The organism is Pseudoalteromonas sp. Of7M-16 (assembly GCF_022347805.1).
Classification (GTDB): domain Bacteria; phylum Pseudomonadota; class Gammaproteobacteria; order Enterobacterales; family Alteromonadaceae; genus Pseudoalteromonas; species Pseudoalteromonas luteoviolacea_F.
The window spans coordinates 1-57,671 of the sequence record NZ_JAKRFY010000033.1 but is presented as its reverse complement, the minus strand read 5'-3'; the positions used below and the strand labels follow the sequence as shown (position 1 = coordinate 57,671).

The following is a 57,671-nucleotide window of genomic DNA, read 5'->3' as shown; positions in this document are numbered from 1 at the left end:
AGATGTGGATTATTAATTTGAGGGTTTTGCTGCCATAACTCAGGCCACTTCCATGGACTATTCAAATATAAACTCGAGATATCCCAAAGCGTATCCCCCTTTTTCACAACATATCGCTTGGGCGCATCAGATTTAACCGTTAATGTGTCGGCAATAGCAGGGAATACAGCTGCAGCTGCCATTATTAAGGCTGCAATTTGAGATTTCATTCCGAATTCCTTGAGTTATTTTTAGATATTATCCACCAAAACCTGTTAAAGGGGAACGTGAATGGCTAAAATAAGAGCATACATTACCCCATTTATAACGACTGTAAAAGGTATCCATGGCAAAGTTAGAAGTGCTTAAATTTCCAGATGAGCGTTTGCGTACAATTGCAAAGCCCGTTGAAGAAGTAAATGATGAAATTCGTCAAATCGTCAAAGACATGTTAGAGACTATGTATGATGAAAATGGTGTTGGTTTAGCAGCAACACAAGTTGATATTCATCAACGTATTGTGGTCATCGATGTTTCAGAAGAGCGCAACGAGCCGTACGTATTAATAAACCCTGAGATTATCGCATCTGAGGGGAACATGGTGTGCGAAGAGGGATGTCTGTCTGTCCCTTATTCATATGCAAAAGTAGATCGCGCTGAAAAAGTCACAGTCAAAGCACTTAATGAGCACGGTGAGGAATATCAGTTTGACGCACAAGAGCTGCTTTCTAATTGTGTGCAACATGAATTAGACCACCTAGTAGGCAAACTTTTTATTGATTACTTGTCGCCACTTAAGCGCCAGCGCATTAAAAAGAAAATAGAAAAAGAAGCCCGCCTTGCGGCAAAAGCATAATCATTTATTTATTAATTGGACAATTTATTCGTGAATAACCCTTTGCGTATAGTATTTGCGGGCACGCCAGATTTTGCTGCACGCCACCTTCAAGCATTGCTCGACTCTCATCACGAAGTCGTTGCAGTTTACAGCACACCAGACAAACCAGCTGGTCGCGGGAAGAAACTTAAAGCCAGTGAAGTAAAAACACTCGCCTTAGAACATGAACTGCCCGTTCTTCAACCTGCTTCACTCAAAAATGAGGAAGCGGCTGCACAATTGGCTGCGCTAAACGCAGATGTCATGGTTGTTGTCGCCTATGGTCTCTTGTTACCAAAAGCAATCCTTGAAACGCCTAAGTTAGGTTGCCTCAATGTACATGGATCCATTTTGCCTAGATGGCGAGGCGCAGCCCCTATCCAACGTGCAATTTGGGCTGGTGATAAAGAAACCGGTGTGACCATCATGCAGATGGATGAAGGATTAGATACAGGAGATATGCTACATATCGCCACCTGTCCAATTGACGTAAATGAAACCAGTGCCAGCTTGTATGCAAAACTGGCGGAGTTGGGCCCATCAGCGTTAGTTGAAACTCTAGATAATTTGGCAGCCGGTGAAGTAACACCGAAGGTACAAGATGATGCATTGTCAAATTATGCACAAAAACTGTCAAAGCAAGAAGCCGATATCGACTGGAATATGGACGCGACACAAATTGAACGAAACATTCGTGCGTTTAACCCTTGGCCTATGTGTTTTACACAAATGCAGTCTCAAACAGTAAAAATCTGGCAGGCCGATGTCATCGACATGCAAGGGGAAGCTGGCACTGTATTGCGTGCAGATAAACAAGGTATCGTTATTGCGTGTGGTACCCATGCTTTACAAATAACCCAGTTGCAACCGCAAGGGAAAAAACCAATGTCTGCACAAGACTTTTTAAACGGTCGTGCTGACTGGGTTACTCCTGGTAACAAGGTGGGTGCATAATGGCGAATGTACGCGCACTAGCAGCACAAACGCTATTCCAAGTGGTTGATAAAGGCAACTCGCTCAGTACACAACTTCCTTATGCTAGCCAAAAGCTACCGCCAAAGGACCGTGCGTTGCTTCAACAAATATGTTACGGCGTACTGCGTTATTTACCTAGCCTTGAAAACTACTGCCAGCAATTACTAGAGCAACCTTTGCGCGGTAAGCGCAGGGTCTTTCAGTTTTTGCTATACGTGGGAATTTATCAGCTTCAGCATATGCGTGTTCCTGCACATGCCGCAGTTGCAGAAACGGTGAACGCGCTAAAACCTTTGGGTGCGCCCGGCATGAAAGGCCTAGTCAATGCGGTGCTGCGTAACTTTCAACGCCAGCAAACAACCCTAGAACAAAGTGCCAATGACATCTTAGTATGTCAGTATAATCACCCAAGTTGGTTCATTAAAAAGCTACAAGCCGCTTATCCTGATTCTTGGACTGAGATCCTTGAAGCAAACCAAAAGCAAGCCCCAATGTGGTTGCGAGTCAATCAGCGCCACGATCATGCTCAAGCATATTCTGCACGCCTTGATAAAGCTGAGATCGACCATACGCTTTACAATGAATACGAAGACGGCATTCTACTAACGCACCCAGTCGATGTCACAAAGCTACCTGATTTTGCGCAGGGCGCATGCTCAGTTCAAGATGCAGCGGCGCAAATGGCAGCGCGATTATTAGCACCACAAGATGGCGATAACATTCTCGATGCCTGCGCAGCACCTGGCGGTAAAACTTGCCATATTTTAGAGCTCGCAGATGCCAAAGTAACCGCTTTAGATGCCGATGAAAAACGCTTGGAACGTGTGGCAGATAACCTCAATAGGCTCTCTTTAGAAGCAGACTGTGTGCATGGCCTTGCAGACGAACCGAACAATTGGTGGCAAGGCGAATTATTTGATCGTATCCTCCTGGATGTACCTTGCTCAGCAACAGGTGTGATCCGCCGCCACCCAGATATAAAGTGGCTACGACGAGCGACTGACATCGATGAGTTGGCAGCCCTGCAGGCTAAAATACTCGATGAGATTTGGCCACTGCTTAAGCCGGGTGGAACCTTAGTGTATGCCACTTGCTCAGTACTGCCGCAAGAAAACCACCAGCAGATCAGCGCTTTCTTAAATCGTACTGGTGATGCGCTACATATTGCACTGCACTCTGAAGATAAGATTGAAAAACCCGGCTTACAATTGTTGCCAGGTACCACGGACGGCTTCTATTACGCCAAGATACAAAAACAATAATCGTTGTAAGTTTGAGCTATGAAAATCATTATTTTAGGCGCTGGGCAAGTCGGCGGCACCCTCGCAGAAAACTTAGTCGGTGAACAAAACGAAATTACCGTTGTCGATATCGATGGTGAACGCCTTCGAGAGTTACAAGACAAGTATGATTTGCAAGGTGTCAATGGACACAGTGCCCACCCTGAAGTGCTCAGGCAGGCAGGTGCCGAAGATGCTGATATGATCATTGCCGTAACCAGTTCAGATGAAGTGAACATGGTTGCCTGCCAAGTCGCCTATAGTATTTTCAATACGCCCACAAAAATTGCTCGGATCCGTTCCGAGCAATACTTGGACTATCGCGAAAAATTGTTTCATAACGACGATTTACCTGTCGATCATTATATTGCTCCTGAGCAACTGGTGACCAAGTATATTCGCCGCCTAATTGATTATCCTGGTGCATTACAAGTACTGCAGTTTGCCGATGGCATGCTCTCTTTAGTCGCCGTGAAAGCCTATTACGGTGGTCTACTAGTTGGCTATGCACTCTCAGCTTTGAAAGAACATATTCCTAACGTAGACACTCGAGTGGCGGCAATTTACCGTCAGGGCAAAGCTATCAAGCCCCTAGGCACCACAGTTATTGAAGCAGATGATGAAGTGTTTTTTATCGCCGCAACAAAGCACATTCGCGCCGTAATGAATGAGCTGCAAAAACTTGAGCAGTCATACAAAAAAATTATGATTGCCGGCGGTGGTAATATCGGTGCAGGTTTGGCTCGATCACTGGAGAAAAACCATAGTGTTAAACTCATTGAACGCAATCACAGCCGTGCTTCTCAACTTTCTGAGATGCTAGACAATACCGTTGTTTTCTGTGGTGACGCCTCTGATCAAGAGCTACTTTCTGAGGAACATATTGAGCAAGTGGACGTCTTTATCGCTGTCACTAACGACGATGAAGCTAATATTATGGCTGCTATGCTCGCAAAGCGCATGGGAGCTCAAAAAACGATGGTGCTTATCCAGCGTAGTGCGTATGTTGACCTCGTCCAAGGGGGCGAAATAGACATTGCCATTTCGCCGCAGCAAGCCACTATTTCAGCACTACTGACACATGTGCGCCGCGGTGATATTGTCAACGTTTACTCTCTTCGTAAGGGCGCGGCGGAGGCCATCGAAGCTGTTGCACACGGCGACGAAAATACGTCCAAAGTCGTGGGACGGGCGATCCGAGATATTAAATTGCCCCATGGCACAACCATAGGTGCCATTGTTCGGGATTCTGAGGTACTGATCGCGCACGACCATACTGTTATTGAATCTGGCGACCATGTGATCATGTTCTTGATTGATAAAAAGCAAATTGGCGTTGTAGAAAAGCTCTTCCAAGTCAGTGCACTATTTGTTTAATTGGTGCTTTATGGCATTTCCGGTTTTACACCATAATGCCATCATCCACCATCTATTATTCGTGGCCCAGCGCAGAAATATCAATCAAATAGTCTTTTAATATTGCCTGTACTTTTTCATCCTGACTTTCTAGGTGTATACCCAATGAGACCGTGTCTTCATTGCTTTCTTTGACACGGCAAACTTTACCAGTCAACGTCGATTTTTGTGCACCTTTTCCTTCGATTAAAATCTCGCAGGTCAGCTCTTTTAAATCATCCGGCAAATGCGTTTTTTGTACATCAAACATCAAGCCAGCCAATGAGATGTCTTTGATCACACCCACCTCACTTTTCCCCTCAACACTGAGTACCGCAGGGATCAAAGTCGGAATGCGAGTTTGTGCTCTCAGCTTATAAGTTTGAACCTCATTGGGATAAAAAAGATAGATGAGTCGAGCTGGATGAGTCGTCACCGCTTTAATGGTCTCTTTAAATGCGATAATTTGCCCCTCTCCTTCCTCAGGCAAAGCGCGAACAATCACTTCAGTGCCTTCTTTGACATAGTCCAAAGCAGCACCTAAGCGTTGATGGCTAGGTTGGTTAAGAATGATAAACTGGTTTTCAAGTGCTCCTACAAACTCGGTTTTTATCCGTTTGCGATTTGCTGGCAATACAATCTCCATATCTACAATACTGCCCGCTCGCATCTGTAATACCTGCAAACGATTTTCTGCCAGCTCATTTATAGTCATGCCAAATACCTCTAACGCTTCCATTGTTTATTTTAGCAGTATGACGCCAATTTATGACGCCATCGCACAATTACTATGAATTATCGTCTCCACAGACAAAAACTTTAACTTTCTAGTGCGGTTTCACACTAGATAATGGGTTTGCACTGGCGCAGTCAGACTTTTGGGCGGGGCGTCATTTAAAAGAAGTTTAAACAAGATTATTTTACCAAGGCATTTCTCGCCTTGGTAAAATAAACAGGCAAGTGGTCAGTTTAGCCACGCCAGAATGTAGGAGTAAATAACACTAGGAGAGTAAATATTTCTAAACGACCAAACACCATGGCCAGAGTTAATATCCATTTAGCTGTATCTGTAATATCTCCATAGTGGGCCGCTACATCACCTAACCCGGGACCTAAGTTGTTTAGGCACGCAGCAGTCGCGGAAAACGCAGTAATGTTATCAAGCCCAGTACCGAGGAGTGCTATCATAATGATCACAAATACCAAGGCATAAGCTGAGAAAAAACCCCATACAGCTTCAACAACCTTGTCTGGTAACGCTTTTCTCCCTAACTTTATCGAGTAAATCGCTCTGGGGTGTACCAAGCGGTTTAGCTCCCGGATCCCTTGTAGATAAAGTAAGAATACGCGCACGACTTTCATGCCCCCACCAGTTGACCCTGCACAGCCACCAATAAAACTCGAGAAAATCAATAAAATTGGTAAAAATAACGGCCAAGCGGAAAAGCTATCTGTCGCAAATCCCGCAGTAGTACTGATTGAAACCGCTTGGAATAAAGCATGATCTAACGTCTCATCACCATCGCTATACACCTGATTTGAGGATAATACCGCAAAACAAATTACCACCAGCGCCAGTTGAATAAACAGAAAGACTTTGAACTCAGGGTCGCGTAAATATGCTCGCACACTGCGACTTGCCACCGCCGCATAATGCAGCGAGAAATTAATCGCCGCAATGAGCAAGAACACCACACAGATAAAGTTAATCATCGGGCTATCAAAGTGACCAATCGACGCGTCATACGTAGAAAAACCACCGATGGCAATGGTCGCAAAAGCATGGCAAATAGCGTCAAACCACCCCATGCCCGCAACCTTATACGCCAGTGTACATGCCGCAGTTAACGCCACATAAATATACCAAAGGTGTTTTGCGGTGTCGGCAATACGCGGCGTCATTTTTGAGTCTTTGACTGGACCCGGTGTTTCAGCTCTATAGAGCTGCATGCCACCAACACCAAGCATAGGCAGCACAGCAACCGCGAGTACAATGATCCCCATACCGCCGAGCCATTGTAATTGCTGACGATAAAACAGCACCGATTTGGGTAAGTATTCAATCCCGGTCAAAACAGTTGCGCCTGTCGTTGTCAGCCCTGAAAAGGCTTCAAAAACGGCATCAGCAAAGGATAAGTTAGGTTCATCGAGGAAGATCAGTGGGACCGATGCAAACGAGCCCAGTACTAACCAAAATAAAACCACGATTAAAAAGCCCTCGCGGGCTTTGAGTTCTCCGCGTTCTTTGCGGTTTGGGTAATAGGCCATTAAGCCAATTAAAACGCTAAAGATAAAGGCCAAAACAAATGGTACACCTCCACCATCTTTGTAAATCAAAGAGACCAGTGCCGGTGGTACCATAGTCAAGCTAAACAGTGCGACTAATTGACCGAGTATTTTTATGATGGTACGAAATTGCATAACGCAGATCGCTTGTTGTTATGATTAGATCTGATTGTCTTATACACTTAGACGTTAGTAAACCTCATTACCCTACAAAGCAATTACTTTTGTATCTTCATGGCCACACTGCCATGGGTAAGATCGAAAATAGACTTTATTGCCGTTTTAGCTTCACGTGCGTCAATTTCAATTCTCCAACCAATGTTTGCTGTAAACTCATGCTGAATACTCAATATTTGATATTGGCTAGCCAAATGTTGTTCTATTACCCCTTGCAGTGCATAGTCGGAGTTGCCGACTAACAGCGCTGCGGGTACTTTCAAAGTTGTAGGCAATATACTTAGAGCATTATTGAGTGTGCCACCATAAGCGCGAACCAGCCCGCCTGTACCAAGTTTAATGCCACCGAAATAACGCGTTGTCACCGCCGTAATCTCACCGATGCCAGAACCCATTAAGACATTCAACATAGGCTTGCCAGCAGTCCCATTTGGCTCACCATCATCAGAGAAGCCCAATACATGACTCCCCCCAGGAGCACCTGCCACGTGCGCCCAACAATTGTGACGCGCATCGGGGTATGTCTCATTAATGCTGCGAATAAATGCCTTGGCGGCTTCAACAGTAGGCGTATGCGCGACATGTACCAAAAAAGTACTTTTTTTAATCTCTTCGTGATGAGAGATGGTTTCAGTGGGGATTTTATATTCAGACATAAATTATTTTCTAACAAAAAGGAGCCTCACGACTCCTCTTGATAAAACAGCTTGAGTGGCCATTCACTCGTAAAAAGATAAACTTTGATGATTAGTCTAAGTTCAACGCTCGTGTCATATTTTCTAAGCGGTCTTGGTGAACAATAATGTTATCTTCAATACGGATCCCGCCATAAGGTTTGAATTCCTCAACTTTGTCCCAGTTTACATGCTGAGTATGCTCGCTCTTCGCTAAGTCACCAAGCAAAGAGTCTATAAAGTATAAACCTGGCTCAATGGTAAACACTTGGCCCGCTTCAATACGCCTTGTACAACGCAGGAATGGGTGACCTTCAGGCGGCGCTTGATGTGTGCCTTGTTCATCTGCCATAAACCCTCCCATATCATGCACTTGTAATCCAATATGATGCCCAAGCCCATGCGGGAAGAAAGTTGAAGAAATACCCTTCTCTACGATTTGCTCAGCACTTAGATTAACCACTTTGAAGTCCGCTAGGATCTGTGCCATGCGCAGGTGGCAATCAATATGTAGGTCACCGTACAATTTACCTGGCTCAAGTGCATTACCCAGCGCTATCTGATGTTGATTGAGGGCATCGACCATTTCAGCAAACTGACCCTGCTTTGCAAAGTCATATGTTCGCGTAATATCTGATGCATAGCCGTTAAAGTTTGCGCCGGCATCGATAAGGAATGACAGGTGCTCGCTCGGCGCCTGACGTTCAAAATGCGTGTAGTGCAAAATCGCACAATGTTTATTCAGAGCAACAATATTACCGTAAGGAGTATCATTCTCCATGTGTGATGTTGCATTCAGATAAGCTTGCTGAATAGAGAACTCAGAGCCTCCCGCATAAAACTCATCTCTTGCCGCCTTGTGGCCAAGTACAGCGATTCGATTTGCTTCACGTAAACACGTCATTTCATATTGGGTTTTGTATGCACGATGATAGTGCAAATAGTTCATTATCGACTCTGGGTTCATTTGCCCAAAGCCCAATGCTTGTGCAACTTCTAAATACTCACCAATATAAGCAAACTTTTCTTTGTCGTAAGGGAGTAATTTTTCGACCTGCTCCGGGTGCACTAATAGCGTAATATCAAAATAGTCAGCCCAAAAGTCACTTGGTTCATCAGGCACTTTGTGCCAAAAATCCACAGGACGGTAGAAAATCAATTTGGGTTTATCTGTGCCATTAACCACCAGCCAGCAGTGCGGGTTATCGATGACCGGTAACCAGGCTTTAAATTGAGGGTTAACCTTAAATGGATAATACATGTCGTCCAAAAACTGACGTTTAGCTTGGCCTGAATGAATGACAAGACCATCTAAGCCCTCACGTTCAACGATGGTTTTTGTGCGCGCCTGAAGCGTGGTGATATGCTCTGCATACAAGTTTGCTAATGTGTCCACAGTGTACCCATATTTATTCAAATTATTTATAACTGAGTCTAACATAGCACCGTCGCAAAAACGATGCCATGCCAACCCTTTGAAGCGACTGCTTTAACAGCCATATTTAACGTTTGCCGCCTATATTCATATCCAAGATCCCTGCCAATACATTCCCTTCCCGTCCTAATTTAGTGTGATATACCTGACGATATGCCATGACATTTTTGACATAATCTCGAGTTTCTCGATAGGGGATCAGTTCGATCCATAGTTCTGCCGGCATCGCTTCACTGGGGATCCAGCGTTTTACGCGGTGATAACCCGCATTGTATGACGCTGTCGCCAATATCTCATTCCCTTTGGTTTTACGCTTCAAATACTCCAAGTAGTCCGTGCCAAGGCGAATATTCGTCGCAGGCTTCATCAGTTGTTTTTTAGACACTCGCGTTTTCGCTACATATCTTGCTGTGCTCGGTAAAAGTTGCATCAAACCGTAAGCATCAGCCGAAGATCTAGCATCAGGAGCGAAGCTACTCTCGCGACGAGCAACGGCATAGCTCCATGCTAAATCGACACGGTTTCTTTCACTATAACGTTCAAACAAGTTATCAAATGCCATCGGAAAGCGCAGATCAACATAGTTCCATGCCTTGATCTGTGCCAAGGTATAAATAGTGCTATCGTACCAATCTAATTCAGCAGCCAGCATTGATGCTGCAAGCTTTTCTTCGGTACTGGATGTATTGGTTAGATAGTTCCATTCTCTGCGCGCTTGTGTAAAGCGTTCGAGCTCATACAAGGCTTTTGCTCGTTTAAAGCCAGGAGCTTGAGACACACTCGCCAAGGTTTGCTCATTGACATCCAGAGACTGAGTATTCATTGAAGGGGGTAAATCTAATCGTGCAGCGGCTAAAAAGCCGTAGTAATCTCGCTTTGTCGCCAATTCCTGCCACAGCGCGGTTGCCTTAGCATTGTCACCGCGTTTGAAATAGCTATAGCCGAGCCAATAGGTCTGCCCATTGCTTAGATTGTCCATACCAGTAAAAAGCGCTGCTATGCCAGCCCAATCTTGCTCTTTTAACATGTTACTCATTAGCCACTGGCGTAACTTAACGTCTTGCTGCTCAGCGGGTACTTTATTTAGCCAGAATCGAGCTTCTTCATGGCCCTTTGATGCCAGCGCCAAGGCAAATCGATATGCGACACTGTCTTTTTGCGCCTGACTGAACTCAAACATCCCCTGTAGCTTATCCCACGCACGTAGTGCCAACTTAGGATCGCGCCAAATCAATCGGCGCACACCATATACCGCTATTTCACTTTCCTTTTGATTGCGATTTTTATAGCGATATAGCCCCGCTGATGCACTGGGATCTCTGCGTACAGCCACGTATAAGTCGGCGAGATATGCCTCTCGCCTTGGTAATAAGGTTTTGAGGTATTTTATCAATGACGTCTGCCCGCCCTGCGCCGCCTTGGTAATGCGCTCCCAAATTAACGCTTGGTCACGATACCCAGCTTTTTGCCACTGGGAGAAAAGCCTGTCACACGCTTTTGGTTGAGACTTTCCTACCACCCACAATGGCGCTACCTGATCTAAAATAGCTTTTTTAGGTGCCCCCAAATCCAATTGAAATTGCAAGTAAGTACATTTTAGTTCTGCGTTACTGGTGTCTTGATAATGCTCAATAAATAGTGCTTTTTTACCGCGGCGCTTTAAATAGTTCAGCCAGCTTTTACGAAGCGGCCAATCTAGCGGCGTGTGATCATAAACAGATAAAAAGCGTGAAATCTCTTCTTGATACTTTAGTTTTGGATGACGTTTATAGAATGTCATCTCAACATAGGGTTTCAAAGGGTGATCGAGTTCGTCGAGCGTTTGTTTAAATTTCTTATAGTTTCCTGACCAAGCAACACGTTCTGCTTGAATAAAATCTTGATGGGGCTTTTGCGCGTACCCTTGGGCACTTAACAAAGTGAAAAAAGCGCACATACCCGTACTAAAAAACCGAGAGATCCGTAATTTCATGGCGACCTATGCTTTACATAAATGCGTTGTATATCTTGACCCAGCATATTTTTAATATCATGACTTAAATACAATACACTGAGTTCATTCCTTAACTTTACTGCTTAATAGCAGAGAGAAGCTGAGCGCTAGCTCTGCTCGAATCAAGTTATGCATGATTGAAGGTTTAAATAAACTGAATGCGCAAACCTTAAAACACCTTAGCCCAATCTATGCACTTAGCCACCTTAACATCCCAATTTATGCTTTACAGTAAATCTGCGGTAAATTTTTCATTGCAATTTTCAAATAAAGACGCCACACTGGATGAAATGACAACTCATCGTACCAGTGTCACGGAGAACAAGTATGTTAATCAAGAGCGAGTCCTTTGTCGTTGATTTTTGCAAAGGCAACATCGCTGAGTTTAAGTTTTGTCTACCCGGTTCGGTCAACAAACTATCTCAGCAAACCCTACAAGATTGTGCCAAAGCACTAGCTGAACTCAGCACACGTGATGATGTAAAAGGCCTAATTTTTACCAGTGATAAAGACCACTTTATTGTTGGTGCCGATATCTATGAATTTTTACCAACCTTCAATCGCCCTGAGCAAGAGCTCGTCACTTGGATCAAAGAAGCGACCGACGTTTTCGATGCAATTGAAGACTTACCATTTCCAACCTTGTCAGCTATAAACGGCTTAGCACTTGGTGGTGGTTGTGAGTGGGTACTTGCTACTGATTATCGTATCGCAACACCAAATGCTAAAATTGGCTTGCCAGAAGTCAAGCTTGGGATCATGCCTGGTTTTGGTGGCACAGTGAGACTGCCGCGAATTATCGGTGCCGATAACGCCATGACTTGGATTTCGACAGGTCAAGAAAACCGCGCGCCAGATGCCTTCAAAGTGGGTGCATTAGATGCAGTTGTTGAAGCTGACAAGCTCCTCGATGCCGCCACTAAAACATTACAACAGGCCATTGATGGTAAGCTGAACTGGCAAGTAAAGCGCCAGCTTAAACTTGAACCACTGAAAATGAATCGCGTGGAACAAGGTATGAGCTTTGCAATGGCTGAAGGCATGGTCTTGGCTAAAACCAAAGGCCATTACCCTGCGCCCGTGATGGCGGTTAAAACCATCAAGGCAGCAGCGAACCATACCCGTGCTGAAGCTATGGCAATTGAAAACGCTAACTTTGCTAAACTTGCTAAAACCAAAGAAGCAGCTGCGCAAACAGGTATCTTCTTGGCCGATCAGTACATTAAAGGTGTTGCAAAAAAACAAGCAAAAGCCAGCCAGCTTGATATTCAACAAGCCGCGGTATTAGGCGCAGGAATTATGGGTGGCGGTATCGCTTACCAATCTGCGTACAAAGGTACACCGATTGTCATGAAAGACATTAATCAAGGTGCGCTTGATTTAGGCATGGGTGAAGCCGCTAGTTTATTGGGCAAAAAAGTAAAGCGCGGTCATATGAAAACAGAGAAGATGGTCGCCACGCTTGGAAAAATTAAGCCCACGTTAAACGAGCGTGATTTAGAAAACTCAGACATCATAGTTGAAGCTGTTGTCGAAAACCCACAAATTAAAAAAGCCGTACTGGCAGAGTTAGAGAAACAACTACCTAAAGGCACAGTACTGACTTCAAATACCTCGACTATCCGCATTGACGAGTTGGCCACAGCACTTGAAAACCCTGAGCACTTCTGTGGTATGCATTTCTTTAATCCAGTACCTAAAATGCCACTGGTTGAAATTATCCGTGGTGCAAAAACCACAGATGACACCGTTGCTGCTGTTGTGGACTATGCCCTTAAGCTTGGTAAATCACCAATTGTTGTTAATGACTGCCCAGGCTTTTTTGTAAATCGGGTCCTATTCCCTTACTTTGCTGGATTTAGCAAGTTAGTCGTCGAAGGGGCTGATTTCAGCCAAATCGATAAAGTCATGGAAAATGTGTTTGGTTGGCCAATGGGCCCAGCTTACCTGCTCGATGTTGTCGGTATAGATACTGCAAACCACTGTACAGGTGTCATGGCGGATGGCTTCCCGACACGTATGGCACGCCAAGATAAAGACCCTGTTGCCCTGCTGGCTAATGCAGAGCGCTTTGGACAAAAAAATCAAAAAGGCTTTTATCAATACGCACCAGACAGAAAAGGTCGCTTGAAGAAAAGCAAAGATCCTGAAGCCCTTGCACTATTAACCCAAATTTGTGATGACGCACAGCAATTTGACAAGCAAACGATCATCGAACGCTGCATGGTTCCGATGATTAATGAAGTACTCTTGTGTTTGCAAGAAGGCATTATCGCTTCGCCACAAGAGGCTGATATGGCATTAATTTATGGTATTGGTTTCCCTCCATTTAGAGGCGGTGTATTCCGCTACTTAGACCAAGTGGGATTAAGTGAGTTTGTTGCTATGGCAGACAAATATGCCAACTTAGGTGAAATCTATCAGGTGTCTGAGCAAACACGCGCATGGGCGGCAGAAGGCAAAGTGTTCTATCAAGTGGAGGGCCAGTAACATGGAACATGCAGTTATCGTAGATTGTATTCGTACCCCTATGGGTCGCTCCAAAGGTGGTGTATTTAAACATCGTCGTGCCGAAGATCTAAGTGCACACCTTATGAAAGGTTTACTCGATCGTAACCCGCAAGTTGCGCCAGATTCCATTGATGATATTTATTGGGGCTGTGTGCAACAAACACTAGAGCAAGGTTTTAATGTGGCTCGTAACGCTGCGCTTCTTGCTGGTATTCCTCACTCTGTACCTGCTGTTACCGTAAACAGACTCTGTGGCTCTTCAATGCAAGCACTGCACGATGCTGCCCGCGCAATTATGACCGGTGCTGGTGATACCTACCTTATCGGTGGTGTCGAGCATATGGGCCATGTCCCTATGACGCATGGCGTAGACTTTCACCCAGGCCTCTCAACCTCGGTAGCCCAAGCTGCTGGCGTCATGGGTCTAACCGCTGAATATCTTGCAACGCTTCACGGCATTAATCGAGAGCAGCAAGATGCATTTGCGGTACGTTCACATCAACGTGCACATGCGGCAAGTGTTGAAGGTCGTTTTGCAAAAGAAATTTTACCGACCGAAGGACATGACGAAAACGGCGCTCCTGTATTAGTAGAACATGATGAAGTGATCCGCCCTGAAACTAGCCTTGAAGGTTTAAGCCAGCTACGTCCGGTATTCAATCCGGCCAGTGGTACAGTGACTGCGGGTACATCTTCTGCGTTGTCAGATGGCGCATCTGCAATGTTAGTCATGAGCGAAAGCAAAGCCAAATCGCTTGGTTTGACTATTCGGGCTCGAGTTAAATCAATGGCAGTTGCCGGTTGTGATCCTTCAATTATGGGTTATGGTCCAGTACCTGCCAGCCAAAAAGCTCTGAAGCAAGCAGGGATCCGTGTCGAAGACTTAGATGTAATTGAACTCAATGAAGCATTTGCAGCCCAATCGCTACCAGTCATGAAAGATCTTGGTCTACTCGACGTCGCAGACGAAAAAGTGAACTTAAATGGTGGGGCTATTGCACTGGGCCACCCGCTTGGCTGTTCAGGCTCGCGGATCAGCACATCACTCATTCATATCATGGAAGAGAAAGATGCCAAATATGGCTTAGCTACAATGTGTATAGGTTTAGGACAAGGTATTGCGACAGTATTTGAGCGCGTGAGCTAACACGCTTGTTGTCATAGCCAATTTCAACTTGGTGACCAAGGCAAAGTCATGAACAGTGGCTTTGCCTTTTATTATCTATCCTACGTCAAAGAATCCGCAACATTTTAAATTAACCCCTTTAAATCGGCGTATGTACCACGTTAGAATAGATGTTTTGATATTGGCCAGAGGCGCTTTATGAATTTTGATAATACAGATCATACCTTAGATGCCGTCGGGCTGCGCTGTCCTGAGCCCGTTATGATGATCAGAGGTATGGTTAGAAAGATGAATCATGGCGAAACGTTATTGATATTGGCAGACGACCCATCAACTACTCGAGATATACCCAGCTTCTGCGAGTTTATGGATCATACCTTAGTCGCGAAAGAGATAGATTCATCACCTTATCGATACCTGTTAAAAAAGGGCAAGTAGCTTTGCATTGAAGCTGAACTCACTACATTCCCATCATAAAACTGTATTTGCAGCCCTTTCTGTCACTTATCTTTTATACACCTTGATATTTTTGATGTTTTTATGTCAAATTAGACAAGTGAGGTGCTTTTTACTACAGATATCGAGTGTGCTTTCCCCCCCCTTTTTTATTAGGGAGAAAGGTTGAAGTAGTTAGTTTGCTAGTTTAGGTCTACCACCAGCAATCATCCATCAAATATACAACCAAAGTTATATCCTGCTTCGATTAGTCACCTAGTTTGAATTCCTGCACTTTTCCTAGACTCATAAACGCTACTCTCACGCAATAAATACCATGGTCTCGAGGTTTTGTAATTCATAGACAGGATGAATAAAAAAACCATTCAGTCACTAATCTATTTATCTGCAGTATTTAAAAGCAGACGACTTAGCTGACTTAACAGCTTAATCACCTGCATTACCATGACATTATCAAAGTAGTTATCTACCACTTCTCATAAGTTAAACAATAGGCACTCACGTGCTCCACAGCCGAGCTAATCGAACACACTGTTACTACCTTTTGCTTCACCCAGTCTCGAGTACCAACAACTGAGAATAAACACAAATGAAACAAAATAGTAATAAAAAACACACAATGAATTATTTCATGGAGTAATAAGGTAGTTTACAAAATAGGTAAACAACAAAGTAAAAGGAAATATAGTATGAAATTAAAACTCAAAACAAAAAAAATTAAAAACCTAGATCTACAAGCAATTAAACCTGCACAAACAAATGCCATCGCCGGCGGTAAAGACCATGTCGTATTGGGTGAGTCTGTGCACAATTGTGCATCTCGTGATTATCCTTGTAAGCCTGAATAACAGTTACCAATTTTGCGGCAAGTGAATACTTGCCGTTTTAACTCAGAAGCCCTATGCCCCCGTAAATTCGAGCCAAAAGCACGGTGCTAGCTAAGCGTTGCAGCTATACACTTTACAAGTATGAGCGATCATAGATTGATGTTAATCTCTCTGGATTAATACCATTGGCTTTTTAGGCTCTCGATAATCAAACGTGATACGAAACCAACCTTTTTTATCTGGGATAAAACTAAAGTAATTGTAGATGGTGTGACAATCAGCAGCCTGTGGTTGACCAAGCTTTAAAACACTTTGGAATCGATAACCACAATTGTAGCCTTGGCTCCATGACCCATCGGCTATTTTAAATTCATGCACCTTGCCTGGACTCATAAATCGTGCACGTACTGAATAAGTACCATCGCCTTGAGGCTGAAGCTGGTAAATCTCTTCAGCATCCCAAAGACTAAAATCACCACGTAAATACATTGGTCGGTCTATCATTTTTGCAACGGGCGTTGAAACTTGTGTGCTTGACTGCCCACTTATTTGTGGCGAAGTACACCCAACTAAACCCAGTACACCTAAGATTGATAAAGCTATCGTTTTTTGCAATTTTCTCACCTATCATCCTAAATAAAAAAAGCCAGCATGTGCTGGCTTAATATGTTTAGTCAATACACTTAGTTTTGTAATACTGAAATATCTGCAGTATTTAAAAACAGGCGGCTTAGCTGACTTAACAATGCAAGGCGGTTGTTCTTAGTAGCTTCATCATCTGCCATTACCATGACATTATCAAAGAAGTTATCTACCGCTTCGCGCAAACTCGCCAAACGTGTTAATGCATGCTGGTAATCACCTTGCGCATAGACTGGTGCAAGTTCTTCAGTCAACGCAGCAACCTGCTCTGCAAGTTGCTTTTCAGCTTCTTCAACCAATAACTCTGTTGATACCGCAGCATCACTCGTGACGTTATTTTTCGCCAATATATTGTTTACACGCTTATTGGCAGCGGCAAGTGCTTCTGCTTCATCGAGTGTACGGAAGTGGCTAACTGCTTTGACACGACGATCAAAGTCAACTGGCTGAGCTGGACGACGAGCCAACACAGCTTGGATAACATCAACACCGATCCCTTCGTCTTGATACCAAGCGCGGAATCGTCCCAGCATGAATTCAAACACATCTTCAGCGACCTGATCATTCGTCAGCTTATCGCCAAACAGTGTTTGTGCTTTTGCCACGATATCTAAGATATCAAGTTGTAGCTCTTTCTCTACCATAATACGCAATGCGCCAATGGCAGCACGGCGAAGTGCAAATGGGTCTTTATCACCCTTTGGAATTTGACCAATCCCAAAAATTCCCACAAGAGTATCGAACTTATCAGCTAGTGCAACTGCAAAGCTGATTGGGTTTGAAGGTAACGCATCACCAGCAAAACGCGGCATGTATTGTTCATTTTGCGCGACTGCAACTTCTTCAGCCTCGCCATCGATGCGCGCATAGTGCATACCCATTACGCCCTGCACATCAGTGAACTCCATGACCATCTCAGTCATCAAGTCTGTTTTACTCAGCAAGCCAGCTCTTTGTGCCAAAGATTCATCTGCACCCAATTGCTTTGCAATGTAACCCGCTAATGCTGCGATACGCTCAGATTTATCTTTTAAAGTGCCCAATTGCTTTTGGAATAATACGCTACCTAAAGACTCTAAACGACTTTCTAAAGTTTTCTTCTTATCCGTTTCAAAGAAGAACTGCGCATCCGCTAAACGTGGACGAACCACTTTTTCGTTGCCCGAGATCACAACACTTGGATCTTTGCTCTCGATGTTTGATACAAATAAGAACTTGTTGATTAGTTCTCCCTTGTCGTTCAACAGCGGAAAATATTTTTGATCGTCTTTCATCGTATAAATAAGCGCTTCATCAGGCACCGATAGAAAAGCTTCATCGAATGACGCTGTCAGTGTCACTGGCCATTCAACCAATGATGTAACCTCTTCAAGCAGCTCTTCATCCATCGCAACTATGGCGCCAAGCTTTGCAGCTTCGGTTTCAATTTGAGTGCGGATCTGCGCTTTACGCACCTCGTAATCAGCGACAACATATGCTTGCTTTAACGTGTCAAATATCTCATCTGCATGGGCAAGTGTAATACGCTCAGGATGATGAAAACGGTGTCCTTGCAACTCATTGCTGATCTGTTTACCAAGCACTTCACCTTTGATGATTTCATTACCAAGTAACGCAGCAACAGTGTGAACAGGTCGAATAAACTGTGTTTTGTTTGCTCCCCAGCGCATTGGTTTCGGGATAGGTAACTTAGCAAGTGCTTTGCCAATCACATCACTCAGTAACTCAGATGCTTGCTGACCTTTTACGGTTGCCTTGTGAAGCAGCCACGCACCCTTTTCTGTTTCAAGCTTGTCAGCTTCGCTAACTTCAATACCACAGCCACGTGCCCAGCCTTGTGCAGCTTTAGTTGGGTTGCCATCGGCGTCGAATGCCGCTTTAATTGCTGGACCACGCTTCTCTACAGTTTTATCTTTTTGCTGTGTCTCAAGTTGTTTTACTTGGATACCTAAACGACGAGGTGATGCATACCAACTCACGCCTTGGTGAGCCAGCTCTAGTGCATCTATCTCTGCTGCTGCGTTTTCAGCAAATGCTTCTGCTAGTTTGCGCAATGCTTTTGGTGGTAACTCTTCAGTACCAATTTCTACTAGTAAATTTTCAGTTGTCATGATCAGTCCTTACAAAGCGGGAAACCAAGTGCTTCACGAGCTTCAAAATATGATTGCGCGCAGGCTTTAGATAATGCTCGTACACGCAAAATATATCGTTGACGCTCTGTCACAGAAATTGCGTGACGGGCATCTAGTAAGTTGAATGCGTGAGAAGCTTTCATTACTTGCTCATAAGCAGGTAATGGCAAGCCCGCCTCTATCAATTTTTGGCTTTCTTTTTCACACTGATCAAACTGGTTGAATAACGCGTCTACATCCGCATATTCAAAGTTATAAGTTGATTGCTCAATTTCGTTTTGCATGAACACGTCACCATAAGTAACGCGACCCATAGGACCATCTGTCCAAACAAGGTCATAGATGCTGTCGACACCTTGTATATACATGGCTAAACGCTCTAAACCATAGGTGATTTCACCTGTCACTGGCGAGCATTCGATGCCACCAACTTGTTGGAAGTAAGTGAACTGTGTCACTTCCATACCATTTAACCACACTTCCCAACCTAGACCCCAAGCACCTAGTGTTGGCGATTCCCAGTTGTCTTCAACGAAGCGCACTTCGTGGGTCAAAGTATCAATACCCAATGCCTCTAATGAGCCAAGGTAAAGCTCTTGGATGTTGTCCGGTGATGGCTTCAGTACAACTTGGAATTGATAATAGTGTTGAAGGCGATTCGGGTTTTCACCATAACGACCGTCGGTTGGGCGACGACATGGTTGAACATACGCGCTCGACATTGGTTCTGGGCCAATTGATTTCAGGAAAGTCATCGGGTGGAATGTGCCCGCACCAACTTCCATATCCAGTGGTTGTGCAATTACACAGCCTTGCTGTGCCCAATAGTCCTGTAAAGCCAGGATCAACCCTTGAAAGGTTTTGATGTCATATTTTTGCATAGTTGGCTTTTATATTTATTTGGTACATGGGACTCAAATCAGCGCTATGAGATAAGGCACTAGAATGAGTTTTAATGATTGAAAATTATGCTCAGTATACCGTGTGCAGTGCACAGAATTAAGCGTTAAAACGAAAAAAAGGAGGGTTTCCCCTCCTTTTTTGAACATCGGCTTAGATTCAGTTTTAAACGTCTAGGTTTACTACTCTCAGTGCATTCTGCTCAATAAAGTCACGACGCGGCTCAACTTGATCACCCATTAAGGTTGCGAACAGTTGGTCCGCAGCAATCGCATCTTCGATGGTTACGCGAAGCATACGACGTGCATCTGGGTCCATGGTTGTCTCCCACAACTGATCTGGGTTCATCTCACCCAACCCTTTATAACGTTGTGTATACAAGCCGCGTTTTGACTCATTGATCAACCAGTCCAGTCCCTCTACAAAACTGCTAATTGGCTGTGTCTTCTCACCGCGTTGAATATAACCACCCTCTTCAACAATATGCGCAATTTGCTTACCAGTGTTGGCAATGCGAGCGTAATCTTTTGAGGTGATGAAGTCATAACTTAGGGTATGCGCTTTATCTACACCATGCTGGCGAATATTTACAACCGGATAATACATGTGGCGCTCATCATCATAGCTTACAGATGCAGAGAATATAGTAGCATCATCGTCATGCTTGATAAGGTCAGCAACCAGTGCTTCACTCCATGCTGTTACTTTTGATTCGTCACTTAACTCAGCTTCTGCCAATTCAGGTTGATAGACTAAACGGTTCATAATTTCAGCCGGATATTTACGCTGTAGTCTGCCTATTACATCAACAGTCTTTTGATAGTCGTGTACTAGGTTTTCTAAACGATTACCTTCAATTGCAGCAGCGCCTTCATTTGAATATAGCGCAGCGCCATCTAGTGCTAACGTTGTTAAGTACTCTGTCAAAGCATGATCGTCTTTAATATAACGCTCTTGTTTGCCTTTTTTAACTTTATAAAGCGGTGGCTGTGCAATGTATACATAACCGCGCTCAATGATTTCAGGCATTTGACGATAGAAGAAAGTCAGCAATAGTGTACGGATGTGTGACCCATCGACATCCGCATCGGTCATGATAATAATACTGTGATAGCGTAGCTTTTCTGGGTCATATTCATCACGACCAATGCCACAACCTAGAGCTGTGATAAGCGTCGCAACCTCTTGTGAAGAGAGCATTTTATCAAAGCGAGCTTTTTCAACGTTAAGGATCTTACCTTTCAGTGGCAGGATAGCTTGGTTTTTACGGTTTCGACCTTGCTTAGCAGAACCACCTGCCGAGTCACCCTCCACTATATATAGTTCAGATAACGCAGGATCTTTTTCTTGGCAGTCCGCCAACTTACCTGGTAAACCAGCCAAATCCATCACCCCTTTACGGCGTGTCATTTCTCTGGCTTTACGCGCTGCTTCTCGGGCTCTCGCCGCATCAACAATCTTATTAACAACCGTTTTTGCGTCCTGTGGATTTTCAAGTAAGAATTCATTAAGCTTTTCAGCCATAGCTTGCTCAACAGCGCCTTTGACTTCACTTGAAACCAACTTATCTTTAGTCTGAGAAGAGAACTTAGGATCAGGTACTTTAACACTTACAACCGCTGTCAGGCCTTCACGAGCATCATCACCTGTTGCGCTGGTTTTATTCTTCTTGTTGAAGCCTTCTTTTTCCATATAGGTGTTTAACGTTCTCGTTAACGCTGCACGGAAACCAGCTAAGTGTGTACCACCATCCCTTTGTGGAATATTGTTGGTAAAGCAGTAGATATTTTCTTGGAAACCATCATTCCATTGCATTGAAACTTCAACACTAATGCCATCTTCACGCTCAGTTGTGAAGTGAAAAACACTCTGATGTACTGGCGTTTTTTTGCGGTTAAGGTATTCAACAAAAGCTTGGATACCACCTTCATATTTAAAGTGGTCCTGTTTATTTTCTTCACGCTCGTCCGTCAGAATGATACTGACACCAGAGTTTAAGAATGATAACTCGCGAAGACGTTTTGCAAGAATGTCATAATGGAAGTTAATATCTGAGAATGTTTCCGGGCTTGGCCAAAACCTCAGTTCAGTTCCTGTCGACTCAGCTTCACCAATCACAGCCAAAGGAGCATCTGGTACACCCATTGTGTACTTTTGTTGATGCACTTGGCCATCACGGCGGATAGTTAATTGTAGTTTTTCAGAAAGTGCATTAACAACAGAAACACCTACCCCGTGCAAACCACCAGATACTTTATATGAGTTATCATCAAACTTACCACCAGCATGTAGTACAGTCATGATAACTTCAGCAGCTGATACGCCTTCTTCAGGGTGAATTGAAGTTGGTATTCCGCGACCATTGTCTCGTACAGAAACAGAGCCATCAGTATGAATAGTAACGAAGATGTCGTCACAATACCCAGCTAAAGCTTCATCGATTGAGTTATCAACAACTTCGAAGACCATGTGATGTAATCCAGTTCCATCATCAGTGTCGCCGATATACATTCCTGGACGCTTTCTTACAGCGTCCAATCCCTTCAGTACTTTAATACTGGATGAATCATAATTATCAGACATGGTTAATTCCAATTAATTTGTTATTAAACGACCATGTTCCACGTGGAACATCTCAATATCTTTATCGAGCCGTTCCACAACAGGCGTTAAACTGTCTGAACTGATTGCTGAAATAAATAGCTGAGAGTTGCAACTTGCAAGTAGCTTAGCAACACACTCCAATGTTTCAGAGCTCAGTTCAGATGGTAAATCATCGATTAGCAATATCGACTGTTTTTCAGTCTCTTGTTCAATTAAATTATTCTGTGTAATCTTGAGCGCATAAAGTAACAGCTTGAGTTGGCCTCTGGACATGATCCCTTCAACATTGTGACCATGTACTTTAAAATTAAAGTCCGCTTTATGTGGGCCTCGGCTTGTATAACCAAGTTTTAAATCTCGCTCAAGCTGTGATTGAAGTACTTCTGCCAGTTCCCCTTTCCAACCCGCATCGTAACGAGCTTCAAGGCCTTCAAACACAGGGCTAATCCCCCCTATCTTATCAAAAAAATAGCCTTCAAACCTACTTATATACGTTTTTCGATAGATATTTATTTGTTCAGCCATCTCAACAAACTGCTTGTCCCAAAACTTAATTTGTTCTACGCAATTTACAGGCTTACTTTTTAGCAAAGCATTTCTCTGCTTGAGTACTTTATTAAAGCTTTTCCATACATCAAAAAACAAATGTTCCACGTGGAACACACCCAAATCTAAAAACTTCCTTCGCTCTTTTGGTCCGCCAAAAAACAACTCATAGCTTTCAGGTGTGATTACTTGCACCGGTAGAATTTGCGCTAATTCAGCTATTCGTCTACTGGCTTGACCTTGAATACGAAGCTGAGTATCACCACTTTGATCTTTGCTAATACCGATTGGTATAGACAAGTTATGTAATTGTTTTTTACCATGAACAATACATTTTTCTTGGCTATTGCGGATCATTAATTTGTGCTTGTTGGTACGAAAAGAGCGGCCGCTAGACAAAAAATAAATGGCTTCCAACAGACTAGTTTTGCCACTGCCGTTTTGGCCCAGTATTAAATTTAGATCTTTTGAAGGGGAAATAGAAATCGCCTCAATGTTACGGAAATCATTGAGGCTAAAATGTGTCAAACTCATAAGCGCCCTTCTATAGGCGCATTGGCATTACTACGTACATCGCATCATCCTCACCACTGCCTTCAATTAAGGCACTGCTGTTCGAGTCTGCCAACGTAAACTGAACATCCTCTGTTTTCAAAGTATTCAATACGTCTAACAGATATGAAACGTTAAAACCAACTTCCAAGTCTTCGCCTTGATAGTTTACTTCTACCGTTTCTTCTGCTTGTTCTTGCTCAGGGTTGTTTGCACTTATCTTCAATACACCACTGCTGAGGTTAAGTCTAACCCCTCTGAACTTCTCGTTGGATAAGATGGAAACACGTTGAAACGCACTACGCAGCCATTCTCGGTTAGCAATAACCAATTTATCACCACCGCGTGGTAGCACTCGACGATAGTCAGGAAAGCGACCATCGACCAGCTTACTAGTAAAAATAACTTCTTGATCAATAATACGAAAGTGGTTTGCACCAAATTGTATAGTCAACTCTTCGTCATCTGCTGGCAGCAAACGCATTATTTCTAACACCCCTTTACGAGGGATGATCAACTGCCTTTGTGAACCCAAAGATTGCTCAAGTTGCTTCTGTGCAATAGCAAGGCGGTGCCCGTCAGTAGCAACGGTCTTTATTTCATTACCGTCCACTTCAAATGACATACCGTTCAAATAGTAGCGAACATCTTGATTAGCCATAGAGAAGTGAGTAGCTTCAAGTAACTTACGTAGCTCCAAGCGTGTCAGCTTAAATTCCACTTCACCTTGCCATTCTTCCAAGTTTGGAAAGTCTTCTGCTGCTAAGGTGGTTAAAGAAAAGCGACTCTTTCCACTGGTTAACAATACCTGATGCTCCTGAGAGCTAAAGTTTAGATCTGAGTTATCTGGTAAACTTTTACAAATATCTAAAAGCTTTTTCGCAGGCAATGTTAACTTCGTATCCGCAGTGTCATTATCTAGCGTGACAGACGCGACTAATTCAATTTCAAGATCGGTGCCCGTCATAGACAGCACACCATTTTTCACTTCTAAAAGCACATTAGACAGAATAGGTAGTGTGTGCTTGCGCTCAATTGCGCCAGACACTTGCATTAACGGCTTTAAAAACTGTTCTCTTACTATCGTTATTTGCATCACTTAACCCTTAAGATGACAATGTTCTGATCAAGTTTTGATAATCTTCTTTTACTTCGTGGCTCTCTTCACGAAGCTCTTTTACTTTACGACAGGCATGCAACACCGTTGTATGATCTCTGCCACCAAACGCATCGCCAATTTCTGGCAAGCTATGGTTGGTTAATTCTTTGGACAGAGCCATGGCTACTTGTCTTGGTCGTGCAACAGATCGACTGCGTCGCTTGGAAAGCAAATCAGATACGCGAATACGATAATACTCAGCCACTGTTCTTTGAATATTATCTATCGTAACCAGCTTGTCTTGAAGCGCCAATAAGTCTCTGAGCGCCTCTTTAACAAACTCAATTGAAATTGGTCGACCGGTAAAGTTGGCATTTGCGATAACGCGGTTTAAGGCCCCTTCCAACTCTCGAACATTTGAACGTAGTTTTTTGGCGATAAAAAATGCCACTTCGTGTGGTAAGTTGATGTTACTTTGCTGAGCCTTTTTCATCAAAATAGCCACCCGAGTTTCAAGTTCAGGTGGTTCAATCGCAATTGTTAGGCCCCAGCCAAACCGGGATTTTAGTCTATCTTCAACACCTTCAATTTCTTTAGGATAGCGATCTGATGTCAGGATAATTTGCTGATTACCTTCTAACAGCGCATTAAAGGTGTGAAAAAACTCTTCTTGTGAGCGCTCTTTGTTAGCAAAGAATTGAATATCATCAATCATCAATGCATCAACACTGCGGTAGTAACGTTTAAAGTCTTCGATCGCATTGTTTTGCAGCGCTTTAACCATATCTTGTACAAAACGCTCTGAATGCATATATACAATTTTGGCATCTGGTTTTTTATCAATAATACCGTTGCCAACAGCGTGCAATAAATGCGTTTTACCCAAGCCAGTACCGCCGTATATAAATACAGGGTTAAACGCCGAACCTGGATTGTCTGCAACTTGCGTCGCAGCAGCTTTTGCAAGTTGATTAGACTTACCTTCGACAAAATTATCAAAAGTATAATTTTCTTTGATATTTGATTTAACGCTAGATTTCGGAGCCGGCTCAACTTTCACTTCGTTAACAGGCATATGTGCCGTGCTTTTTGACGACACCTGTGCCGCGCTTGGCGCTTGTGTTTCGCCACCAGAAGTATCCGCTGTTACTTGAGGTTGTACCTGCGCCATTGGCTTGCTGCCAACATCGAAGCGCAATTCCGGCGCTTCATCTCCACAGATCTCAATCAGGAGCTCATTTATTCTATTTAAGTACTTTTCTCGAACCCAATCCAACACAAATCGATTAGGTGCATAGATGGTTAAAGTATCTTCGGTACTTTCTGCTTGTAGTGGCCTAACCCACATATTGAACTGCTGCGATGGCAGCTCATCTTGCAAAACATATAAACAACTTTGCCAAACCGACAGATACACATTGCACTCCGAACTAGTTATTATTCCCGTACATCTTTAATGTCGGCTTTTTGCATTCATTCACAAAATAACCAACAGAGTTATTCACAGCTAACTCAGAGATCTACGGAAATGTTTGTATATTATCAATTATTCACAGGTGGAAGCCGGATATTATGAAGTGTTCTTATCCACAACATCAATATTGACTTTTTAAAAAATTAAGATCTCACCAAACAAAAAACACAACCCAATGTTTTATAAGACATTTTAATTTTATTAATTTCCAAAGATCTTATCAAAAAAAGAGCAAGATCTCACCATAAAATTAAGATCAATTTGAGTTTTCCAAAGGTTGTTGGCAATTTTCACCCAAGCGCTGTGGAAAACCCTTCAAAGATCAATTAACTTGATCCACAACTTAGATCTGGATCTTATATAGATAGATCCCAATAAATGATCCTTCTTATATATAGCTATAAAAAAGCAGTTGGTATAAAGGTAAAGCACAACCTCTACATATACCTTATTAAGGTATAAAACCTTTCATTTCTGTTCTTTTTCATCCAGATTGCCTATAAAATAAGCCTAACAACACAATTATGATTGACTTTCACGCGCGTCGGCTTTAATATCTCGCGCTCGCAATGGCACCTGTGCCAGGATCGCGACCTGCATAGGATGTTTTAACTTTAACCGATCGGATGGATTAGTTATGAAAAGAACTTTTCAACCAAGCGTACTTAAACGCAAGCGTACTCACGGTTTCCGTGCTCGCATGGCTACTAAAAATGGCCGTAAAGTACTAGCACGTCGTCGTGCTAAAGGCCGTAAAGAACTATCTGCTTAATATAAGTGGAAGGTTTAGGCTTCAGCAGGGAGTTACGTCTGTTAACTCCCTCGCATTACTCTCGAATATTTCAAGAACCTGCTCGCGCAGCGACTCCTGTTTTTACTCTCTTGGCAAAACCGAATGATGTTGGTCATCCACGTCTTGGATTAACCGTTGCTAAAAAACGCTGTAAAAAAGCATGTCAACGCAACCGCATTAAACGCCTAGCACGTGAAAGCTTTCGTCTTAACCGCCATAAACTAGATAACATCGATATTGTGTTAATGGTCAAAACGGGTGTAGACGAACAATCCAATGAAGAGTTGACGAAACAACTTAACAAACTTTGGCGCAAAGTGAACGAACGTTGTAAACCAGGCGCACCAAAACCCAAACATCATAAAAAACGTCCAACCAATAAAAAGCCTAAAAAATAACAGCGCTTTTATACTTCTATAACTGTCCTAACATGGCTATTTTAAGCGAATTAGGGTAAGGTTAGCTCACCTTTTAATCACTCAATTATCGAGTCTACCTCGCGACTATGAAACACGCCTCAAAGACAAAAAGCGAGTGGAAACGATTGGTGGATTATCCGCTTTCGGTAATACGTCTGTTTTTGATAACGCTTATCAAAGCCTATCAAAAATTTATCAGTCCAATGCTTGGACCGCATTGCCGGTTTAATCCAACATGCTCAAGTTATGCAATTCAGGCAATTAATTTACACGGAATTGCAAAAGGGAGTTGGTTAGCGGTTAAACGCATATTAAAATGTCACCCTTTAAGCGCAGGTGGGGATGACCCCGTCCCTGAGAAATCGAATCAAGATAAACAACACGAGAAATAAGAGCTGTTATGGAATCGCAACGCACGTTTTTATTGATCGGATTGCTTTTAGTATCTTTTTTGCTATTCAGCGAATGGCAAGAAGAGCAAGCTCAGAGCAAAGCCGAGACCAGTGCTGTCACACAAGTGGCCACTTCACCTTCAAATACCGATCAAGCGGATATTCCAGCTTCTAGTGAAGCGGATGTACCGGTTGCACAAACTCAAGCGGTTCGTTCTGTGATCACAGTAACGACTGATGTGCTTGCCGTTAAAATCGACACTAAAGGTGGTGATATTGTTGAAGCCAAATTACTTCAACACGCTGACACGCATGGTAGCGATATACCTTACTTACTACTTGGTGAATTTGAAGGGAAGCAATATCTTTCACAAAGCGGGTTAATTGGTCTAAATGGCCCTGACGCATCAAGTGAAGGTCGCCCTGTTTATCAAACTGAACAAAGTAATTACACTTTATCAGGTGATGAATTGCGCGTACCTTTAACATTTGTCGACAGCAAGGGCGTCCAGTTTACTAAAACATTTGTATTCAAAGCAGGCCAATATGATGTCTCTATGGAATACGATGTTGTAAACGCAACGGACAACCCAGTCCAAGTTCAGCTGTACACGCAAATCAAGCGTACAGCACAAGACAAAGACAGCATGGTTGACCAAACGTTCTTAGGCACAGCATATGGCACACAAGATGAGCCTTATGAAAAGTATTCTTTCGATGATATGGCTAAAGCTAATCTGAACGAAAATACGTTAGGTGGCTATGTATCGTTTATCCAGCATTACTTTGTTAGTGCGTGGGTACCACAACAGGATGTCAACAACACCATTTACACCTCTCTTAGAAATAATCAAGGTATCATTGGTGCAAAGGGCGAGCCGGTAAACATTCAGGCCAATTCCGAAGCCAAGCTTTCTGCTATCTATTATATGGGCCCGAAAGATACCGATGCACTTGAAGCTATTCATGAAGATTTGGACCTGACAGTTGACTATGGCTGGTTGTTCTTCATCTCTCAACCGCTTCTAGTACTACTAAAATTCCTTTACGGCATTTTAGGCAACTGGGGTCTGGCTATCATAGGTATCACGGTGATCGTGAAAACATTCCTTTACCCGCTGACAAAAGCGCAATATACCTCTATGGCAAAAATGCGTGCACTACAGCCTAAGATGCAGCAGCTAAAAGAGCGTTACGGTGATGACCGCCAGAAGTTTGGTCAAGCCATGATGGAAATGTACCGCAAGGAAAAAGTAAACCCTATGGGTGGCTGTTTCCCACTGTTATTACAGATGCCTATCTTCTTAGCGCTTTTCTATGTATTCCTAGAATCAACAGAGTTACGTCACGCTGAGTTTGGCTTATGGCTAACAGACCTCTCTGCAATGGACCCATACTACGTACTTCCAATTCTATTTGGTGCAAGTATGTTCCTAACGCAAAAGCTACAACCAATGACTATCACAGATCCTATGCAACAAAAAATGATGACATATATGCCTGTTGTATTCTCTGTCTTCTTTATTTGGTTCCCATCAGGTCTGGTACTTTATTGGCTAGTCTCTAACTTAATCTCAATCGCACAGATGCTTATCATCTACCGTGGTATGGAGAAAAAGGGCATTAAAGTACGCGATTAATGCGAATGCTCATTTTTAAAAACGCCCGCTTTTGCGGGCGTTTTTGTTATATAGCTTGTACATACAACCTATCCAAAAACCCGAAACACTTTGCTTCACAGTTCTAAAAAGCATAATCAACTCACTGAATGAAAGGCAGTTATCTGCTTTATATGTCATTCAAACAGGACTCAATTTTAGCGCCCTAAAAGTTATCCCACTCCAACCACAAACGTATTTTTTGCCAGACACCAGTGTGCCCTGCTGCTGAATTTAGATCTTTCATTAGGTAGTGCCATCGCTGCTTTGTTGCAAACAAAGCTTGTTCAGCTCACCTATAAAATCAATTTCCAATGAGAAAAATAAAACATTACAAAACAGACATTTGATAATTTTTTATATTGATTTGATGACGCTTTGATAGGTCGATTTAACGCTAATGTGCATGCTGATACACACTCAAAACAAGATGAGAATAACGAAATGGAGCAACAAATTATTGGGACCTTGAACAGTTTAGATCTAAATGGCTGGCTAATTCCCACAGTGTTTTTGGTCGGGCTGCTAACCAGCTTAACGCCCTGTGTTTACCCTATTTTACCTATAACCATTGCAACATTTGCGCAAAGAAAATACACACGCATTGCGCCTCTACTATATTGCCTGGGTTTTGCGCTCATTTATGCAGGGCTCGGCTTAGCAGCAGCGTTGACCGGCAATCTATTTGGCCAAGTCGCCAGTAACCCCTGGATACTACTGATATTTGCCAATATTTTGCTCTATTTTGCTGCCATAAATCTGGGAATTGTTTCTTTGCCGGCACTACCAAATCAACGGCAACAGCGTAGCACGATGCCATTTATGGCGGGTATGGCTAGCGCACTGGTTGCCGCCCCTTGCACCTCACCTGTATTAGGCGCATTGCTTATACTTGTCGCATCCAACCAACACCCGCTGCTTGGCGCTATTTTACTATTTAGTTTTGCGCTGGGCATGAGTGCGTTACTTCTGCTGGCAGGAACAAGCACAAGACTGCTCTCTAAACTGCCAAAGTCGGGAAAGTGGCTCTCATATATCAGTAACTTCACAGCGCTCACCTTAGTGGCGATGGCGCAGTACTTTTTAATTCAAGCAGGTAAAAGCTGGCTCTAACATCTCAAAAAAGGAAATTATGATGAAACCCCTCCTCCCGTTATTAATGTTATTCACAACACAAGTATTTTCAGCCACAGCTCCCTATCCTCCGCTCAATGCTACAACGCTGGATGCTCAGCAAGTTTCAAGCAAAGCGAAAGTGACATATCTCAAGTTTTGGGCTACTTGGTGTGCATATTGTGTAGAAGAAATGCCACTCTTAGAACAAAGCTATCAACAAGCAAACGATGGCTACCAAGTTATTGCCATTAATATTGGTTTTAATCAATCTCAGCGTGGCGTTGTCAGTTACCTCAAAAAACATGACTATCAATTCCCGACGGTCTTTGACAGCGATGGCAGTATTACACGCCAATATCAAGTTCTGGGTACGCCACAACATATCTTGTTAGACGGACATGGTAACGAACTATATCGCAGTGCCCTCTTTACAGATGAACTTGCAAATAAGCTCAGTAAGTTACAAGGGAGTCGCTAATGTATATACAAGTTAAAAGGCTCATAATCTTGGGGTTTTTGTTACTTTCCTATAATGCTCAAAGCACCACAGTCGAGTATGTATTCATTAATATATGGGACGAGTATACGCATACAACACAGCTGCCGAATACCAAGGTAAAACGTATTTTCATACAACCAGACATCAATGTAGATAAAGCCAGCGTAGAGCTATTTATTGATGCATACCCAATATATCAAGGTCTCACCATAGATAAACACAATCACTTGATGAACAGGTTTCAAGTGAGGAAAACGCCGACTAGCGTGCTGGTGGAGAATGAGCAAGTTATATCGAAAAGACCGTTAACTACAACAGCAAAGACAACTTCTAAACCGAAGCGCTCTTCACCATTGCAAACCTTGTCAGGGAAACCGCTGTTAAAAACACGTTTGCAACAAGACTATCAAGTGCTATTTTTTAGCGACAGTTTGTGCCCCTTCCAGCATATTCCTGCATGTGAAAAACGCATTGCTCAAAACAACCAATTGGCGAAAAAAAGACCTGAAAAATTTTTAACCGTGATCAAACCTTTTTATGTCGACGAACATAGTGCCTATGCATATAAAAAACGCTTTGCCGTGCAACATGATATGGTCTTTGATACATATAATCAGCTATTCGAATATTATCAAATAACTGAATTGCCTTACTGGGTCGTATTCGACACTCAAGGAAAAGTTATTTATAGAAGTGCACATATGCCTACAAGGGATCATATCTCACTCTAGAACCCATTTACTTTGACAATACACACTGTAGGGCGCATCCAAGAGCATTATCTGCTTGATGCTATTGCGTCGCCCTGCTTGTTGTTTATATTCGTCGAGCTGCTGCAATAAAGGTGCACTGTTTTTTAGCACACTCAACATCTCAGTGCTCTTTTTTTCAAGTGCATTATTTTGTGTCATATGCGCCGCAATGGATGAGTAAAACAACATCAAATGCGCGTCTTTATTTTTATCTAAATCGACCAAGCTAATTGCACGCTCAGGCTGACCGCGCATAATATGTATATACATCTGAGTATACGCGGCATAAGTTGCAGCTTCATTGATTGAAAAGCGCTGGTAATCAGCCAGAGCGCGTTCAGTCAGTGTTTGTGCTTTATCTAAATTACCAAGTTTTAGCCAAGTCCAAGCTAACAATAGTGTCGCATTTGTACGTGTCATAACAGAAGTATCTGGCTCAGCCAGTAGCACGTTAAATTGCCGTTGAGCAGCTTGAATAGCATCCATATCACTGTGGGTGAGGCCAATGTCCATAAACGCCATAGCCTTGAGCAAATTAAGCTGCTCGACAGCTGAGTTAAACTGTTCGTTTACTTCAACCTGATTGAGATAATAGAGTGCTTTTTCCCCTTTGTGTAGCTGTATATAGTAAAAACCCAAGTAAGTAAGCACTTGCATTCTAAAGTGAAGATTACCGCTATCAGAGACGATCTGAAGTGCCTCCAATAAACTCTTTTCACTTTCGCTCACCGGGACTAAATAGTTTTGACCATACGCGAATAAGCTTTTTGCCAAGTCAATTTTATCCTTGCTCTGGCGGTAATATTCAATAGCATGACTCAGCACTTTTTTACTCTGCGCTAGGTTGAGCTGGCTTTTACCTTGTGGACCTGCAGCTGGCGGATTCGCCAAATAAAATGAGCGCTGTGCTTCACTGTATGCAAATGACCGACTACCAACAAGTGCGTAGGCTGCATTCATCGCCATCGTGTAATCCTGCCATTGCAATAAATGCCAAGCAACGTCGGCCTTAAGTTGATAAGCACTGGCTATCAATTCAATTTGCTGGCTATGCTGCGCCATGATGAGCGCAGACTGGGCATTTTTCTCTGCTTGCGAAAACTCACCAAGTGCCTTTTGAAATGCCCCTAAATAAAGATAGTAACGCGCTTGTAAAACGGTAGATGCATGGGTGATGTCCAAAGCTGCAAAGCGCGCTCTTGCATGTGTTATATCACCTTGATGCCATGCAATTTGAGCCAGCTCCAATTGTGAGGGTAAATGATGGGGCGCTAAGATCAATGCAGCTTCAAAATAAGGTTTAGCTAATTGAGGCCCAAACTCATTCAAAGCTTGAAGCCCGCGATAATAGTCGGCGAACCCAGGACTTGGCTCGATGTGATCGTCTCGACGCGCCACTTGACCTTGTAACATAAACAGCAATTGCTGTGCGATCTCAGTAAAGTTTTGATCTAAATGTTCCACCACCACTTCTGCATGACGACTATCGAGCTTAGCCTGCAATAAAAAGCGTTGTTGCATTGGTTTTAGCGTCAGCCTTAACTGTGACGGTTGCTCCTCTGTTGGCAGCTTCAGTAGCTCAGGAGTCTGACTTTTTGGCAGTAATTGATGGGTGTGTTGTAGATGTTCCTTAAGAACGCTTTCGAGTGCATAACCCCACCATGCGTTGGCTTGCACGCCGGTTTCATTGCGCATCGGCAAAATCAAAAGTGCAGACTTTTGAATCTCTTGTACTTCAACTTTCTCCATAAATGACAAGGTTACGATTGACGTACCGACCGTAATAGCCGCAGCACCACATAAGGCCAACACTAACTTTAGCCGTTTTCTTGCGCACTTTTGGGCTTTAACATCGCAGATCCATTGATAGCCTTGTTGCGGCAATGTCCGAATATAGGTTGGCTGCTGTGCGTCGTCACCTAGAGCTTGCCGCAATTCATTGATGCTCTGTGTCAGCGCCGCTTCTCTATATTCTCCATGTTGCCATAAGTCTGAAAGTAGCGTCTCCCGTTTGATCACTTGATGTGGATTTGCCAAAAAGTAAGCTAGCAGCTGCAGTACTTTAGGCCGCAGGGAGTAGCGATCTTGTTGGTTGTACAAAACCAACTTTTCAGCGTCAAATCGGAATGGGCCAAATAGCAACACGAAGTGGGTCTTCCTTAATCTCTATATCTTGAGTAATTCACTTTATTCATTCCCTTCCACTATACCTGAGAAATGCCAATTGCTGTACAATTGAGCTCAGAACACACTCATTTAGCAAGAGTCATCATGATTGCACAAGATACGATAGCAGCTCAGGCAACCGCACCCGGTCGTGGCGGTGTAGGGATAATTCGAATTTCAGGCACAGCAGCGAAGTTAGTTGCAGAAAAAATCTTGGGTAAATGCCCAAAGACACGATATGCCGAATATTTACCATTTAATACCCTAGCTGGAGAGCAACTCGATCAAGGTATCGCATTGTTTTTCCAAGGACCTAACTCCTTTACAGGAGAAGATGTGTTGGAATTACAAGGCCATGGTGGCCCTGTTGTCATTGATATGCTGCTCAAAGAGATCAGCCAAATTGACGGCGTCAGATTGGCCAAACCGGGTGAATTTTCTGAGCGTGCATTTATGAATGACAAACTCGATTTAACCCAAGCCGAAGCAATTGCCGATCTAATTAATGCTACCAGTGAACAAGCTGCAAAGAGTGCTCTACATTCGTTGCAAGGTGATTTCTCAAAACATATTAATGTGCTGGTGGAGCAAGTTATCCACTTGCGAATGTATGTTGAAGCGGCCATTGATTTTCCAGATGAAGAAATTGATTTTTTATCAGATGGTAAGGTCGCAGGCGATTTACAAGCGATCATCACACAATTAACTGAGGTTCGGCGTCAAGCCAAACAAGGCAGTATCATGCGTGAGGGTATGCGTGTTGTCATTGCTGGCCGTCCTAATGCTGGTAAGTCCTCTTTGTTAAATGCGCTTGCTGGTCGAGAAGCAGCCATCGTGACAGATATTGCAGGCACTACCCGAGATGTTTTAAGAGAGCATATTCATATTGATGGCATGCCACTGCATATTATCGATACAGCGGGACTGCGCGATAGCCCTGACAAAGTTGAACAAATCGGTATCGAACGAGCCTGGGAAGAGATCAGCGGCGCAGATCATGTTTTGTTTATGGTCGATGGTACAGATACCCAAGAAACCGATCCGCTAAAAATTTGGCCTGAATTTATGGAAAAGCTGCCAACAGGCATGGAAATCACAGTCATTCGCAATAAAATCGATCTTTGTGGCGAGCAACAAGGGCTGTGCCAACAGGGAAATTACCCTGTTTTAAGACTCAGCGCGCAAGCCAATACTGGCATTGATACTTTGCGAGAACACCTCAAAGCGTGTATCGGATTTACCGGTGCAAATGAAGGTGGGTTCATGGCTCGCCGCCGTCACCTCGATGCGCTAGAACGTGCAGCTGAACACCTAGAAATAGGCCAAACACAATTAGAAATGCACGTTGCTGGTGAAATATTAGCCGAAGAACTGCGCTTAACTCAGCAACACTTGAATGAAATTACCGGTGAATTTACATCAGATGACTTACTAGGCAAAATCTTCAGTTCATTCTGTATCGGTAAATAACTCATGAGATACCCGCTGCTCACGCATCGGGTATCCTATTCCCACATTATTTACCAGATGCGAGCGGCATTGCACCTTTAATACCCAATTTATGTAGTAATTGGATGGCGCCGTATTCAAAATCATACAAGCTGTCTGACACGACTTGGTGATTCGCGGTGATCACTCGGATACCAAGCGGTTCTACCATTGCTGCGTTTACCCCCCAAAACCCTGAATGACCAACACTTTCAAAGCCATTCATTTGGTATTTTGCCAATGCCAGTCCATATGACTCCGATATACCTTCTTGTGATCTTACAGGCATCCAATGAGATTGAATTGCTTCATTTAAAATAGGATCTTGAACCAATGTACGCTGGTGGAGTGCTGTAAAATACAGATTAAGATCATCAAGTGTGGATACGATCCCGCCTCCAGCCCAAGCAAAGGAGGTATTCACGCCTAGTTCCACAATATTGTGATTTCCATACAGTGCAGGTGGAATATCCTCAAAATCGGCAGCGATATTGAAGTAATGTTCAACAATTTTATCATCCCCCCGAGCTGGTTCATGTTGATCCATATAAGTATTATTCATACCTAGCGGCAAGTACACCCGCTCATACAGCAATTGCTCAAAGCTTTTTCCTGTATATTTCTCAAGCGCCCAAGCTAAAATATCCGTATTGCTGTTGCCGTATAAATGCTGCTCACCTGGCATATCACCAAGCGACTGCGTGATACCTCGTCGCAATAGATCTTCAATCAATAAGTCAGAATGCCACACAGCTGGAATATCTTCTCCAGTTCCTAGCAGCGCAGCTTGAAAGGATCGTGTATCTGGCGCGTTCAAGTCTGATAGGTAAGAAACAAAGTCTTCAATGCCACTACTTTGATCCAACAACTGTCGTACCGTGATCGCCCCACCCCGTTTAACGCCATTTAGAACATGAAAGTCTTCCACTTGATAACCGCTTGGCATATCTGTTTCTGAGACTAACTCAGCAAGTGTGGTGTCCAGTGTAATAACACCTTCATCAATTAAGGAAAAAGTAACACCAGCACTGAGGGTTTTTGAAATGCTTGCAATACGAAATGGCGTATCTATCAATAAAGGGACTCGATCATCTTTATCCCTATACCCGACCGCTCCTCGCCATACTTGGCCTTCAATACCAAAATCTACAAGTGCTTGCATCCCGGGAACCAGTTCTTTCGATTCACTGTACGTGTCGCTGAGTAATTTGTCTAACTGCGGGAAAACAGCCTCTTCAAGGCTTTGTGCTGTGATTACAAAACGCGACTTTTCCTTTAAACGCCATATATCTTTTGCTTCAACTTCAAATATATACTCCCCGGCTTTGGCTGGCAAAGTGACCTCTATGGACTGATCTTTAATGCCATCAACTTCAAGGGTTGCCTGGGCTGGTCCTGAGATTTGGCGCCATTTAATTTCCTTTAAATTATTGTCTTTATCACTCACAACAGCCGTCAATGACAGCTGCGTTGTCACTACCGCACTATGATTTGGCTGTGCAATTTCAATATCCGGTGCATGGTTGTTGTTATTGCAGCCAGTCAATAAACTGCAAATTAAGCTAGGTAAAACTAAGTTCTTTGGTTTCATTTCATCGCTCCTTTGATCAATGAAGCGATCTTAGTTCCTAACTAACATGCGAGACTGTCTAAAATTCGTTTAAAAGTGAGAACAAATGTACACATTTCATACAAAACAATGAATAACTCTGGAAAGTTTTTACGTACCCGACACTGCCACCTAAATAATATCGGACATAATGAACAAACTCATATTGATAAAACACCAAGATCGCAGAGAAAAACGACCTTTTTTACTGGATCAGCGCAGAAAACGACTCTCTTCAGCCCGTAAAAATGACTAAAAACAAGATCTTTTAGAATATTTTCTTATATAGATCAAACTTTATAGATCCAAAAAAATAAGATCATCACATCAAAAAAGATCTTTATTCATGCACAATTATCCACACATCGGCATTTAGCCATACGCCATTCATTTTAAGTGCTTGTGAAAGGCAAATCCTCTCCCCCACATAACCCACTTACACCCTGCTTATCCACAATTATTAAAGAATTAACGCAGCAGGAATAATTTATTTACACACTTTAAATCAACAACTTAATACAACCACCCCACAAAAGAGCGAAATTTCATCTAATTATTTTTATCCCAAGGGTGAAGTAACACTTTACTTCTTTTTGATCCCCATTATTATGAGCCACATATACAGAGAGATATTGAGATACGATGAGTAATATTGAGATCATTATTGGTAGTCAAATGGGTTCGGCTGAATATGTTGCAGAACAATTAGCAGAGGATCTAAATGCCCGCGCTTTAACATGCAATGTACATGAACAACCAGATTTATCTGAATGCGCAAGCAATGTATGGCTACTAGTTACCTCTACGTACGGTGCGGGTGATTATCCAGAAAACTTATTGCCTTTTATCTCTCAGCTTGATGAACAAGCAGATCTTAGTCATGTCCGCTTTGCCGTTGTTGGCATCGGCGACTCAAGCTATGACACCTATAACTATGCAGCTATCAATAGTGAAAAGCTTTTAATTGAAAAAGGTGCGCAGGCGCTTTTGCCAACACTCAAGATAGATGTATTAGATGAAGCACTACCTGAAGATACCGCACTAGCTTGGTTACCTCAGTTTAGTGAGCAGGTAGCAAATAACTAAATAAGATCAGTTCTTCATAAGTTATCCACATTTTCTTATTTTTGAAACACCATATGTGGATAACCTTTGATCTAACTGCTGATCTAGTATTACTTATCCATTGGATAAATTTAATCGGATTTGTGGCTGTGAATAAATAGGCTATTTGATCAAAGCTTATCCGCCCTTAGATCCGATCTAATTCACACTATATGATCTGACTTAAGTCTATGGATCACAATAGGAATATAACCTTATTCACAGATCTAGCCTTGACTAAATATAAGATCAATAAAGATCTTTAAAAAGATCCTTATATATTTTAAGAGATCCATTTTTGGCTTTGGCTAATATTTAATCGTTTCACTTCTGCGTTTTTCTAGGTAGAATACGCACCCTTTCGAAATTTGCTGGTTGTTTTTAAGTAGGATCCCGTAAATGATTTATCATGAACATTTTGACGTAATCGTGGTTGGTGGCGGTCATGCTGGTACAGAAGCTGCGTTGGCAGCTGCACGTATGGGTATGAATACCTTATTGTTAACTCACAATATGGATACTTTAGGCCAAATGTCTTGTAACCCAGCGATCGGCGGGATCGGCAAAGGTCACTTAGTGAAAGAGATCGATGCACTTGGTGGCGCGATGGCACAAGCGATCGATAAAGGCGGGATCCAGTTTAGAACGCTAAACTCATCTAAAGGTCCAGCCGTAAGAGCAACTAGAGCACAAGCAGATCGCGCATTGTACAAAGCTGCGATCCAAGATACTTTGCAAAACCAAGCTAATTTAAAAGTATTCCAACAAAGCTGTGATGATCTGATCGTAGAGCAGGATCAAGTCAAAGGTGTGGTTACACAAATGGGTTTGCGCTTTAGCGCACAATCCGTAGTGCTAACAGTAGGTACTTTCTTAGGTGGCCAGATCCATATTGGCCTTGAAAACTACAAAGGTGGTAGAGCAGGGGATCCACCTTCAATTGCGCTGGCACACCGTTTACGTGAATTACCGTTCAGAGTAGATAGACTTAAAACAGGTACTCCACCACGTATTGATGCGCGTACTGTAGATTTCTCTGTTATGCAAGAACAACCGGGTGATACGCCTACACCAGTATTCTCATTTTTGGGCAAACAATCAGATCATCCTAAGCAGATCCCTTGTTATATAACTTATACAAATGAGAAAACCCATGATGTGATCCGTGAAAACTTACATCGTTCTCCTATGTATGCTGGTGTTATTGAAGGTGTCGGACCGCGATATTGCCCGTCAATAGAAGATAAAATCGTGCGTTTTGCAGATAAAGAAAAGCACCAGATCTTTGTTGAACCTGAGGGGCTTACATCTTATGAGCTATATCCTAATGGTATTTCCACCAGCTTACCTTTTGATATTCAGTTAGATATTGTCCGTTCCATCAAAGGGTTTGAAAATGCTCATATTTGTCGTCCGGGCTACGCCATTGAATACGACTTTTTTGACCCTAGAGATCTAAAGCAATCTCTTGAGACTAAATTCATTAATGGTCTTTTCTTTGCTGGACAAATTAATGGTACGACTGGCTATGAAGAGGCGGGGGCACAGGGGTTAATCGCGGGTATGAACGCTGCGCTGCAAGTTAAAGGAGAAGATCCTTGGACACCTCGTCGTGATGAAGCCTATACAGGTGTTTTGATTGACGATCTAGCAACTCTGGGTACAAAAGAACCTTATCGTATGTTTACCAGTCGTGCTGAGTATCGCTTACTATTACGTGAGGATAACGCTGACTTGCGCCTTACAGAAAAAGGCCGTGAGCTTGGTTTGGTAAATGATGAGCGTTGGGCTGCATTTAATAACAAGCTAGAAGTAATGGAGCAAGAGGCACAACGTCTTCGTTCTACTTGGATCCACAAGGATCATGAGGCCTTAGATCAGGTCAACGCATTACTTAAATCACCACTGACACGAGAAGCCAGCCTTGAAGATTTGATCCGTCGCCCTGAAGTGAGCTATCGCGAATTGATGGCCATTGATGGGTTAGCCAGTGAACACGATAACTGGCCAGCCCTTGAGCAGGTGGAAATTCAGACTAAATATGCTGGGTATATAGCGCGCCAACAAGACGAGATTAATAAACAGCTTCGCCACGAAGAAACTTTGCTACCAGCCGAATTTGATTACAGTCAGGTAAGTGGCTTGTCTAACGAGGTGGTTGCTAAGCTTACCGACGCGCGCCCACAAACGATTGGTCAAGCATCGCGTATTTCTGGTATCACCCCAGCCGCTATTTCGCTATTATTAGTCTATCTGAAAAAGCAAGGGCTGTTACGCAAGTCAGCGTAGCAGCAATGGAAAACTGTGTTATTAGAACAACTCAATGCTTTGTTGGCTGAAACCGAGATTTCGCTGACCGAAAATCAAAAACAGCAGCTTGTCGATTATGTCGGGCTGCTCGACAAATGGAATAAAGCCTACAACCTGACTTCTGTGCGTGATCCAAAAGAGATGATGGTTAAACATATTTTGGATTCACTGGTTGTTGCGCCTCATCTTACTGGCAAACATTATATTGATGTCGGCACAGGTCCTGGTTTACCTGGCATTGTATTGGCAATCGCTTTGCCCGACACTGAGTTTGTACTGCTTGATAGTCTTGGAAAAAGAGTACGTTTTTTAACCCAAGTAAAACATGCGCTTGGACTAAAAAACGTGACACCTGTGCAGTCTCGTGTTGAAGAATATCAGCCAAGTGTTAAATTAGACGGTGTACTGAGTCGTGCATTTGCGTCCCTGCAAGATATGGTGCAATGGTGTACACACTTGATTGACTCATCGGGACGATTTGTTGCACTGAAAGGAATGTATCCGCAAGATGAATTAAATAGTCTGCCTGAAGGCATTTCTTTAGAGCAAAATATCACCTTGCAGGTACCTAACCTTGAAGGTGAACGTCATTTAATTATTCTTACTAAAGACTAAACTCGAGGACACTGTGGCTAGAGTCATTGCAATTGCAAACCAAAAAGGTGGTGTTGGCAAAACAACCACTGCGGTTAACCTTGCTGCCTCGATGGCGGCAACGAAAAGAAAAGTACTGCTGATAGATTTGGATCCACAAGGTAATGCCACCATGGGCAGTGGTGTTGATAAATATAGTGACGTGGCAACTATCTATGATCTACTGATCGAAGAAACGCCCATCAAAGAGGTGATCTGTACAGACACTTCTGGTGAATATGATCTCATTTCGGCCAATGGTGATGTAACCGCTGCGGAAGTGAAGTTGATGGAGCTGTTCGCCCGTGAAGTCCGCTTGCGTAACGCCATTGAGTCTATTCAAGACGACTACGAGTTTATATTTATTGACTGTCCCCCTTCATTAAATATGCTGACCGTCAATGCAATGGCTGCTGCTGATTCTGTTATGGTGCCGATGCAATGTGAGTATTATGCATTGGAAGGGTTGACGGCATTGATGGATACCATTACTCAGTTGTCGAAATTGGTTAACCCGGAGCTGCAAATTGAAGGGATTTTACGTACCATGTACGACCCTAGAAATCGATTAGCAAATGATGTATCAGAACAGCTTAAACAACATTTTGGTGAAAAAGTATACCGCACTGTGATCCCAAGGAATGTACGCTTAGCTGAGGCGCCAAGTTTTGGTGCGCCGGCGATGTATTACGATCGAGCATCCAGTGGTGCAAAAGCATATCTTGCACTAGCTGGAGAAATGTTACGCCGCCAAGAAAAACAAGCCGCTGCTGTAGCTTAAGAGGATAAAAAACAACATGTCGGTGAAAAAAAGAGGATTAGGTAGAGGCTTAGATGCATTATTAAGTTCTGCTAAGCCACCTTCAGGTATGACTCCCCCTGAAGAAACGAAAGTGCAAGCTGCTGAGCTGGCACCCACCCCTGATAGCCAACAGTCAGAAACATCAGATCAAGAATTACAGCGGTTGCCGATCGAATTTTTACAGCGCGGCAAGTATCAACCGCGTAAAGATATGTCAGAACAAGCGCTTGAAGAGTTGGCAAACTCAATACGAGCACAGGGCGTGTTACAACCCATTGTCGTGAGACAATTGAGTTCTGAACAGTATGAAATTATTGCGGGTGAGCGTCGTTGGCGTGCTTCACAGCTTGCTGGTTTGGACGTTGTGCCTTGCATTATCAAAGATGTGGAAGATGATGCAGCAGTAGCGATTGCGTTAATAGAAAATATTCAACGTGAAGATCTTAATGCCATGGAAGAAGCTGTTGCGCTTGATCGACTACTCACTGAATTTCAGTTAACCCACCAGCAAGTTGCTGATGCTGTAGGTAAATCTCGTACAACTGTGACTAACTTGTTACGTTTAATCAACCTCAATGATGATGTAAAAATCTTGTTAGAACATGGTGATATAGAAATGGGCCATGCTCGCTGTTTATTATCACTACAAGGTGAAGCTCAATCCGAGGCTGCTCGCACTGCGGTTGCAAAAGGGCTGACTGTGCGTGAAACCGAAAAGTTAGTTCGTACCATGCAGGAACCTGTGGTTAAAAAAGAAACAAAGGAAAAAGACCCCGATGTCAAACTGTTAGAGCAACAGCTTGCAGAAAATTTGGGGGCGAAAGTCGAGATCAACTACAATCAAAAAGGCAAAGGAAAGCTGGTTATATCCTACGCAGATCTTGATGAACTAGACGGTATTCTTGGGCGGATCCACCCAGATTTACAACAACCCTCCTAAAGGTCAATTTTGCGGCGGATTGAGTGCTTAATTTATACCTCATTTCGTCGCGTCAAGTTGCAAATTGAGCAGAAATCAGTATAATTTCGCCAGTTTTTATACCCTGATAAATTTTAGCGTCATTAAGGTTAATATAAAGTGACTCATTCGTTAGCTGGCCCGTATAGACGAGCCGCATTAAAAGGTGTCTTGCTTCAGGGTATCGTAGCATTAGTAGCTGCAGTAATAGTTTTAGTAGGTTGGGGAGCCCAAGCCGGCATGTCAGCGTTGGTTGGCGGCTTTGCTATTGTGCTTCCCAATTTAGTATTTGCTTTGTATTCATTCCGATTTGTCGGAGCGAGTAAAGCGAATCAAGTGTATGACTCGTTAAAACGAGGCAAAGGATTAAAATTTTTGCTAACCATTTGCATGTTTGCACTGGCGTTTAAACATTTGAGTGTCATGGCGTTGCCATTTTTCTGCTGTTACATACTAGTGATGTTCTCGCAGTGGCTAGCACCGATTTTTTTTAATCATTAACTTTTGGGATAAAACATGGCTGCAGAAGAAGTTACTCTATCAAGCCATATTCAGCACCACTTGACCAATGCCAAGATGTGCTCGACCGATGCCGGTCTTGCCTTCAATAAAGCATGTGCGGATAGTGGATTCTGGACATGGCACGTAGATACCCTCGCATGGTCAATCGGTTTAGGTCTGGTTTTTTTATGGATCTTCCGAAGCGCCGCTAAAAAATCCACTACTGGTGTACCTGGCAAATTTCAGTGCTTTATTGAGATGATTGTTGAGTTCGTTGGCGACAACGTACGCGATACTTATCATGGTAACAGCAAGCTGATTGCCCCATTAGCCCTAACAATTTTTGTTTGGGTGTTCTTAATGAACTTAATGGACTTGGTTCCTGTTGACTTCCTACCTGCATTTGCTGGCTTTGTTGGCGAAACTGCATTTGGTATGGACTCACACGATGTATACATGAAAATTGTACCGACAACGGACTTAAATATGACGGCAGCATTGGCTATCGGCGTATTCCTTCTGATGATCGGTTATTCAATTAAAATCAAAGGCATCGGTGGTTTTATTGCTGAACTAACACTTCACCCGTTCAGCACTAAAAACAAGATTGGCATGATTTTCCTTATCCCTTGTAACTTGTTACTTGAAACTATCGCGCTATTTGCTAAGCCTTTCTCGCTAGCACTGCGTTTGTTCGGTAACTTGTACGCGGGTGAAATGATCTTCATCTTGATCGGTGCAATTGGCTTAATGCAGTTACCACTGCACTTTATCTGGGCTGCTTTCCACATCTTAGTTATCGTTCTACAGGCATTCGTATTCATGATGCTTACGATCGTATACCTGAGCATGGCAAGTGCAAAAGATAGCCACTAAGAATATAATTTTTAAAAGATTTTTTAACTTTAACTTTAATTTACAAATGAAACTTTGGAGAAAAAAATGGAACTAGTATTAGGTCTTAAGCTTATCGCTGTTGCTTTACTTATCGGCTTCGGTGCTATCGGTACTGCTATCGGCTTCGGTAACATGGGTGGTAAATTCCTAGAAGCATGTGCTCGTCAGCCTGAGCTTGCACCTTCACTACAAGTTAAAATGTTCATCCTTGCTGGTCTAATCGATGCGGTAGCGATGATCGGTGTTGGTATCGCTATGTACATGTTGTTCGCGCTTTAATTTTTTAGACAATAGCTGAATCGAACAACTGTCAAGTAAGGAGGAGCGGTCGTGAACTTAAACGCCACTCTAATAGGTGAATTAATTGCATTTACGGTATTCGTACTTTTCTGTATGAAATACGTATGGCCACCGCTAAATAGTGCAATTGAAGCTCGCCAGAAGAAAATTGAAGATGGTTTAGCTGCCTCTGATAAAGCTGAAAAAGATCTTGAGCAAGCGCGTGAAAAAGCTGCTGAGCAGCTTAAAGAAGCAAAGACTCAAGCGGCTGAAATCATTGAGCAAGCTAAAAAGCGTGCTGCGCTTATCGTTGACGAAGAAACTATTCGTGGTCAACAAGAGCGTGAGAAGATTATTGCTCAAGGACACTCTGAAATCGAAACAGAGCGTAACCGTGTGAAAGAAGAGCTACGTACTCAAGTAGCTAGTCTGGCTTTGGTTGGCGCAGAAAAGATTTTAGAGCGTGAAATCAATCAAGACGCACACAGCGATATCGTTGATAAGCTAGTTGCTGAGCTTTAATTAGGAGGGTATGAGCATGTCTGAATTGACTACTATCGCTCGCCCATACGCTAAAGCGGCTTTTGAACTTGCTGTTGAAAAAGGCACAGTTGAAGCTTGGAATGAAATGCTGTTCTTCGCCGGTCAAGTGACCAGCGATGAACAGGTTCAGGCGTTACTGGGTAGCATCGCTACTCAGGCTGAACAGTCTGAGATCATTCTAAAGCTATGCGCTGAGCAACTCGACGAGCAAGGTCAAAATCTTATCAAGCTGATGGCCGAAAATGAGCGTTTATCTGCAGTCCCTGCAGTTGCTGAATTATTTGCTGAATTTAAAGCAGATTATGACAAAGAAATTGACGTTGACGTGGTTTCTGCAACTGAACTTGCGCAAGAGCAGCAAGATAAATTGGGCGCTGCGTTAGAAAAACGTTTCGCACGCAAAGTTAAGCTGAATTGTAGCATCGATGAAACCGTAGTAAGCGGTTTGGTTATTAAGGCTGGCGATACCGTAATTGACGGTAGCGTACGCGGTAAATTAGACCGCTTAGCAGTGTCGCTACAATCGTAATTGGGAAAAAGAGCATGCAACTTAATTCCACAGAAATTTCTGCACTGATCAAGCAGCGTATTGAGCAGTTTGAAGTTGTAAGTGAAGCACGTAACGAAGGTACTATCGTATCTGTTACAGACGGTATCATCCGCATCCACGGTCTAGCTGACTGTATGCAAGGTGAGATGATCGAGCTTCCTGGCAACCGTTATGCTATCGCACTAAACCTTGAGCGCGACTCAGTAGGTGCAGTAGTAATGGGTCCTTACGCAGACCTTAAAGAAGGCGTAAAAGTACAATCTACAGGTCGTATCCTTGAAGTACCAGTAGGCCGTGGTCTACTAGGTCGTGTTGTTAACACACTAGGTGCACCAATCGATGGTAAAGGTGCACTAGACAACGATGGTTTCGAACCAGTTGAAAAAATTGCACCAGGTGTAATCGAGCGTCAATCAGTAGACGAGCCAGTACAAACTGGTTATAAGTCTATCGATGCGATGATCCCAGTTGGTCGTGGTCAGCGTGAGCTAGTTATCGGTGACCGTCAGACTGGTAAAACTGCACTTGCTATCGATGCTATCATCAACCAAAAAGACACAGGCGTTAAGTGTGTGTACGTAGCGGTTGGTCAAAAAGCATCTACTATCGCAAACGTAGTACGTAAATTAGAAGAGCACGGTGCACTTGAAAACACAATCGTTGTTGTTGCATCTGCTTCTGAATCAGCAGCGCTACAATACCTAGCGCCATTTGCTGGTTGTACTATGGGTGAATACTTCCGTGACCGCGGTGAAGACGCGCTAATCGTATATGATGACCTGTCTAAGCAAGCTGTTGCTTACCGTCAGATCTCACTACTACTTAAGCGTCCACCAGGTCGTGAAGCATACCCAGGTGACGTATTCTACCTTCACTCACGTCTTCTAGAGCGTGCATCACGTGTAAACGCTGATTACGTTGAGAAGTTCACTAATGGTGAAGTGAAAGGTAAAACAGGTTCATTGACGGCATTGCCAATCATTGAAACTCAAGGTGGTGACGTTTCTGCATTCGTACCTACTAACGTTATCTCAATCACCGATGGTCAGATCTTCCTAGAAACTGACTTATTCAACGCAGGTATCCGTCCAGCTGTTAACGCTGGTATCTCGGTATCTCGTGTAGGTGGTGCAGCGCAAACGAAAATCGTTAAGAAACTAGGTGGTGGTATCCGTCTAGCGCTAGCTCAGTACCGTGAACTAGCAGCGTTCTCTCAGTTCGCTTCTGACCTTGACGATGCAACACGTGCACAGCTTGAGCACGGTGAGCGCGTAACAGAGCTAATGAAGCAGAAGCAATATGCACCTATGTCTGTTGCTGAAATGTCTCTGTCTCTATTTGCTGCTGAGAAAGGCTTCCTACAAGACATCGAAATCAACAAAATTGGTGATTTCGAAGAAGGCCTAATTGGTTTTGCAAACAGCACATACGCAGCGCTGATGACTCAAATCAACGAAACTGGTAACTACAACGCTGAGATTGAAGCGCAACTTAAAGAACTTCTAGAGAAGTTCAAGTCGACGCAAACTTGGTAATTTAGTTATTCATGGTGACTTCGGTCACCACTGATTCGGAGAGAGAGTCATGGCCAGCGGAAAAGAGATAAAAAGCAAGATCGGGAGTATTAAGAATACTCAGAAGATCACCAGCGCGATGGAAATGGTTGCCGCTTCTAAAATGAAGAAGGCACAAGACCGTGTGGCGTCAAGCCGTCCATACGCTGAGAACTTACGCAAAGTGATCGGTCGTGTTGCTCAAGCAAATCTTGACTTTCATCACCCGTTCCTTGAGGACCGTGATGTAAAGCGAGTTGGTTATATTGTTATCTCAACTGACCGTGGTCTGTGTGGTGGCTTGAACTCAAATGAGTTTAAGAAAATCACGCAAGACGTTAAAGCGTGGAAAGATAAAGGCGTTGATGCCGAATTTGCTACTTTAGGTAGCAAGGCAGCTGGTTTCTTCCAACGTTTTGGCGGTGAGTTACTCGCTAAGAAAGCGGGTCTTGGAGATGCACCTTCAATTCAGGATGTAATTGGTCCTGTAAAAGTAATGCTAGACGCATTTGCTGAAGGTAAAATTGACCGCTTGTTCGTTGTGTACAACAAATTCGTTAACACGATGAAGCAAGAGCCAACGATCGAACAGTTATTACCTTTGCCAAAAGCTGAAGAAGAAGTATCAGCCCACGCTTGGGATTACTTATATGAGCCGAGCCCAGAAGCGATCCTAGAGACGCTATTGGTACGTTTCATTGAGTCACAGGTGTACCAGGGTGTAGTAGAAAATGCTGCATCTGAACAGGCTGCCCGTATGGTTGCGATGAAAGCCGCAACTGATAACGCAGGCGACCTAATGGATGAGCTGCAACTTGTTTACAACAAAGCACGTCAGGCTGCAATCACACAAGAGATCAGTGAGATTGTTGGCGGTTCGGCTGCTGTATAACGCTTCGGCAAAGTTTAACGAGAGGAATAGACATGAGTTTAGGTAAGGTCGTCCAAATTATCGGCGCCGTTGTGGACATTGAGTTCCCACAAGACAACGTGCCAGCCGTATATGACGCACTAAAAGTTACAGAAGGCGACCTAGCTGGTTTGACACTAGAAGTGCAACAGCAGCTAGGTGGCGGTGTGGTACGTGGTATCGCACTTGGTACTACTGACGGTCTACGTCGTGGTATCTCAGTAGAAGGCACAGGTGAGCCAATCAAGGTTCCAGTTGGTACAAAGACCCTAGGTCGTATCATGGACGTACTTGGTCAGCCTATCGATGAAGCAGGTCCAATTGGTGAAGAAGAGCGTATGTCAATTCACCGTGCTGCGCCTTCATACGAAGATCAATCAAGTTCAGTTGAGCTACTAGAAACAGGTATCAAGGTAATCGACCTTGTATGTCCGTTCGCGAAAGGTGGTAAAGTTGGTCTATTCGGTGGTGCCGGTGTAGGTAAAACCGTAAACATGATGGAACTTATCCGTAACATCGCAATCGAGCACAGCGGTTACTCTGTATTCGCAGGTGTTGGTGAGCGTACTCGTGAGGGTAACGATTTCTACCATGAGATGAACGACTCAAACGTACTAGACAAAGTATCTCTAGTATATGGTCAGATGAACGAGCCACCGGGTAACCGTCTACGTGTTGCACTAACGGGTCTAACTATGGCTGAGAAGTTCCGTGACGAAGGTCGTGACGTACTTTTCTTCGTAGATAACATCTACCGTTATACGCTTGCAGGTACTGAGGTATCAGCACTACTAGGTCGTATGCCTTCAGCGGTAGGTTATCAGCCAACTCTTGCAGAAGAGATGGGTGTTCTACAGGAGCGTATCGCATCTACTAAGACTGGTTCAATCACTTCAATCCAAGCGGTATACGTACCTGCGGATGACTTGACTGACCCATCACCAGCTACTACGTTCGCGCACCTTGACGCGACAGTAGTACTTTCACGTGACATCGCGTCTCTAGGTATCTACCCAGCGGTAGATCCACTAGATTCAACTTCACGTCAGCTAGACCCTCAAGTAATCGGTAACGAGCACTATGAGACTGCACGTGGCGTTCAGACTGTACTTCAGCGTTATAAAGAGCTGAAAGACATCATCGCGATCCTAGGTATGGACGAGCTATCTGATGAAGATAAGCAAGTTGTATCTCGTGCACGTAAAATCCAGCGTTTCCTATCTCAGCCGTTCTTCGTTGCTGAGGTATTCACAGGTGCACCTGGTAAATACGTATCTCTTAAAGACACAATCTCTGGCTTTAAGGGCATCCTAAACGGTGATTACGATGATATGCCTGAGCAGGCATTCTACATGGTTGGCTCAATCGACGAAGCAGTTGATAAAGCTAAAAACATGTAATTAGGAGGTTGTTATGGCAATGACAGTACAACTTGACGTAGTGAGCGCAGAACAGAGTGTTTTCTCTGGTGCTGTTGCAACGATTCAAGTAACAGGTAGTGAAGGTGAATTAGGTATTCACCCTGGCCACGCGCCACTCCTGACTGGCCTAAAACCTGGTATGGTTCGTTTGGTTAAAGAAGATGGTACTGAAGAGATCATCTACGTTGCAGGCGGTACGCTTGAAGTTCAACCTAAGACAGTAACCGTTCTAGCGGACGTTGCTATCCGTGGTGAAGAACTTGACGAGCAGGCTGCTGAAGAAGCCAGACGTGAAGCTCAAGCGCAAATGTCTTCAGGTTCTACTGCTGACCTTGATTACGATCGAGCAGCTGTACAGCTTGAAGAAGCGCTTGCACAGCTACGCGTTATTCGCCAGTTGCGCAAATAACCAACCACCTATTTGGTTTAAAACCCACATGCTAATGGCATGTGGGTTTTTTTATGCCTCAAATATGAGACTGGTACAGATCTAACCAAACGCTTATTAACCCGAATACAATACTACTGTGTTTTTTTCTCGTTACTATGTTATGTTATATTTTTAGCTTAGATGAGCCACCTAATTATCACGTATGGCTGTTCACGTATAACTTAGGTTAATAATTATAAATAATTACTGTTAGGGTGCACGCTAAAGGCCGTTCTCACTTTATTGCATAATTAAAAGCAATGAGTTACAACGTTTAACATATTTGCTTGAGTAAAAAATTGCTTTAAGTAAAATGGTGATTTGTTAGGACCCTGTTCGTGTAAAATTCATCATGAATGAAGTGAGATTTTCTAGGCAAGTAAAGGAAGTAAAATTTGGCGAATGGGTGCTGGATCCCAAGCGTCAGTGTATCTCTGATGGCGATACAACACGGGAATTGGAGCCTCTTTTATTTCGTTTACTGTGCTATTTGATCATTAATAATGAGCAAATTATCACTCGGCAAGATTTGGTAGATGACGTTTGGAACCAAAATTTTGTTGATGATAATGCGATTAACCGTGCTATGTCTGAGTTGCGCAAAATTCTCAAATCAGACAAACAGCGTGGTATTGTAGTTAAAACCCATTACCGAAAAGGATATAGCTTTTTTCTCGAACCACAGATCATTTACCATCCTGATCAACCTTCCAATACTTCCCCTGAGTCAAACCCCGATAGAACGATTACCAACCCTTTAGACGCGATCACGCGCGAGATACCAGAACAGCCTAAAGCCCAGCGGGGTAAACGCTTGAGTTGGTTGTTGGCAGGGGCTGCGGTACTTGGTGCAGTGACTTTGGCAAGTTTGGATGTTGTGCAATTTAATTTAGATTACGCCAACAAAGATGAAAGCGTGTTACAGACACTTGATCAGCCGATCAAAGAAAGTGTTTTATCATGGGTTCAAGGGCGTTATACCTTACTCAATTTATCACCGAATGATGCCATGGTGGCTTATTCATTTATTCAGCGCGATACTGATTATTACTCTCTAGTTGTCAAAAGCTTAAAGAGTGGTCATGAACGCAGGCTGGGAGAGCAGGGGGTAAATTATTACCCGGTTGGCTGGTCTGCGGACTCAAGTACTATTTATTATAGAATCGTTGATGGCGACAAATGCCAAGTGTGGCAATTAAGTGCTGACTTTGTGTCGGGTAACCAATTTTTGTTTGATTGTAAGCTCAATAGCATGACTGGGGGTGGAATTAATCAAGACCGTCTCGTGTATGCCAAAAGTGGTTATCGAAATCGCGATGAATTATCGGCATTGACCAATCGAGATTTATTGACCGGCGAGGAGTTTCAAATCACCTCTCCAAACTTGAACTCTTACGGAGATCGGTTTTTGGCCTATGTGCCTGAAAAGGAGATTATCTTATTTGAAAGACGTCAATACGATATCAATGAACTCTATATGACGGACCCTGATGGTGGTAATCAAGTTAAGCTTCATGAGTCTCAGTCTCGTATTTGGACCTTAAACTATGATGATAAGTCTGGGCAGTTAGTTTGGTTTGATAACTCTAAAAACATTGTTTACAGCTTTTCTCTGGATGAACAAAGGCTAGTGAAAGCGCAAAAATTAATGACTGAGCAATCCTATGCCAACTATGAAACGCTTAACAGTCGCGAGTTATTGATGACCAGTTACCCCTTTGTCATGGATATCTATACCCTAGATATTCAAGATAAGGTACTGAGCCCTCAAATTAAGAGTATTCGAGAGGATGCTGCGGCAATAGAGGTACCCAACGGTTATGTATTTTTAACTCGAATTGGTCACTTATATCGGATTAATTTTAAGGCCAATGATGGTCAAGTTTCCGCTTTGGGGCTACCTGACGCAGATTACAAGACCATCAGGTACAACCGCGCTGCCGATGAACTATTGATCCATTACGCCAATAAAATCGAAGTTTACACATTGGATGGTTTAACATTGAAACTGGCGAAGCCTGTCAATGGCACCATTGTATCTGTAGAGTATTGGAGTGAGAGTGAAATAAGCTATACCGTTGTCGATGAGACAAAGGTGAACAGTAAAGCTTATGTACTTTCCAGTCTAGATGAAAAAGTGCGGGAGCTACCAACTCAAAGTACGCTATGGCTAGATAAAATAAATGACACTATGTTAGTCACTTTGTCATCCAATGATATTTTGTCTGCGTTCGATTTACGCACAGGTGAAGTGATACATAATTTGGAGTTACCGCCTGCCAAATATAAACACTCTGTCACTATCTTAAATGGGCATATTTATCACTCCGACGGGGAGAGCATTCATAAAATAGACTTCGCGACTGAGTCTATTATTGAGCCTATTTATACGGTGGACGACGCTAAGTTTGTCATTGACAGAGTGCGCAGCTCTGACTCTGGCAGCTTAATCGTAGATATGATTGAAGTGGTTGAAAATCAACTGCTCAAGGTGTCTCTGTTAGAGACTGACACGGCAATATAGCCAAATACCAAGTGAAGTATGACGGGCAGACACTGTGTGTTTGCCTGTTTATTAACCTCTACACGATACACTTCTTTATATACTCCTCTTTTTATTCCACTTACTGTCAATGGAAGTTAATTTGTATTTGTTGAACAAAGCGCACTTCTTGTGAGCATCAAATTGACAGCCTGTTCCTTTGGGAAAGAAATTTACCGCTAGAAAAGCCTTGTGAGTACTTTTTTACTATTTTGAAATGATATTTGCAGTATTGCCAAATGTTATTATTCCGAATATTTCAATGTTTATTTTTATATCTATTTAAAACAGTGGGTTACAAAATGTTATCGGGGGTTATATAAGGTTTGATAACTACCATTACACGCTGAGTTTGTTTATCTTGGAAACATCAAAAGCACACGTAGATGTGCAAAATAAAAACAGTAATTAAATAATTAGCCCTAAGAAGCGTAATGGAATAAACAGGAGTTTAGCTATGCTACTTTTTCTAAAAACAAAAAAATTAAAATCTTTAACTCGTAATGATGCGCTAGGTGGACAGTTAACTAAGCAAATTGGTGGTGGTAACACAGATACAATTACACGACCAATTCAACCACCTAAACCTGATCTAAAAGTTAAGTAATAAACCCAATAACAATAGTGGAGCTTGATCATGTTGCTTTCTGTAAAGACAAAGAAATTAAAAACACTGACAAACAAAGAAGTAATTGGCCCACTGCTAACAAAGCAAGTTGGCGGCGGTAATACGGACACGGTAACGCGTCCAGTTACAATACAAGACTAGATAGTCAAACCAAATAAAAATAATATTAGGAGTTATGCCATGTTTCTTTCTTTAAAAACGAAAAAACTAAAAACACTGACATCCAAAGATGCATTGGGCGCACAACTAACAAAGCAAATTGGTGGTGGTAATACGGATACGGTTACACGCCCAATCACTAGACCTGATTTTAATAACTAATTCCATAAATATAAAAAATAATAAACCTTACAATGATATTGGAGCTGGACCATGATACTTTCTCTAAAAACTAAGAAACTAAAAACATTGTCGAATAAAGAAGTCATCGGCAATCAGCTGACAAAGCAAATTGGTGGTGGTAATACCGACACAGTTACACGCCCAGATACGAGACCTGATTGCTTAATCGGCAGATAGCAAAGAAGTTTTTCTATCAATTGGCGCATAGAGTTAAGTTATCTAGCGGTTGGAGAAGGGGATACTAATACTCACCAACAATGTGGCACTAGACATTAAATTTACAGAATAAATCGGTGGTGAAGTTTCAATTGTAGGTACTTAATTGCGTTTAGATACAGGGAGTACTTTTTGGGCTTATGACTGAATTTCACCAATTGATAGGAACTATTTCTTACGGATTGATATGAAAAGCTTATTTACTTTGTCTTTGATCTTACCGACCTTTCAGACGCCAATGATTGGTCAATTGTACCTGCAAGAGCCCGCCGTGGAATATTACTTCACCAGGGAGACAGGAACAGCCATACGCGCCAACCAACTTGAGGTTGGCAGTTTAGTTGAAAAAGGACAGGTATTACTGACTTTTAAAGCTAAGTCCAAGAAAGGCGAAGACAAGGTATACATATCCAACACCAATGGGTATGTAGAGTTTATTAGTGAAGAAGCCAGCACCCAGTCGCAGTTGTCGTCGGGTGATTTAATGGTTAAAGTCTCGTCGTCACATGTGCTTGGTATTTATAATTTTGATAAAAATTATGATGTCAGCCAGATAGAACAAAGTTTGTGGCTATGTACTGACCGCAAGCCAATAAAGTTCAAGGTAGATAGTGTGTTAGAAAGTAGTTTGCTGGTTTCAGTAGAGCTCAGTCAAATGAAATACAGCGACCTTTTGAAGTTCTCTAACGATGAAAATGTTCAACTATATCCAGATCAAAATGCCTGCGTAACCAATTAGTTCTTATCGCTCAAAACGGCTTTAAGCATAAGTCAGACAAAACAGCGTTACCTCTATATACAGAGCTGTGATCTGTTCTCAGTGCCATTCCATGCTGCAAATTTTATCTTCTACGCGCAAAACTAAGTTTCCAAAATAAAAACAACCGCTGCTCATCGCCTAGTGCGAACAAAGCGCCACACGGTATACCATCAAACTCGGTTTCTTTTTGACTCAGCCTTTCAATCAGTAACTCATTAGCAAGAAGCGATCAACCCAAGCACCTACCGCCACCAATTTGGGTTACTAAAAAATAGCAGCTCTATTTCCTAACTATGCAAGCAATGGCACCTTCTCAGTATTGCATGATGTGGCTTGTGCTGCTGTGTTGCCATCGCTGATTATTTCCTTTTACAGGGACTTTTTTAATGACTGTACATAATAGAAAGCATCTGTGGGGGTTGGCTGATATTGACTATCACCTGTGTGTCTATACTTCGGTTTGCGCAGACTTCAACGAAAGAATGTATGTCGAATCTTTAAGTTGCTTTTAGTGGGGAGATTATAGCTCATTATAAAACAATACATAGTTAATTTTATCGCTAATAAACTGGGTTATGTTATTGATTTTTATTGTTATATTTATCTGTTTGATTTTTTGACTGGACGCGCTCACAGGGATAAATTTAATCACATGACGACACGGGAGCTTGATATTAAATCGCGCTCATTGCTTTGAATGTGAGGAAGAAAAAATGAAACCTACCGAACAAGATAGCTACAACCCATTTAAGGATGGAGAGTCCATCAGACGCATCATTGATTTGTTTGATTCAATTCATCATGCAGATGATTTAAAAGAGGCACTTACAACTATCGCTCGTGATGTAGGGTACGACTGTTTGGCATTCGTAGACTATAGTCCACTGCCGAACCATATTCAGCCTGTGCAAGTTTATGGACACTATCAAGAAGAGCTCTCGGTGCTTTTTGAAAGCGACAAAGTACTCGCACATTCAAAGTCAGGCATTAGGCTTTGTTCACTTGCAAAGCTCACTGGTGCGCTAAACATTGCAGAGTCTTTACACGTTTTGCCGCTTAGGGGCATAAAAGGCATTATCGGGGCTTTGGTATTTAATGTCCCATGTGACCTCGCTCATAAAGTGACTGTAGAGCAGGTAGACTGGTACTGGACTATCTTATCTCCTGCATTACTCAATGCGGCATTACGATGTCGAAAAGACCATTTCAATATTACAAAGAGAGAGCGCGATTGTGTTCTTTGGGCATCTGAAGGCAAAACGTCTTGGGAAATAAGCCAAATACTTGGTATCACAGAGCGTACAGTCAATTTCCATTTGACCAATTGCATCGAAAAAACACAGAGCGCGAACCGTCAGCAGGCTATCGTTAAGTGTTTAATAAACAACCTTATTTAGACTGATTCGGGAATAATGCCGCCAATTACGTTGGTGGCAAAGAGGCAAGGATGTCTTTCTACTCACTTTAACTATAACAAACCTAACGAGGTGTTTTATGAAAACTAGCAAACAAAACAAAAAAGCAGTTATCCAAGCAGAAGAATTATTGGCAAAAATTGAAGGTGGTTCATCTCTAAGCAATAACTACCCGAGTCAAAGTAAGGAGCAAGATGAGCTCGGTGTGCAGGCGAGTGGCCCGGGTGTTCAAATATACGGCACACCTAACAACGACTAAAAAAGACACAGACTCGTATTAATTCACATCTGATTAGGGGCAACTTATGACGGACTTAAACCAACGTTCAGACCTTAGGGTTAATGCTAAATTTCGACAAACATATGCAGTTTGGGAAATTACATTAAAGTGCAACCTTGCCTGTAGCCATTGTGGCTCTCGAGCAGGGGATGCCAGAGTTAATGAATTGTCCACAAGTGAGGCGCTTGATTTAGTCTCTCAAATGGCTGAACTAGGTATTAAAGAAGTTACCCTGATTGGAGGTGAGGCGTTTATGCGACCTGACTGGCTGCTTATTGCAGCCGAGATCACCAAAAAAGGAATGAAGGCCACCATGACGACGGGTGGTTATGGCATTTCTCTTGGTACTGCTAAGCGTATGAAAGCAGCTGGTATTGCATCTGTTTCATTGTCGATTGATGGACTGGAACAAAGCCATGACTTGCTGCGTGGGCGGGAGGGAGCATATCAACAGTGCTTTAAAACCATCTCGCATTTACGTGAAGTAGGGATCCCCGTTGCCTGTAATTCTCAGGTCAACAGGGAGTCCGTCGCCGAGCTGCCAATGTTGTACGAAGTATTGCGAGACGCAGGTGTAACAGCATGGCAGCTTGCTTTAACTGTGCCCATGGGGAATGCAGTTGAAAACTCCCATATTTTACTACAACCTTATGAGTTATTGGATGTTTTCCCTTTACTAGCTTACCTATCTAAACGCGGTAATAGCGAAGGAGTCCGGGTGCATATGGGTAATAACATCGGATATTTTGGTCCATATGAACGGCTGCTACGAGAACCGATAGCGATCGATCCCAAATGGGCATTTTCTCGCGGTTGTAGTGCAGGACAAAATGCCATCGGTATTGAAGCTGACGGAAGCATTAAAGGGTGTCCTTCTTTGCCGTCAGACGAATATGTCGGAGGTAATATTAGAGAGCGGACATTGCAGGATATTTATCAAAATAGCCCGCAAATGCGGATCAATGACATTAATGAGCCCGAGGATGCCACACGGCATTTATGGGGAGAGTGTGGCTCGTGTGAATTTGCTTCTGTTTGCCGTGCTGGTTGTCATTGGACTGCGCATGTTTTCTTTGGCAAGCGAGGAAATAACCCATATTGCCACCATAGAGCGCTGAAAAAAGCTGCCAAGGACCAAAGAGAGCGGTTTTACATCAAGCAAGCAGCACCTGGAAAAGCATTCGATCATGGTATTTTTGCCATTCAAGATGAATTGTGTGTGTTCAATCATGATACCGAGCAATTCAGAATTGAGGATGTCTCTGTCCCCACAAGGTGGATGGAGGATGGGTTTGACTTGATAGCAATGATAAATGAAGAAAAAGCCAGTGCTATAAATAGTTATAAATCCTTGAATTTATAATAATAAAAAATAAAACTATATTTACCTTTTTAAGGTATTTATATTGGTGTTGTTTATGAGTTAAAAACCCAGTCATCGGCTGGGTTTTTTTGTGTGTATAATAAAATAAGTCTGTTTATTTTTTAAACTCTGTAATTTGTTACAGTTACATTTTGTTAAAATTCTTGCTATTTTTTTATCATGTTTTAAACAAGTTTAATAATATCTTGTTTTTAGTATCTGATTATATTTTTATCAGTTTTTTAGCGATTTAATGTTTGTGATAAATCGGAAAATCATAATTAATATGAATAATCTCATAAATTGGAGGCTGTCATGGTAGAGCGCGTAATCATCATCGACTAAGTACGAACAGTACAGAAATAGGACTAACACAATGAATACTAAAACAAAATATAACTT

The 57,671-nt window shown here is 42.9% G+C and carries 54 protein-coding genes (1 of these 54 running past the window's edge); 39 read left to right on the top strand and 15 right to left on the bottom strand.

The window, feature by feature from the left end; genetic code table 11:
• Positions 1-209, bottom strand: partial view of a LysM domain-containing protein gene (locus tag MHN81_RS24510; protein ID WP_239427001.1) — the 5' end (the start) only. The gene continues 904 nt to the left of window position 1, outside the view; only the first 209 of its 1,113 coding nucleotides appear in the window; its start codon is at positions 207-209; its stop codon lies off the left edge, out of view.
• Between the two features lie 116 nt (positions 210-325).
• Between MHN81_RS24510 and def the strand changes: the two genes are divergently transcribed.
• From def to trkA, 4 genes are read left to right on the top strand one after another with little or no spacing between them, the layout of a single operon-like run.
• Complete coding sequence (gene def, locus MHN81_RS24505; RefSeq protein ID WP_023400976.1) at positions 326-835, top strand: peptide deformylase; 510 nt, start codon at positions 326-328, stop codon at positions 833-835.
• A gap of 30 nt (positions 836-865) precedes the next feature.
• On the top strand, positions 866-1,810 hold the full coding sequence (gene fmt / locus MHN81_RS24500; protein ID WP_023400975.1) for a methionyl-tRNA formyltransferase: 945 nt from the start codon (positions 866-868) through the stop codon (positions 1,808-1,810).
• Complete coding sequence (rsmB, locus tag MHN81_RS24495; protein WP_239427000.1) at positions 1,810-3,093, top strand: 16S rRNA (cytosine(967)-C(5))-methyltransferase RsmB; 1,284 nt, start codon at positions 1,810-1,812, stop codon at positions 3,091-3,093. Before fmt ends, rsmB begins: the two co-directional genes overlap by 1 nt.
• Before the next feature lie 18 nt (positions 3,094-3,111).
• Positions 3,112-4,488, top strand: a complete 1,377-nt coding sequence (gene trkA, locus MHN81_RS24490) for a Trk system potassium transporter TrkA (RefSeq protein ID WP_039611126.1) — start codon at positions 3,112-3,114, stop codon at positions 4,486-4,488.
• A gap of 55 nt (positions 4,489-4,543) precedes the next feature.
• On the opposite strand, the gene MHN81_RS24485 is transcribed toward trkA, so the two are convergent.
• The 5 genes from MHN81_RS24485 to MHN81_RS24465 all read right to left on the bottom strand — a co-directional run bounded on the left by MHN81_RS24485 (position 4,544) and on the right by MHN81_RS24465 (position 11,014).
• The gene (locus MHN81_RS24485; RefSeq protein WP_023400971.1) at positions 4,544-5,221 is read right to left on the bottom strand and encodes a flagellar brake protein; all 678 of its coding nucleotides are present in this window, start codon (positions 5,219-5,221) and stop codon (positions 4,544-4,546) included.
• 254 nt (positions 5,222-5,475) lie between these two features.
• Positions 5,476-6,927, bottom strand: coding sequence for a TrkH family potassium uptake protein (locus MHN81_RS24480; RefSeq protein WP_023400970.1), 1,452 nt, complete (start codon positions 6,925-6,927; stop codon positions 5,476-5,478).
• A gap of 83 nt (positions 6,928-7,010) precedes the next feature.
• Positions 7,011-7,625 (bottom strand): YigZ family protein, encoded by a 615-nt coding sequence (locus MHN81_RS24475; protein WP_023400969.1) that lies wholly within the window; start codon positions 7,623-7,625, stop codon positions 7,011-7,013.
• 91 nt (positions 7,626-7,716) lie between these two features.
• Positions 7,717-9,039, bottom strand: a complete 1,323-nt coding sequence (pepQ, locus tag MHN81_RS24470) for a Xaa-Pro dipeptidase (RefSeq protein WP_239426999.1) — start codon at positions 9,037-9,039, stop codon at positions 7,717-7,719.
• Between the two features lie 106 nt (positions 9,040-9,145).
• Entirely contained in the window at positions 9,146-11,014 is a 1,869-nt protein-coding gene (locus MHN81_RS24465; RefSeq protein ID WP_239427005.1) for a transglycosylase SLT domain-containing protein, read from the bottom strand.
• Between the two features lie 384 nt (positions 11,015-11,398).
• Between MHN81_RS24465 and fadB the strand changes: the two genes are divergently transcribed.
• The 4 genes from fadB (at position 11,399) to MHN81_RS24445 (ending at position 16,012) form a co-directional block, all read left to right on the top strand.
• Positions 11,399-13,561, top strand: a complete 2,163-nt coding sequence (gene fadB / locus MHN81_RS24460; protein WP_239426998.1) for a fatty acid oxidation complex subunit alpha FadB — start codon at positions 11,399-11,401, stop codon at positions 13,559-13,561.
• A 1-nt stretch (position 13,562) separates the two neighbouring features.
• The gene (gene fadA / locus MHN81_RS24455; RefSeq protein ID WP_023400965.1) at positions 13,563-14,729 is read left to right on the top strand and encodes an acetyl-CoA C-acyltransferase FadA; all 1,167 of its coding nucleotides are present in this window, start codon (positions 13,563-13,565) and stop codon (positions 14,727-14,729) included.
• A gap of 177 nt (positions 14,730-14,906) precedes the next feature.
• A complete protein-coding gene (gene tusA, locus MHN81_RS24450) occupies positions 14,907-15,146 on the top strand; it encodes a sulfurtransferase TusA (protein WP_023400964.1) in 240 nt (79 codons plus the stop codon).
• A gap of 707 nt (positions 15,147-15,853) precedes the next feature.
• Positions 15,854-16,012, top strand: a complete 159-nt coding sequence (locus MHN81_RS24445; RefSeq protein WP_023400963.1) for a hypothetical protein — start codon at positions 15,854-15,856, stop codon at positions 16,010-16,012.
• Positions 16,013-16,153: 141 nt separating this feature from the next.
• Here the strand turns inward: MHN81_RS24445 and MHN81_RS24440 are convergent, their stop codons facing one another.
• The 7 genes from MHN81_RS24440 to dnaA all read right to left on the bottom strand — a co-directional run bounded on the left by MHN81_RS24440 (position 16,154) and on the right by dnaA (position 25,883).
• Entirely contained in the window at positions 16,154-16,615 is a 462-nt protein-coding gene (locus tag MHN81_RS24440) for a hypothetical protein (RefSeq protein ID WP_239426997.1), read from the bottom strand.
• A 59-nt stretch (positions 16,616-16,674) separates the two neighbouring features.
• On the bottom strand, positions 16,675-18,744 hold the full coding sequence (gene glyS / locus MHN81_RS24435; protein ID WP_023400961.1) for a glycine--tRNA ligase subunit beta: 2,070 nt from the start codon (positions 18,742-18,744) through the stop codon (positions 16,675-16,677).
• 2 nt (positions 18,745-18,746) lie between these two features.
• Positions 18,747-19,646, bottom strand: coding sequence for a glycine--tRNA ligase subunit alpha (glyQ, locus tag MHN81_RS24430; protein ID WP_023400960.1), 900 nt, complete (start codon positions 19,644-19,646; stop codon positions 18,747-18,749).
• A 184-nt stretch (positions 19,647-19,830) separates the two neighbouring features.
• Complete coding sequence (gene gyrB, locus MHN81_RS24425; protein WP_239426996.1) at positions 19,831-22,248, bottom strand: DNA topoisomerase (ATP-hydrolyzing) subunit B; 2,418 nt, start codon at positions 22,246-22,248, stop codon at positions 19,831-19,833.
• 12 nt (positions 22,249-22,260) lie between these two features.
• On the bottom strand, positions 22,261-23,349 hold the full coding sequence (recF, locus tag MHN81_RS24420; RefSeq protein WP_239426995.1) for a DNA replication/repair protein RecF: 1,089 nt from the start codon (positions 23,347-23,349) through the stop codon (positions 22,261-22,263).
• Positions 23,350-23,359: 10 nt separating this feature from the next.
• Positions 23,360-24,463, bottom strand: a complete 1,104-nt coding sequence (gene dnaN / locus MHN81_RS24415) for a DNA polymerase III subunit beta (protein ID WP_023400957.1) — start codon at positions 24,461-24,463, stop codon at positions 23,360-23,362.
• A gap of 10 nt (positions 24,464-24,473) precedes the next feature.
• A complete protein-coding gene (gene dnaA, locus MHN81_RS24410; protein WP_023400956.1) occupies positions 24,474-25,883 on the bottom strand; it encodes a chromosomal replication initiator protein DnaA in 1,410 nt (469 codons plus the stop codon).
• A 694-nt stretch (positions 25,884-26,577) separates the two neighbouring features.
• Between dnaA and rpmH the strand changes: the two genes are divergently transcribed.
• The 7 genes from rpmH to MHN81_RS24375 all read left to right on the top strand — a co-directional run bounded on the left by rpmH (position 26,578) and on the right by MHN81_RS24375 (position 31,548).
• Positions 26,578-26,712 (top strand): 50S ribosomal protein L34, encoded by a 135-nt coding sequence (gene rpmH / locus MHN81_RS24405; protein WP_005492430.1) that lies wholly within the window; start codon positions 26,578-26,580, stop codon positions 26,710-26,712.
• A 5-nt stretch (positions 26,713-26,717) separates the two neighbouring features.
• Entirely contained in the window at positions 26,718-27,131 is a 414-nt protein-coding gene (rnpA, locus tag MHN81_RS24400) for a ribonuclease P protein component (RefSeq protein WP_211013374.1), read from the top strand.
• 107 nt (positions 27,132-27,238) lie between these two features.
• Positions 27,239-27,544 carry a membrane protein insertion efficiency factor YidD gene (yidD, locus tag MHN81_RS24395; RefSeq protein WP_023400954.1) on the top strand — a complete coding sequence of 102 codons (306 nt, stop codon included), beginning with the start codon at positions 27,239-27,241 and terminating at the stop codon, positions 27,542-27,544.
• A gap of 8 nt (positions 27,545-27,552) precedes the next feature.
• Positions 27,553-29,184 carry a membrane protein insertase YidC gene (yidC, locus tag MHN81_RS24390; RefSeq protein ID WP_239426994.1) on the top strand — a complete coding sequence of 544 codons (1,632 nt, stop codon included), beginning with the start codon at positions 27,553-27,555 and terminating at the stop codon, positions 29,182-29,184.
• 462 nt (positions 29,185-29,646) lie between these two features.
• Entirely contained in the window at positions 29,647-30,315 is a 669-nt protein-coding gene (locus MHN81_RS24385; RefSeq protein WP_239426993.1) for a cytochrome c biogenesis protein CcdA, read from the top strand.
• A gap of 19 nt (positions 30,316-30,334) precedes the next feature.
• The gene (locus MHN81_RS24380; RefSeq protein WP_239426992.1) at positions 30,335-30,796 is read left to right on the top strand and encodes a TlpA disulfide reductase family protein; all 462 of its coding nucleotides are present in this window, start codon (positions 30,335-30,337) and stop codon (positions 30,794-30,796) included.
• Positions 30,796-31,548: a hypothetical protein gene (locus tag MHN81_RS24375; protein WP_239426991.1), complete on the top strand. Its 753-nt coding sequence runs from the start codon at positions 30,796-30,798 to the stop codon at positions 31,546-31,548. Before MHN81_RS24380 ends, MHN81_RS24375 begins: the two co-directional genes overlap by 1 nt.
• Here MHN81_RS24375 and MHN81_RS24370 read toward each other — a convergent pair.
• Positions 31,540-33,714, bottom strand: a complete 2,175-nt coding sequence (locus MHN81_RS24370; protein ID WP_239426990.1) for a winged helix-turn-helix domain-containing protein — start codon at positions 33,712-33,714, stop codon at positions 31,540-31,542. The genes MHN81_RS24375 and MHN81_RS24370 overlap by 9 nt on opposite strands.
• Positions 33,715-33,840: 126 nt before the next feature.
• Between MHN81_RS24370 and mnmE the strand changes: the two genes are divergently transcribed.
• Positions 33,841-35,205, top strand: coding sequence for a tRNA uridine-5-carboxymethylaminomethyl(34) synthesis GTPase MnmE (gene mnmE, locus MHN81_RS24365; protein ID WP_023400948.1), 1,365 nt, complete (start codon positions 33,841-33,843; stop codon positions 35,203-35,205).
• A gap of 46 nt (positions 35,206-35,251) precedes the next feature.
• On the opposite strand, the gene MHN81_RS24360 is transcribed toward mnmE, so the two are convergent.
• Positions 35,252-36,814 carry a serine hydrolase domain-containing protein gene (locus tag MHN81_RS24360; RefSeq protein ID WP_239426989.1) on the bottom strand — a complete coding sequence of 521 codons (1,563 nt, stop codon included), beginning with the start codon at positions 36,812-36,814 and terminating at the stop codon, positions 35,252-35,254.
• Positions 36,815-37,474: 660 nt separating this feature from the next.
• Between MHN81_RS24360 and mioC the strand changes: the two genes are divergently transcribed.
• The 23 genes from mioC to MHN81_RS24250 all read left to right on the top strand — a co-directional run bounded on the left by mioC (position 37,475) and on the right by MHN81_RS24250 (position 57,269).
• Positions 37,475-37,918 carry an FMN-binding protein MioC gene (gene mioC, locus MHN81_RS24355; RefSeq protein ID WP_023400946.1) on the top strand — a complete coding sequence of 148 codons (444 nt, stop codon included), beginning with the start codon at positions 37,475-37,477 and terminating at the stop codon, positions 37,916-37,918.
• Positions 37,919-38,335: 417 nt separating this feature from the next.
• On the top strand, positions 38,336-40,225 hold the full coding sequence (gene mnmG, locus MHN81_RS24350; protein WP_023400945.1) for a tRNA uridine-5-carboxymethylaminomethyl(34) synthesis enzyme MnmG: 1,890 nt from the start codon (positions 38,336-38,338) through the stop codon (positions 40,223-40,225).
• 15 nt (positions 40,226-40,240) lie between these two features.
• Positions 40,241-40,861 (top strand): 16S rRNA (guanine(527)-N(7))-methyltransferase RsmG, encoded by a 621-nt coding sequence (rsmG, locus tag MHN81_RS24345; RefSeq protein WP_023400944.1) that lies wholly within the window; start codon positions 40,241-40,243, stop codon positions 40,859-40,861.
• Positions 40,862-40,874: 13 nt separating this feature from the next.
• Positions 40,875-41,660: a ParA family protein gene (locus MHN81_RS24340; RefSeq protein WP_023400943.1), complete on the top strand. Its 786-nt coding sequence runs from the start codon at positions 40,875-40,877 to the stop codon at positions 41,658-41,660.
• A gap of 16 nt (positions 41,661-41,676) precedes the next feature.
• Entirely contained in the window at positions 41,677-42,621 is a 945-nt protein-coding gene (locus MHN81_RS24335; protein WP_023400942.1) for a ParB/RepB/Spo0J family partition protein, read from the top strand.
• 138 nt (positions 42,622-42,759) lie between these two features.
• Positions 42,760-43,140 (top strand): ATP synthase subunit I, encoded by a 381-nt coding sequence (locus tag MHN81_RS24330; RefSeq protein ID WP_023400941.1) that lies wholly within the window; start codon positions 42,760-42,762, stop codon positions 43,138-43,140.
• Between the two features lie 15 nt (positions 43,141-43,155).
• The gene (gene atpB / locus MHN81_RS24325) at positions 43,156-44,016 is read left to right on the top strand and encodes a F0F1 ATP synthase subunit A (protein ID WP_023400940.1); all 861 of its coding nucleotides are present in this window, start codon (positions 43,156-43,158) and stop codon (positions 44,014-44,016) included.
• A 66-nt stretch (positions 44,017-44,082) separates the two neighbouring features.
• Entirely contained in the window at positions 44,083-44,316 is a 234-nt protein-coding gene (gene atpE / locus MHN81_RS24320; protein WP_023400939.1) for a F0F1 ATP synthase subunit C, read from the top strand.
• 51 nt (positions 44,317-44,367) lie between these two features.
• Complete coding sequence (gene atpF, locus MHN81_RS24315; protein ID WP_023400938.1) at positions 44,368-44,838, top strand: F0F1 ATP synthase subunit B; 471 nt, start codon at positions 44,368-44,370, stop codon at positions 44,836-44,838.
• 16 nt (positions 44,839-44,854) lie between these two features.
• Complete coding sequence (atpH, locus tag MHN81_RS24310; RefSeq protein WP_023400937.1) at positions 44,855-45,388, top strand: F0F1 ATP synthase subunit delta; 534 nt, start codon at positions 44,855-44,857, stop codon at positions 45,386-45,388.
• Positions 45,389-45,402: 14 nt separating this feature from the next.
• Positions 45,403-46,944, top strand: a complete 1,542-nt coding sequence (gene atpA / locus MHN81_RS24305; protein ID WP_023400936.1) for a F0F1 ATP synthase subunit alpha — start codon at positions 45,403-45,405, stop codon at positions 46,942-46,944.
• Positions 46,945-46,993: 49 nt separating this feature from the next.
• Complete coding sequence (atpG, locus tag MHN81_RS24300; protein ID WP_023400935.1) at positions 46,994-47,854, top strand: F0F1 ATP synthase subunit gamma; 861 nt, start codon at positions 46,994-46,996, stop codon at positions 47,852-47,854.
• Between the two features lie 32 nt (positions 47,855-47,886).
• Complete coding sequence (atpD, locus tag MHN81_RS24295) at positions 47,887-49,272, top strand: F0F1 ATP synthase subunit beta (RefSeq protein WP_023400934.1); 1,386 nt, start codon at positions 47,887-47,889, stop codon at positions 49,270-49,272.
• 13 nt (positions 49,273-49,285) lie between these two features.
• On the top strand, positions 49,286-49,702 hold the full coding sequence (locus MHN81_RS24290) for a F0F1 ATP synthase subunit epsilon (RefSeq protein ID WP_023400933.1): 417 nt from the start codon (positions 49,286-49,288) through the stop codon (positions 49,700-49,702).
• 373 nt (positions 49,703-50,075) lie between these two features.
• Positions 50,076-52,247, top strand: coding sequence for a winged helix-turn-helix domain-containing protein (locus MHN81_RS24285; RefSeq protein WP_023400932.1), 2,172 nt, complete (start codon positions 50,076-50,078; stop codon positions 52,245-52,247).
• A 475-nt stretch (positions 52,248-52,722) separates the two neighbouring features.
• A complete protein-coding gene (locus tag MHN81_RS24280) occupies positions 52,723-52,872 on the top strand; it encodes a hypothetical protein (RefSeq protein WP_023400931.1) in 150 nt (49 codons plus the stop codon).
• A 30-nt stretch (positions 52,873-52,902) separates the two neighbouring features.
• Positions 52,903-53,034 carry a hypothetical protein gene (locus MHN81_RS28200; protein WP_023400930.1) on the top strand — a complete coding sequence of 44 codons (132 nt, stop codon included), beginning with the start codon at positions 52,903-52,905 and terminating at the stop codon, positions 53,032-53,034.
• Between the two features lie 39 nt (positions 53,035-53,073).
• On the top strand, positions 53,074-53,214 hold the full coding sequence (locus tag MHN81_RS24275) for a hypothetical protein (RefSeq protein ID WP_023400929.1): 141 nt from the start codon (positions 53,074-53,076) through the stop codon (positions 53,212-53,214).
• A 51-nt stretch (positions 53,215-53,265) separates the two neighbouring features.
• The gene (locus MHN81_RS24270; protein WP_023400928.1) at positions 53,266-53,412 is read left to right on the top strand and encodes a hypothetical protein; all 147 of its coding nucleotides are present in this window, start codon (positions 53,266-53,268) and stop codon (positions 53,410-53,412) included.
• A 226-nt stretch (positions 53,413-53,638) separates the two neighbouring features.
• Positions 53,639-54,190, top strand: a complete 552-nt coding sequence (locus MHN81_RS24265; RefSeq protein ID WP_023400927.1) for a hypothetical protein — start codon at positions 53,639-53,641, stop codon at positions 54,188-54,190.
• 734 nt (positions 54,191-54,924) lie between these two features.
• A complete protein-coding gene (locus MHN81_RS28195; protein WP_023400926.1) occupies positions 54,925-55,608 on the top strand; it encodes a helix-turn-helix transcriptional regulator in 684 nt (227 codons plus the stop codon).
• A 97-nt stretch (positions 55,609-55,705) separates the two neighbouring features.
• Entirely contained in the window at positions 55,706-55,885 is a 180-nt protein-coding gene (locus tag MHN81_RS24255) for a hypothetical protein (protein WP_023400925.1), read from the top strand.
• Positions 55,886-55,931: 46 nt separating this feature from the next.
• A complete protein-coding gene (locus MHN81_RS24250) occupies positions 55,932-57,269 on the top strand; it encodes a radical SAM protein (protein ID WP_023400924.1) in 1,338 nt (445 codons plus the stop codon).
• Positions 57,270-57,671: the final 402 nt, after the last annotated feature.

Coding starts and splice junctions, on each gene's coding strand:
- MHN81_RS24385 (WP_239426993.1), top strand. CDS start 29,647: ATGGAGCAACAAATTATTGGGACCTTGAACAGTTTAGATCTAAATGGC.
- MHN81_RS24290 (WP_023400933.1), top strand. CDS start 49,286: ATGGCAATGACAGTACAACTTGACGTAGTGAGCGCAGAACAGAGTGTT.
- gyrB (WP_239426996.1), bottom strand. CDS start 22,248: ATGTCTGATAATTATGATTCATCCAGTATTAAAGTACTGAAGGGATTG.
- MHN81_RS24280 (WP_023400931.1), top strand. CDS start 52,723: ATGCTACTTTTTCTAAAAACAAAAAAATTAAAATCTTTAACTCGTAAT.
- atpB (WP_023400940.1), top strand. CDS start 43,156: ATGGCTGCAGAAGAAGTTACTCTATCAAGCCATATTCAGCACCACTTG.
- recF (WP_239426995.1), bottom strand. CDS start 23,349: ATGAGTTTGACACATTTTAGCCTCAATGATTTCCGTAACATTGAGGCG.
- MHN81_RS24360 (WP_239426989.1), bottom strand. CDS start 36,814: ATGAAACCAAAGAACTTAGTTTTACCTAGCTTAATTTGCAGTTTATTG.
- yidC (WP_239426994.1), top strand. CDS start 27,553: ATGGAATCGCAACGCACGTTTTTATTGATCGGATTGCTTTTAGTATCT.
- MHN81_RS24480 (WP_023400970.1), bottom strand. CDS start 6,927: ATGCAATTTCGTACCATCATAAAAATACTCGGTCAATTAGTCGCACTG.
- MHN81_RS24285 (WP_023400932.1), top strand. CDS start 50,076: ATGAATGAAGTGAGATTTTCTAGGCAAGTAAAGGAAGTAAAATTTGGC.
- rpmH (WP_005492430.1), top strand. CDS start 26,578: ATGAAAAGAACTTTTCAACCAAGCGTACTTAAACGCAAGCGTACTCAC.
- MHN81_RS24465 (WP_239427005.1), bottom strand. CDS start 11,014: ATGTGCGCTTTTTTCACTTTGTTAAGTGCCCAAGGGTACGCGCAAAAG.
- MHN81_RS24335 (WP_023400942.1), top strand. CDS start 41,677: ATGTCGGTGAAAAAAAGAGGATTAGGTAGAGGCTTAGATGCATTATTA.
- MHN81_RS24265 (WP_023400927.1), top strand. CDS start 53,639: ATGAAAAGCTTATTTACTTTGTCTTTGATCTTACCGACCTTTCAGACG.
- MHN81_RS24375 (WP_239426991.1), top strand. CDS start 30,796: ATGTATATACAAGTTAAAAGGCTCATAATCTTGGGGTTTTTGTTACTT.
- mioC (WP_023400946.1), top strand. CDS start 37,475: ATGAGTAATATTGAGATCATTATTGGTAGTCAAATGGGTTCGGCTGAA.
- dnaN (WP_023400957.1), bottom strand. CDS start 24,463: ATGCAAATAACGATAGTAAGAGAACAGTTTTTAAAGCCGTTAATGCAA.
- tusA (WP_023400964.1), top strand. CDS start 14,907: ATGAATTTTGATAATACAGATCATACCTTAGATGCCGTCGGGCTGCGC.
- fadA (WP_023400965.1), top strand. CDS start 13,563: ATGGAACATGCAGTTATCGTAGATTGTATTCGTACCCCTATGGGTCGC.
- atpA (WP_023400936.1), top strand. CDS start 45,403: ATGCAACTTAATTCCACAGAAATTTCTGCACTGATCAAGCAGCGTATT.
- glyQ (WP_023400960.1), bottom strand. CDS start 19,646: ATGCAAAAATATGACATCAAAACCTTTCAAGGGTTGATCCTGGCTTTA.
- trkA (WP_039611126.1), top strand. CDS start 3,112: ATGAAAATCATTATTTTAGGCGCTGGGCAAGTCGGCGGCACCCTCGCA.
- MHN81_RS24445 (WP_023400963.1), top strand. CDS start 15,854: ATGAAATTAAAACTCAAAACAAAAAAAATTAAAAACCTAGATCTACAA.
- mnmE (WP_023400948.1), top strand. CDS start 33,841: ATGATTGCACAAGATACGATAGCAGCTCAGGCAACCGCACCCGGTCGT.
- MHN81_RS24485 (WP_023400971.1), bottom strand. CDS start 5,221: ATGACTATAAATGAGCTGGCAGAAAATCGTTTGCAGGTATTACAGATG.
- atpH (WP_023400937.1), top strand. CDS start 44,855: ATGTCTGAATTGACTACTATCGCTCGCCCATACGCTAAAGCGGCTTTT.
- rsmB (WP_239427000.1), top strand. CDS start 1,810: ATGGCGAATGTACGCGCACTAGCAGCACAAACGCTATTCCAAGTGGTT.
- MHN81_RS24380 (WP_239426992.1), top strand. CDS start 30,335: ATGATGAAACCCCTCCTCCCGTTATTAATGTTATTCACAACACAAGTA.
- atpE (WP_023400939.1), top strand. CDS start 44,083: ATGGAACTAGTATTAGGTCTTAAGCTTATCGCTGTTGCTTTACTTATC.
- mnmG (WP_023400945.1), top strand. CDS start 38,336: ATGATTTATCATGAACATTTTGACGTAATCGTGGTTGGTGGCGGTCAT.
- fadB (WP_239426998.1), top strand. CDS start 11,399: ATGTTAATCAAGAGCGAGTCCTTTGTCGTTGATTTTTGCAAAGGCAAC.
- MHN81_RS28195 (WP_023400926.1), top strand. CDS start 54,925: ATGAAACCTACCGAACAAGATAGCTACAACCCATTTAAGGATGGAGAG.
- glyS (WP_023400961.1), bottom strand. CDS start 18,744: ATGACAACTGAAAATTTACTAGTAGAAATTGGTACTGAAGAGTTACCA.
- atpD (WP_023400934.1), top strand. CDS start 47,887: ATGAGTTTAGGTAAGGTCGTCCAAATTATCGGCGCCGTTGTGGACATT.
- atpG (WP_023400935.1), top strand. CDS start 46,994: ATGGCCAGCGGAAAAGAGATAAAAAGCAAGATCGGGAGTATTAAGAAT.
- MHN81_RS28200 (WP_023400930.1), top strand. CDS start 52,903: ATGTTGCTTTCTGTAAAGACAAAGAAATTAAAAACACTGACAAACAAA.
- MHN81_RS24275 (WP_023400929.1), top strand. CDS start 53,074: ATGTTTCTTTCTTTAAAAACGAAAAAACTAAAAACACTGACATCCAAA.
- def (WP_023400976.1), top strand. CDS start 326: ATGGCAAAGTTAGAAGTGCTTAAATTTCCAGATGAGCGTTTGCGTACA.
- MHN81_RS24270 (WP_023400928.1), top strand. CDS start 53,266: ATGATACTTTCTCTAAAAACTAAGAAACTAAAAACATTGTCGAATAAA.
- MHN81_RS24255 (WP_023400925.1), top strand. CDS start 55,706: ATGAAAACTAGCAAACAAAACAAAAAAGCAGTTATCCAAGCAGAAGAA.
- MHN81_RS24250 (WP_023400924.1), top strand. CDS start 55,932: ATGACGGACTTAAACCAACGTTCAGACCTTAGGGTTAATGCTAAATTT.
- MHN81_RS24475 (WP_023400969.1), bottom strand. CDS start 7,625: ATGTCTGAATATAAAATCCCCACTGAAACCATCTCTCATCACGAAGAG.
- yidD (WP_023400954.1), top strand. CDS start 27,239: ATGAAACACGCCTCAAAGACAAAAAGCGAGTGGAAACGATTGGTGGAT.